General features: G+C 56.4%; 47 protein-coding genes (2 of these 47 cut by a window edge). 38 read left to right on the top strand and 9 right to left on the bottom strand.

Annotated elements, in window-relative coordinates:
• The 7 genes from ubiH to trhA all read left to right on the top strand — a co-directional run.
• On the top strand, positions 1 to 50 hold the final stretch of the coding sequence (gene ubiH / locus F3J37_RS07765) for a 2-octaprenyl-6-methoxyphenyl hydroxylase (RefSeq protein ID WP_166932876.1). Its footprint begins 1,129 nt before the window's first position; the window shows 50 of its 1,179 coding nt (coding positions 1,130–1,179); its start codon lies off the left edge, out of view; the stop codon is at positions 48 to 50.
• 20 nt (positions 51 to 70) lie between these two features.
• Positions 71 to 1,273 (top strand): FAD-dependent 2-octaprenylphenol hydroxylase, encoded by a 1,203-nt coding sequence (gene ubiI, locus F3J37_RS07770; RefSeq protein ID WP_160833073.1) that lies wholly within the window; start codon positions 71 to 73, stop codon positions 1,271 to 1,273.
• 532 nt (positions 1,274 to 1,805) lie between these two features.
• Positions 1,806 to 2,903 carry a glycine cleavage system aminomethyltransferase GcvT gene (gene gcvT, locus F3J37_RS07775; RefSeq protein ID WP_166932877.1) on the top strand — a complete coding sequence of 366 codons (1,098 nt, stop codon included), beginning with the start codon at positions 1,806 to 1,808 and terminating at the stop codon, positions 2,901 to 2,903.
• Positions 2,904 to 2,922: 19 nt separating this feature from the next.
• Positions 2,923 to 3,309, top strand: a complete 387-nt coding sequence (gcvH, locus tag F3J37_RS07780; protein WP_034823193.1) for a glycine cleavage system protein GcvH — start codon at positions 2,923 to 2,925, stop codon at positions 3,307 to 3,309.
• Between the two features lie 99 nt (positions 3,310 to 3,408).
• Positions 3,409 to 6,282, top strand: coding sequence for an aminomethyl-transferring glycine dehydrogenase (gene gcvP, locus F3J37_RS07785; protein WP_166932879.1), 2,874 nt, complete (start codon positions 3,409 to 3,411; stop codon positions 6,280 to 6,282).
• Between the two features lie 186 nt (positions 6,283 to 6,468).
• Entirely contained in the window at positions 6,469 to 7,212 is a 744-nt protein-coding gene (locus F3J37_RS07790) for an SDR family oxidoreductase (protein ID WP_166932880.1), read from the top strand.
• A gap of 177 nt (positions 7,213 to 7,389) precedes the next feature.
• The gene (trhA, locus tag F3J37_RS07795; protein ID WP_166932882.1) at positions 7,390 to 8,043 is read left to right on the top strand and encodes a PAQR family membrane homeostasis protein TrhA; all 654 of its coding nucleotides are present in this window, start codon (positions 7,390 to 7,392) and stop codon (positions 8,041 to 8,043) included.
• Between the two features lie 134 nt (positions 8,044 to 8,177).
• Here trhA and ygfZ read toward each other — a convergent pair whose 3' ends face one another.
• Positions 8,178 to 9,161 (bottom strand): tRNA-modifying protein YgfZ, encoded by a 984-nt coding sequence (ygfZ, locus tag F3J37_RS07800; RefSeq protein ID WP_034823187.1) that lies wholly within the window; start codon positions 9,159 to 9,161, stop codon positions 8,178 to 8,180.
• A 218-nt stretch (positions 9,162 to 9,379) separates the two neighbouring features.
• On the opposite strand from ygfZ, the gene sdhE reads away from it, so the two are divergent.
• Positions 9,380 to 9,646 (top strand): FAD assembly factor SdhE, encoded by a 267-nt coding sequence (sdhE, locus tag F3J37_RS07805; RefSeq protein ID WP_038645011.1) that lies wholly within the window; start codon positions 9,380 to 9,382, stop codon positions 9,644 to 9,646.
• A complete protein-coding gene (locus tag F3J37_RS07810; RefSeq protein WP_166932884.1) occupies positions 9,621 to 10,040 on the top strand; it encodes a protein YgfX in 420 nt (139 codons plus the stop codon). Before sdhE ends, F3J37_RS07810 begins: the two co-directional genes overlap by 26 nt.
• Here F3J37_RS07810 and fldB read toward each other — a convergent pair.
• Complete coding sequence (gene fldB, locus F3J37_RS07815; RefSeq protein ID WP_058961908.1) at positions 10,037 to 10,555, bottom strand: flavodoxin FldB; 519 nt, start codon at positions 10,553 to 10,555, stop codon at positions 10,037 to 10,039. The two genes, F3J37_RS07810 and fldB, sit on opposite strands and share 4 nt — an antisense overlap.
• 102 nt (positions 10,556 to 10,657) lie before the next feature.
• On the opposite strand from fldB, the gene xerD reads away from it, so the two are divergent.
• The 12 genes from xerD (at position 10,658) to F3J37_RS07875 (ending at position 22,169) form a co-directional block, all read left to right on the top strand.
• Positions 10,658 to 11,551 carry a site-specific tyrosine recombinase XerD gene (xerD, locus tag F3J37_RS07820; RefSeq protein WP_034823182.1) on the top strand — a complete coding sequence of 298 codons (894 nt, stop codon included), beginning with the start codon at positions 10,658 to 10,660 and terminating at the stop codon, positions 11,549 to 11,551.
• Positions 11,552 to 11,573: 22 nt separating this feature from the next.
• Positions 11,574 to 12,287: a bifunctional protein-disulfide isomerase/oxidoreductase DsbC gene (gene dsbC / locus F3J37_RS07825; protein WP_166932885.1), complete on the top strand. Its 714-nt coding sequence runs from the start codon at positions 11,574 to 11,576 to the stop codon at positions 12,285 to 12,287.
• 9 nt (positions 12,288 to 12,296) lie between these two features.
• Positions 12,297 to 14,021, top strand: coding sequence for a single-stranded-DNA-specific exonuclease RecJ (recJ, locus tag F3J37_RS07830; RefSeq protein WP_166932887.1), 1,725 nt, complete (start codon positions 12,297 to 12,299; stop codon positions 14,019 to 14,021).
• 122 nt (positions 14,022 to 14,143) lie between these two features.
• Positions 14,144 to 15,242, top strand: a protein-coding gene (gene prfB, locus F3J37_RS07835; protein WP_097118019.1) for a peptide chain release factor 2 whose coding sequence is annotated in 2 segments (ribosomal slippage) — positions 14,144 to 14,218 and positions 14,220 to 15,242 — 1,098 coding nt in all. Because the reading frame shifts where the segments join, the coding sequence is not laid out codon by codon here.
• A 9-nt stretch (positions 15,243 to 15,251) separates the two neighbouring features.
• A complete protein-coding gene (gene lysS / locus F3J37_RS07840; RefSeq protein WP_166932888.1) occupies positions 15,252 to 16,772 on the top strand; it encodes a lysine--tRNA ligase in 1,521 nt (506 codons plus the stop codon).
• A 186-nt stretch (positions 16,773 to 16,958) separates the two neighbouring features.
• Positions 16,959 to 17,810 carry a MurR/RpiR family transcriptional regulator gene (locus F3J37_RS07845; RefSeq protein WP_097118017.1) on the top strand — a complete coding sequence of 284 codons (852 nt, stop codon included), beginning with the start codon at positions 16,959 to 16,961 and terminating at the stop codon, positions 17,808 to 17,810.
• A gap of 252 nt (positions 17,811 to 18,062) precedes the next feature.
• Positions 18,063 to 18,899 carry a transporter substrate-binding domain-containing protein gene (locus F3J37_RS07850; RefSeq protein ID WP_034823173.1) on the top strand — a complete coding sequence of 279 codons (837 nt, stop codon included), beginning with the start codon at positions 18,063 to 18,065 and terminating at the stop codon, positions 18,897 to 18,899.
• Between the two features lie 2 nt (positions 18,900 to 18,901).
• Positions 18,902 to 19,534 carry a DUF1989 domain-containing protein gene (locus F3J37_RS07855; RefSeq protein ID WP_097118015.1) on the top strand — a complete coding sequence of 211 codons (633 nt, stop codon included), beginning with the start codon at positions 18,902 to 18,904 and terminating at the stop codon, positions 19,532 to 19,534.
• Complete coding sequence (locus F3J37_RS07860; protein WP_166932890.1) at positions 19,518 to 20,165, top strand: urea carboxylase-associated family protein; 648 nt, start codon at positions 19,518 to 19,520, stop codon at positions 20,163 to 20,165. Before F3J37_RS07855 ends, F3J37_RS07860 begins: the two co-directional genes overlap by 17 nt.
• A gap of 3 nt (positions 20,166 to 20,168) precedes the next feature.
• Positions 20,169 to 20,819, top strand: coding sequence for an amino acid ABC transporter permease (locus F3J37_RS07865; RefSeq protein WP_034823169.1), 651 nt, complete (start codon positions 20,169 to 20,171; stop codon positions 20,817 to 20,819).
• Positions 20,819 to 21,484 carry an amino acid ABC transporter permease gene (locus F3J37_RS07870; RefSeq protein WP_034823167.1) on the top strand — a complete coding sequence of 222 codons (666 nt, stop codon included), beginning with the start codon at positions 20,819 to 20,821 and terminating at the stop codon, positions 21,482 to 21,484. The genes F3J37_RS07865 and F3J37_RS07870 overlap by 1 nt, the downstream gene beginning before the upstream one ends.
• Before the next feature lie 13 nt (positions 21,485 to 21,497).
• Positions 21,498 to 22,169: a DUF1989 domain-containing protein gene (locus tag F3J37_RS07875; protein WP_160868304.1), complete on the top strand. Its 672-nt coding sequence runs from the start codon at positions 21,498 to 21,500 to the stop codon at positions 22,167 to 22,169.
• On the opposite strand, the gene F3J37_RS07880 is transcribed toward F3J37_RS07875, so the two are convergent.
• Positions 22,170 to 22,796 carry a trypsin-like peptidase domain-containing protein gene (locus tag F3J37_RS07880; RefSeq protein WP_160868305.1) on the bottom strand — a complete coding sequence of 209 codons (627 nt, stop codon included), beginning with the start codon at positions 22,794 to 22,796 and terminating at the stop codon, positions 22,170 to 22,172.
• Positions 22,797 to 23,159: 363 nt separating this feature from the next.
• Between F3J37_RS07880 and F3J37_RS07885 the strand changes: the two genes are divergently transcribed.
• Positions 23,160 to 24,323: an MFS transporter gene (locus F3J37_RS07885; RefSeq protein WP_058961822.1), complete on the top strand. Its 1,164-nt coding sequence runs from the start codon at positions 23,160 to 23,162 to the stop codon at positions 24,321 to 24,323.
• Here F3J37_RS07885 and F3J37_RS07890 read toward each other — a convergent pair.
• Entirely contained in the window at positions 24,320 to 25,240 is a 921-nt protein-coding gene (locus tag F3J37_RS07890; RefSeq protein ID WP_160868307.1) for a LysR family transcriptional regulator, read from the bottom strand. The two genes, F3J37_RS07885 and F3J37_RS07890, sit on opposite strands and share 4 nt — an antisense overlap.
• A 108-nt stretch (positions 25,241 to 25,348) precedes the next feature.
• Between F3J37_RS07890 and lysA the strand changes: the two genes are divergently transcribed.
• Both lysA and F3J37_RS07900 read left to right on the top strand, forming a co-directional pair.
• Entirely contained in the window at positions 25,349 to 26,602 is a 1,254-nt protein-coding gene (gene lysA, locus F3J37_RS07895) for a diaminopimelate decarboxylase (protein WP_166932892.1), read from the top strand.
• On the top strand, positions 26,599 to 27,051 hold the full coding sequence (locus tag F3J37_RS07900) for a GNAT family N-acetyltransferase (RefSeq protein WP_166932893.1): 453 nt from the start codon (positions 26,599 to 26,601) through the stop codon (positions 27,049 to 27,051). The genes lysA and F3J37_RS07900 overlap by 4 nt, the downstream gene beginning before the upstream one ends.
• 29 nt (positions 27,052 to 27,080) lie before the next feature.
• On the opposite strand, the gene galR is transcribed toward F3J37_RS07900, so the two are convergent.
• Positions 27,081 to 28,082, bottom strand: a complete 1,002-nt coding sequence (gene galR, locus F3J37_RS07905) for an HTH-type transcriptional regulator GalR (RefSeq protein WP_034823157.1) — start codon at positions 28,080 to 28,082, stop codon at positions 27,081 to 27,083.
• Between the two features lie 196 nt (positions 28,083 to 28,278).
• Here galR and F3J37_RS07910 point away from each other — a divergent pair, with 196 nt between their 5' ends.
• The 12 genes from F3J37_RS07910 (at position 28,279) to lplT (ending at position 52,155) form a co-directional block, all read left to right on the top strand.
• Positions 28,279 to 30,540, top strand: a complete 2,262-nt coding sequence (locus F3J37_RS07910) for a molybdopterin-dependent oxidoreductase (RefSeq protein ID WP_166932895.1) — start codon at positions 28,279 to 28,281, stop codon at positions 30,538 to 30,540.
• 286 nt (positions 30,541 to 30,826) lie between these two features.
• Positions 30,827 to 32,557 (top strand): penicillin-binding transpeptidase domain-containing protein, encoded by a 1,731-nt coding sequence (locus F3J37_RS07915; RefSeq protein WP_034823153.1) that lies wholly within the window; start codon positions 30,827 to 30,829, stop codon positions 32,555 to 32,557.
• Positions 32,558 to 32,982: 425 nt separating this feature from the next.
• Entirely contained in the window at positions 32,983 to 33,171 is a 189-nt protein-coding gene (locus tag F3J37_RS07920) for a hypothetical protein (RefSeq protein ID WP_058961818.1), read from the top strand.
• A gap of 199 nt (positions 33,172 to 33,370) precedes the next feature.
• On the top strand, positions 33,371 to 34,507 hold the full coding sequence (locus tag F3J37_RS07925) for an efflux RND transporter periplasmic adaptor subunit (protein WP_166932897.1): 1,137 nt from the start codon (positions 33,371 to 33,373) through the stop codon (positions 34,505 to 34,507).
• Positions 34,508 to 34,516: 9 nt separating this feature from the next.
• Positions 34,517 to 37,651 carry an efflux RND transporter permease subunit gene (locus tag F3J37_RS07930; RefSeq protein ID WP_166932898.1) on the top strand — a complete coding sequence of 1,045 codons (3,135 nt, stop codon included), beginning with the start codon at positions 34,517 to 34,519 and terminating at the stop codon, positions 37,649 to 37,651.
• Positions 37,641 to 39,041 (top strand): efflux transporter outer membrane subunit, encoded by a 1,401-nt coding sequence (locus F3J37_RS07935; protein ID WP_166932900.1) that lies wholly within the window; start codon positions 37,641 to 37,643, stop codon positions 39,039 to 39,041. Before F3J37_RS07930 ends, F3J37_RS07935 begins: the two co-directional genes overlap by 11 nt.
• A gap of 142 nt (positions 39,042 to 39,183) precedes the next feature.
• Positions 39,184 to 40,428 carry an MdtA/MuxA family multidrug efflux RND transporter periplasmic adaptor subunit gene (locus tag F3J37_RS07940; RefSeq protein ID WP_034823143.1) on the top strand — a complete coding sequence of 415 codons (1,245 nt, stop codon included), beginning with the start codon at positions 39,184 to 39,186 and terminating at the stop codon, positions 40,426 to 40,428.
• Positions 40,425 to 43,610, top strand: a complete 3,186-nt coding sequence (locus F3J37_RS07945) for a multidrug efflux RND transporter permease subunit (protein WP_166932902.1) — start codon at positions 40,425 to 40,427, stop codon at positions 43,608 to 43,610. Before F3J37_RS07940 ends, F3J37_RS07945 begins: the two co-directional genes overlap by 4 nt.
• Entirely contained in the window at positions 43,610 to 46,711 is a 3,102-nt protein-coding gene (locus F3J37_RS07950; protein WP_166932904.1) for an efflux RND transporter permease subunit, read from the top strand. Before F3J37_RS07945 ends, F3J37_RS07950 begins: the two co-directional genes overlap by 1 nt.
• Before the next feature lie 3 nt (positions 46,712 to 46,714).
• Positions 46,715 to 48,109, top strand: a complete 1,395-nt coding sequence (locus F3J37_RS07955) for an efflux transporter outer membrane subunit (protein ID WP_058961812.1) — start codon at positions 46,715 to 46,717, stop codon at positions 48,107 to 48,109.
• A gap of 708 nt (positions 48,110 to 48,817) precedes the next feature.
• Positions 48,818 to 50,968 carry a bifunctional acyl-ACP--phospholipid O-acyltransferase/long-chain-fatty-acid--ACP ligase gene (gene aas, locus F3J37_RS07960; protein WP_166932905.1) on the top strand — a complete coding sequence of 717 codons (2,151 nt, stop codon included), beginning with the start codon at positions 48,818 to 48,820 and terminating at the stop codon, positions 50,966 to 50,968.
• Positions 50,965 to 52,155 (top strand): lysophospholipid transporter LplT, encoded by a 1,191-nt coding sequence (gene lplT, locus F3J37_RS07965; protein WP_058961810.1) that lies wholly within the window; start codon positions 50,965 to 50,967, stop codon positions 52,153 to 52,155. Before aas ends, lplT begins: the two co-directional genes overlap by 4 nt.
• 202 nt (positions 52,156 to 52,357) lie before the next feature.
• On the opposite strand, the gene F3J37_RS07970 is transcribed toward lplT, so the two are convergent.
• The 4 genes from F3J37_RS07970 to mutH all read right to left on the bottom strand — a co-directional run bounded on the left by F3J37_RS07970 (position 52,358) and on the right by mutH (position 55,472).
• Positions 52,358 to 53,398 (bottom strand): NADP(H)-dependent aldo-keto reductase, encoded by a 1,041-nt coding sequence (locus F3J37_RS07970; protein ID WP_045816396.1) that lies wholly within the window; start codon positions 53,396 to 53,398, stop codon positions 52,358 to 52,360.
• A 143-nt stretch (positions 53,399 to 53,541) separates the two neighbouring features.
• On the bottom strand, positions 53,542 to 53,760 hold the full coding sequence (locus tag F3J37_RS07975; RefSeq protein ID WP_034823127.1) for a YgdI/YgdR family lipoprotein: 219 nt from the start codon (positions 53,758 to 53,760) through the stop codon (positions 53,542 to 53,544).
• Positions 53,761 to 53,877: 117 nt separating this feature from the next.
• Complete coding sequence (locus F3J37_RS07980; RefSeq protein WP_034823125.1) at positions 53,878 to 54,588, bottom strand: TerC family protein; 711 nt, start codon at positions 54,586 to 54,588, stop codon at positions 53,878 to 53,880.
• 197 nt (positions 54,589 to 54,785) lie between these two features.
• Positions 54,786 to 55,472 (bottom strand): DNA mismatch repair endonuclease MutH, encoded by a 687-nt coding sequence (gene mutH, locus F3J37_RS07985; RefSeq protein ID WP_166932906.1) that lies wholly within the window; start codon positions 55,470 to 55,472, stop codon positions 54,786 to 54,788.
• A 684-nt stretch (positions 55,473 to 56,156) separates the two neighbouring features.
• Between mutH and rppH the strand changes: the two genes are divergently transcribed.
• Together rppH and ptsP are read left to right on the top strand one after the other, a co-directional pair.
• Positions 56,157 to 56,687 carry an RNA pyrophosphohydrolase gene (rppH, locus tag F3J37_RS07990; RefSeq protein WP_034823115.1) on the top strand — a complete coding sequence of 177 codons (531 nt, stop codon included), beginning with the start codon at positions 56,157 to 56,159 and terminating at the stop codon, positions 56,685 to 56,687.
• A gap of 12 nt (positions 56,688 to 56,699) precedes the next feature.
• Positions 56,700 to 57,671: the beginning of a phosphoenolpyruvate--protein phosphotransferase gene (ptsP, locus tag F3J37_RS07995; protein ID WP_038645088.1), read on the top strand. 1,275 nt of this gene lie beyond the right edge of the window; the window shows 972 of its 2,247 coding nt (coding positions 1–972); its start codon is at positions 56,700 to 56,702; the stop codon falls past the right edge of the window.

Consider the following 57,671-nt stretch of genomic DNA (forward strand, 5'->3'; position numbering starts at 1 on the left):
GGCTGCGAAACCCACTTGCCGCGCGCACGCTCGGCTGGGTGAAGCGTTGAGCATGAATTAAGGGGCAGCAATGCAAACATTTGATGTGGCTATCGCCGGTGGCGGTATGGTAGGTCTGGCCGTCGCCTGCGGATTACAGGGCAGCGGCCTGCGCGTTGCCGTGCTGGAGAAAGCACCTGAGCCACAATTTGATCCAGCGAGCGCCGCATCGATTCGCGTCTCGGCGATCAATGCTGCCAGCGAACGTCTGCTGCAAAAGCTGGATGTCTGGTCCAGTATCCTGGCGTTGCGCGCCAGTGCCTATCACGGCATGGAAGTGTGGGATCAAGACAGCTTTGGTTCCATCAGCTTTGATGATGAGCAGCAAGGCTTATCCCATCTCGGCCATATTATTGAAAACGAAGTGATTCACAGCGCACTGTGGCAGCGCGCCAGTCAGTGCAGCGATATCACCTTATTTGCCCCTGCGCAGTTGCAGCAGGTGGCCTTTGGCGACAACGAAGCGTTCGTCACTTTGCAGGACGGCAGCATGATGAGTGCGCGCCTGCTGATTGCCGCGGATGGGGCAAACTCGTGGCTGCGCGACAAAGCCGATATCCCGATTACCTTCTGGGATTACGATCATCACGCGCTGGTCGCCAATATCCGCACCGATATGCCGCACGATGCAATTGCGCGTCAGGTGTTCCATGGCGACGGCATTCTGGCGTTCCTGCCTATGCAGGACCCGCACCTGTGTTCCATCGTTTGGTCGCTGTCGCCACAAGAAGCGGCCCGCGTGCAGTCGATGCCAGAAGCGCTGTTCAACCAGCATCTGTCAGTAGCCTTCGATATGCGTTTAGGCTTATGCCACGTAGAAAGCGAGCGCAAAACCTTCCCACTGATGGCGCGCTATGCTCGTAACTTTGCCGCGCACCGCCTGGCACTGGTGGGCGATGCCGCGCACACCATTCATCCGCTGGCCGGACAGGGCGTTAACCTTGGCTTCATGGATGCCGCGGAACTGATCGGTGAAATTCGTCGCCTGCATCAGGAAGGGAAAGATATCGGGCAGCACCTTTATCTGCGACGTTATGAGCGCAGCCGCAAGCACAGTGCGGCAATGATGCTGGCGGGCATGCAGGGATTCCGTGAGCTGTTTGCCGGCACCCATCCGGCGAAAAAGCTACTGCGTGATGTGGGATTGAAACTGGCTGACACATTGCCGGGCGTCAAACCGATGATGCTGAAGCAGGCCATGGGGCTAAATGATATGCCCAGCTGGATTCGTTAAATTCTCGTTAAATGGCGCCGATTCAGGCGCCATTTTTTTGCATGAATCACTGTCTCGTCATACCAAAAGCCGCTCCTAAAGTGACAGTTACGTCTGCACTGGGACGTTGCAGGCTGTGTTTGGACAAGCGCATTTTAATTAGCTTTTTCACCCTATGCACTGCTCTGGTGCGCCTCTGCACTCAAATTGCGCCTCGTTTGATTTATTCTAATTTTACTCGCCAATTCGCATTACTTTAACTAATGAAGGTGTCGCGGGTTCGCCGGACCTATTTCCCGTACTGAGGCGTGTGTTCCATTATCAGGCTGTGTTTATCGTTATTAATTGTATTTTATGCGCGGTTAATCACAAAAATGCAGTGAATTGTGCTGTGGTGGGTTTGGTGCGTGCTGAAGGGTGGTACTGTTTCGCCCTCGTTTTCCTTATGGTTAATCGCCGCGTTCGGTGGTAACTTCAGCACAAAGAGAACGTTTGCGTCAGCCTGTATAGGCGGCGCAGGCGCGTCACACTCACTTGTTTTCACAGGATGGTTATGACTCAGCAAACGCCTCTATTCGAACAGCATCAGGCATGCGGTGCGCGCATGGTGGACTTCCATGGCTGGATGATGCCACTGCATTACGGCTCGCAAATGGATGAGCATCATGTGGTGCGCAACGATGCCGGTATGTTTGATGTTTCCCACATGACCATCGTCGATCTGCACGGTGTCCGCACCCGTGAATTCCTGCGTTATCTGCTGGCCAACGATGTCGCCAAACTGACGCAACCCGGCAAAGCCCTCTACACCGGCATGCTGAATGCTTCGGCTGGCGTCATTGATGATTTGATTGTTTACTTTATGACCGAAGACTTTTTCCGCTTAGTGGTGAACTCCGCGACGCGTGAGAAGGATTTGGCGTGGATCAAACAGCACGCTCAGCCGTTTGGTGTCGAACTCACCGAGCGTGACGACCTGGCACTGATTGCCGTACAAGGCCCGCAAGCGCAGCAGAAAGCACAGACGTTGTTTACTGCGGCGCAGCGTGAAGCGGTGGCAGGTATGAAACCGTTCTTTGGTGTGCAAAGCGAAAGCCTGTTCATCGCCACCACCGGTTATACCGGTGAAGCCGGTTATGAAATTGCGATGCCGAACAGTGAAGCGGCCGATTTCTGGCAGAAACTGCTGGCAGCAGGCGTCAAACCGGCTGGCCTGGGTGCGCGTGACACGCTGCGCCTGGAAGCAGGGATGAATCTCTACGGTCAGGAAATGGATGAAGGTGTTTCACCGCTGGCGGCCAATATGGGTTGGACGGTGAGCTGGGAACCTGCCGATCGCGATTTCATCGGTCGCGAGGCGCTAGAAGCGCAACGTGAACATGGGACTGAAAAGCTGGTGGGTTTGATCATGACCGAAAAAGGGGTGCTACGAAACGGCTTGCCGGTGCGTTTCACCGATGAACAAGGTCAGCCACAGCAGGGTATTATTACCAGTGGTTCCTTCTCCCCGACGCTGGGTTACAGCATCGCGCTGGCACGTGTGCCAGCGGGCATTGGTGAGCAAGCGATTGTAGAGATCCGCAATCGTGAAATGCCGGTGAAAGTCACCAAACCGATTTTTGTTCGCGCCGGCAAGCCGGTCGCTCAGTAATTTTTCAGGAGAAATGGCGATGAGCAATGTGCCTAATGAATTGAAATACCGCGATAGTCACGAGTGGGTGCGTAAAGAAGCCGATGGCACCTTCACCGTGGGTATCACCGAACACGCGCAGGAACTGCTGGGCGATATGGTGTTTGTGGATCTGCCTGATGTGGGCGCCACTTTCGCTGCCGGTGATGACTGTGCCGTCGCGGAGTCGGTGAAAGCCGCCTCAGACATCTATGCCCCCCTAAGCGGTGAAATCGTTGCTGTGAACGAAGAGCTGGCCGACGCACCGGAGCTGGTCAACAGCGAACCGTACGCCGCAGGCTGGTTATTCCGTATTAAAGCCAGCGACGTTTCAGAACTTGATTCGATGCTCGACGCCGATGCCTATAAAGGCGCTATCGACGAGTAACCGGTAGTCATCGGAGGTGCTGCATTGCAGCGCCTTCTTTTTTATCTGCCTGATTTAATGCCATTTTTGTAACCCAGCCCGATTCAGGATTTACTGCAAATGACCCAGACTCTCAGCCAGCTTGAACACAACGGTGCCTTCATTGAGCGCCATATCGGTCCTACACCCGCGCAGCAGGCCACCATGCTGGAAGCGATTGGTGCCAGCTCTCTGGAATCACTGATCAGCGCCATCGTGCCTGCCGACATCCAATTGCCAGGCCCGCCTGCGGTCGGTGATGCCGCGACCGAACAGCAAGCGCTGGCAGAGCTGAAAGCCATTGCCAGTCAGAACCAAATCTACAAATCCTGGATCGGCATGGGCTACAGTGCCGTGATCACCCCACCGGTTATCCTGCGTAACATGCTGGAAAACCCAGGCTGGTACACCGCGTACACCCCGTATCAGCCAGAAGTATCGCAGGGCCGCCTTGAAGCGCTGCTGAACTTCCAGACCCTGACGCTGGACTTAACCGGTCTGGATATCGCCTCTGCTTCACTGCTCGATGAAGCCACTGCCGCCGCCGAAGCGATGGCGATGGCGAAGCGCGTCAGCAAACTGAAAAATGCCGGTAAATTCTTTATCGCCGAAGACATCCATCCGCAAACCCTGGATGTGGTGCGCACGCGTGCAGAAACCTTTGGTTTTGAACTGATCATCGACAGCGCCAGCAAAGCGCTGGATCACGACGACCTGTTTGGCGTGCTGCTGCAGCAAGTGGGCACCAGCGGTGAAGTGCATGACTACCGTGCACTGATTGCCGAGCTGAAAAGCCGCAAAGTGGTGGTGAGCGTGGCCGCCGATTTCATGGCGCTGGTGCAGTTAGAAGCACCGGGCAAGCAGGGCGCAGACATCGTTTTCGGTTCCGCTCAGCGCTTTGGTGTGCCGATGGGTTACGGCGGTCCACACGCTGCGTTCTTCGCCAGCCGCGATGAGCACAAACGTTCAATGCCGGGTCGTATCATCGGTGTTTCACGTGATGCTGCTGGCAACACTGCACTGCGTATGGCGATGCAGACCCGTGAGCAGCACATCCGTCGTGAGAAGGCCAACTCCAACATCTGTACATCACAGGTGCTGCTGGCAAACATCGCCGGCCTGTATGCGGTTTATCATGGTCCGGCGGGCCTGAAGCGCATCGCCTCGCGCATTCATCGTCTGACCAGTATTCTGGCCGCTGGCCTGAAAAACGGTGGACTGAAGCTGCGTCATAACAGCTGGTTCGATACCTTAACGGTTGAAGTCGCCGATAAAGCCGAAGTGCTGAATCGCGCGCTGAGCTTTGGCGTCAACCTGCGCAGTGACGTGCTCAACGGCGTGGGTATCACGCTGGATGAAACCACCTCACGCGAAGATGTGCAGACGCTGTTTGCCATTCTGCTGGGTGATGCGCACGGTCAGGAGACTGATGCTCTGGATGCCAGCGTCGCTGCGGAAAACAGCGCTATTCCGGCAGGCATGTCACGTGAAAGTGAGTTCCTGACCCATCCAGTGTTTAACCGTCATCACAGCGAAACCGAGATGATGCGTTACATGCACAGCCTGGAGAAAAAGGATCTGGCGCTGAACCAGGCGATGATCCCGCTCGGTTCGTGCACCATGAAACTCAACGCCGCAGCCGAAATGATTCCGATCACCTGGCCAGAATTCGCCGAGCTGCATCCATTCTGCCCGGCAGAACAGGCTTCAGGCTATCTGCAGATGATTGGCCAGCTGTCACAGTGGCTGGTACAGCTCACCGGTTACGATGCACTCTGCATGCAGCCAAACTCCGGTGCGCAGGGTGAATATGCTGGTCTGCTGGCGATTCGTCGTTATCACGAGAGCCGCAACGAAGGTGGACGTAATGTCTGCCTGATCCCAAGTTCTGCGCACGGTACTAACCCGGCTTCCGCACAGATGGCGGGCATGGCAGTGGTGGTGGTGGCCTGTGATAAACAAGGCAACATCGACCTCGGCGATCTGCGTGAGAAAGCCGCCCAGGTTGGCGATGAGCTGTCTTGCATCATGGTGACCTATCCTTCAACCCACGGCGTGTACGAAGAAACCATTCGTGAAGTGTGCCAGATCGTGCATCAGTATGGCGGTCAGGTTTACCTGGATGGCGCCAACATGAACGCCCAGGTGGGCATCACCACGCCAGGTTACATCGGCGCAGATGTCTCGCACCTTAACCTGCATAAAACCTTCTGCATTCCGCACGGCGGTGGCGGTCCAGGCATGGGCCCAATCGGTGTGAAAGCGCATCTGGCTCCGTTTGTACCGGGTCACAGCGTGGTGCAAATTGATGGTGTGCTGACGCAGCAAGGCGCAGTCTCTGCCGCACCATTCGGTAGTGCCTCGATTCTGCCAATCAGCTGGATGTACATCCGCATGATGGGCGCGGAGGGTCTGAAGCAGGCGAGTTCGGTAGCCATTCTGAATGCCAACTACATTGCCAGCCGTCTGCAATCGGCTTATCCGATTCTGTATGCCGGTCGCGATGGTCGCGTGGCGCACGAATGTATTCTCGATATTCGTCCGCTGAAAGAGCATACCGGCATCAGCGAGCTGGATATTGCCAAACGCTTGATCGACTATGGCTTCCACGCGCCAACCATGTCCTTCCCGGTGGCCGGGACACTGATGGTTGAGCCTACGGAATCCGAAAGCAAAATCGAGCTGGATCGCTTTATCGATGCGATGCTCTCCATCCGCATGGAGATTGACCGCGTAGCCGACGGCGAATGGCCCGCTGACGATAACCCGCTGGTAAATGCACCTCATACTCAGATGGAGATCGTTGGCGAGTGGGCGCATCCGTACACCCGCGAACTGGCGGTGTTCCCGGCAGGTAGCGCCAACAAATACTGGCCAACCGTGAAGCGTCTGGATGATGTGTTTGGTGACCGCAACGTGTTCTGCTCCTGTGTTCCAATGAGCGAATACCAATAATTTAGCCGTTATGCTCAGGGCCGCCGTTGTATTGGCGGCACTCATTCACCTCGCTCACGGACTTATATGGGCTTGCGGGAAGGGTGGAGCCTGCTGCCTTGTGCAACTCAAATTATTTTGGCTAAACACATTTTGATCCCTAATCTAAGGGCCGAGAAATCGGCCCTTTTTCTATTTGGAGGCAACATGGATTTGGCATTAGTCACCGGCGGTAGCCGTGGCATTGGACGCGCAACAGCCTTGATGCTGGCGCAGGCGGGTTATCGTGTTGCAGTTAACTATCGTAAGCGCGCCACTGAAGCTCAGCAGGTCGTGACTGAGATCGAAGAACAGGGCGGCAGCGCCTTTGCCGTGCAGGCGGATATCGCCGATGAAGCTCAGGTCGTGCGCATGTTCCAACAGCTTGATCAGCAGCCAGGCAACCTGCGCGTGCTGGTCAATAATGCCGGGATTTTGTTTACGCAGTGCCGCGTAGAAGATCTCGATGCTGAACGTATTCAGCGCGTGTTCGCCACCAACGTTACTGGCACCTTTATCTGCTGTCGTGAAGCGGTGAAGCGCATGAGCACCGCACACGGCGGTCAGGGCGGTTCGATCATCAATGTCTCCTCAGCGGCAGCGCGTCTCGGTGCGCCGGGCGAGTATGTTGATTACGCGGCGTCAAAAGGGGCCATGGATACGCTGACCAAAGGCTTATCGCTGGAAGTGGCGGCGCAGGGCATTCGCGTCAATAGCGTGCGTCCGGGCTTAATCTATACCGAGATGCACGCGGATGGGGGGGAACCAGGCAGAGTTGATCGTGTTGCCAGCTCACTGCCAATGCAGCGCGGGGGGCAGGCTGAAGAGATCGCCGCCGCGATTATCTGGCTGGCAAGCGATGCCGCTTCTTACGTCACCGGCACCTTTATTGATGCGGCAGGTGGCCGCTAATCTTCTGATTTAATCATCGAAACTGAAGCAGCGTTACCCAGAGCGCTGCTGTCAGCCATTGGTCACACTCCTGTCACAATATTATTTTAGCGTACATGTGTACTCTGAAATTTTTCCCGGTTACTCTGATGTTTATAAAAAACACAGTTCTTACACCGTTATTCAGGAATGAAGCGCATGGCACAGAATCGTATACTTGCTCAGGGCTACTCGCTAGCCGAAGAGATCGCCAACAGCATTAGCCACGGAATTGGCTGCATATTCGGCATTGTTGGATTGGTGTTGCTGCTAACACAAGCGGTTGAAATGCGAGCCGACACCATTGCGATTACCAGCTACAGTCTGTATGGCGGCAGCATGATTTTACTGTTCCTCGCCTCAACGCTCTATCACGCCATTCCGCACCAAAAAGCGAAATATTGGCTGAAGAAATTTGACCACTGTGCGATCTATTTACTGATCGCGGGCACTTATACGCCTTTCCTGCTGGTGGGACTGAAATCACCGCTGGCGCAAGGGTTAATGGTGGTGATCTGGAGCCTGGCGCTGGCAGGCATCATCTTTAAACTGACGATTGCACACCGCTTTAAAGCGCTGTCTCTGTTCACCTATCTCAGCATGGGTTGGCTGTCGCTGGTGGTGATTTATCAGTTGGCGACCAGGCTGTCAGCCGGAGGTGTGTGGTTGCTGGCTGCGGGCGGGATTGTCTACTCGCTAGGGGTGATTTTCTATGTCTCGCGGCGTATTCCTTACAACCACGCTATCTGGCACGGCTTTGTGCTGGGTGGCAGCGTGTTGCACTTCTGCGCGATCTATTTTTATGTCGCCTGAGCTTACTGAGCGGTTGATATAAAAAGTGTCACCACCGGGTGTGACTTTCGACAAAGTCGCCATAAATGGCGACCTTACGGGGAAACATGCGGGGTTACTTAAGGTGCGCATTCATGCGCACCTGGAAAGGCAAATCAATCGACCAATGAATACGGCAGTGGCTGAATCGTCAGTTTCCCGCCTTCATCACCTTCCACGCGCAGTACGCTGTCTGGCTCCAGATCGTTGTTCATCACCACCTGCACCCACACGCTACCGTCATCCAGCTGCACACTGCTCAATACGGTGCCGGTACGACGCCATTTGTCGCCCATTTGCAGCTCCATCGATCCGTCAGCCTGCGGTACTTTGCTGGCGCTGCCCGCCAGCCAGTAAAGCGCACGCTTGTTGGCCCCGCGGAATTTAGCTCGCGCCACCATCTCCTGACCGGTGTAACAGCCTTTCTTAAAGCTAATCGCATCCAGCGCCTGCAGGTTGGTTGCCTGCGGAATCAACTGCGCGCTGGTGGCGGTTTCAATCACCGGAATGCCCGCTTCAATATCCAGCGCCAGCCACTGCGTGCTGTCATTGAACTGTGCAGCACCGGCTAACTTCTCTTTCAACGTTTCTGCCTGAGCCAGCGTGGTCACCAGCAGGAAACGTTCGGCGGGGTGTTCAAACCACAGCAGCGTGCTCTCGCCTTGTTGTACCACCGGTGTTTCTGCATCCGGCAGGGTGGCAAACACATCAGCCAGTGCCGTGCGTGCCTGAAAACCGGCCACACCCAGCAGCACTGCATCATCATCGGCAGCGATGGTGACTTTGGCGAACACCGCATATTTCTTCAGTTCGTTAAGTTGCTGCTCACGCAGATTGCGGCGCACGATGTAGGCGTAACCTTCGCCGCGATGAAACAGACGCAGGTTACTCCACATTTTACCTTTGGCATCACAATGGGCTGCCGGACGATGCTGGGTGGCGTCCATTGCAGCAACATCTAAAGTGACCTGGCCTTGCAGATATGACGTACTGTCTTTGCCCTGCACCGACACCAGCGCCCACTCGTCGAGGGAGATCAGGGTTAATGGCAGGCGTGAGGCCGCAGCAGGCTGGCGTGGCGGAAGGGTGAAAATCGGCATGGGTGCGTCCTGATTAATAACAATATTGCTTCCAATGTTAAAAGAGCAGTGCTGCTTTGCAACCTGTTTACCTCATCTGGCGCACAAATCGCGTGATAACCCTGCAATGGGTAGAACTGTTGTGCGCAATATCACGCAGTGTTCAGCGCTGCGCCTGCAGGCAGAGAAAAAAGCAGGTACACTGAGCGCCACTGTTTTCAGCCATGGAAAAAAGACACATGGAAATTCATGATAAAGCTCGCGTTCAGTGGGCGTGCCGTCGCGGCATGCTGGAGCTGGATGTCTCCATCATGCCGTTCTTCAAATACGAATATGACTCGCTCACTGACACCGATAAGCAGGTGTTTATCGCCCTGCTCAAGAGTGACGATCCCGACCTGTTTAACTGGTTGATGAACCACGGCGAGCCCGCTGATCCAGAGTTCAAGCGCATGGTGCAACTGATTCAGCAACGCAACCGTGAACGCGGACCGGTTCCAATGTGATGTGCAGCCGTCACGCAGCGCTCGGGCGCTTAACGTGACGCTGTATGTGCTGGGCACCGTTTGGCTGTTGAGTCTTGAGTGGCCCGAGGGCTGGGCGTGGGGCAAAGCCCCGCTGCTGATTCTGATGCTGATGGAGTGCGGGCGCAATGAGCGTCGGCTCAGGCAGCGCACCGGTCGCTTAGGGCTGGATGAACAGGGTGACTGGCATTGGTATGGAAAGCGCTGGCAATTAGCTCGGCAGGCAGATTGGTTGCCTTTCGGCGTATTGTTAACGTTGCAAAACCAGCAGGGCACGCGCTGGCGGCTGTGGTTGATGATGGATAACCTGCCGCCCTATGCATGGCGCTCACTGCGCGCCTGCTGTTTTCTGCGTGACAGAGATGCGTCGCGTTAAAGCAGTGCGGCCGTTTCCGTCAGAATCTGTTCGCACCACTGTTCGACACGATCTTCACTCAGCTCGAACTGATTCACGTCGTCGAGTGCCAGGCCGACAAACTGGGTGCCGTCAGCCGTGAGTGGTTTTTTGCTGGCAAACTCATAGCCTTCCAGCGGCCAGTAACCAACAAACTGCACGCCCATCGGCTGCAGCAATTCATGCAGCATGCCGAGCGCATCCAGGAACCATTCTGAATATTCGGCCTGATCGCCCATGCCGTACAGCGCGACAATTTTACCCTGCAAATTCAGCGCGGGCAGTTGCTGCCACACTGCTTCCCAGTCCTCCTGCAACTCACCGAAATCCCAGGTGGGAATGCCGAGGATCAGCAAATCGTACTGCTCCATCAGCGAGGGATCCTCATCTTTGAGGTTGTGCAGCGTGACTAACTCTTCACCGATAAAATCGCGAATCTTCTCCGCCGTCATCTCGGTGTAACAGGTACTTGAACCGTAAAACAGACCGATATTCATGCAATTAATGCTCTGACTGAAACTCACTTTGGCGCAATTGTACCAGAAGCAGGTGACTTTCAGGCATAATGAGCACGATTTCACACGTGTTTGGGGGGAACCGTGCAGGATAGCGATCTGATTGAACAATTTCTGGATGCGCTCTGGATTGAGCGTAACCTGGCGCAAAATACCCTTGCGTCTTATCGCCAGGATTTGCAAACGCTCACCGGCTGGCTACACCACCACGAACGCACGCTGCTGACGCTGGAAGCGCTCGATCTTCAGCAGTTTCTCGCCGAACGCGTCGAAGGCGGCTACAAGGCCACCAGTTCTGCGCGCACGCTCAGCGCGATGCGTCGCCTGTTTCAATACCTCTATCGCGAAAAGCTGCGCAGTGACGACCCCAGCGCACTACTCTCCGCGCCCAAACTGCCGCAGCGATTGCCTAAAGACCTGAGTGAAAACCAGGTAGAACGTCTGCTGCAGGCACCGAGTATTGATGTGCCGCTTGAGCTACGTGACAAAGCGATGCTGGAACTGCTGTATGCCACCGGTTTACGTGTGTCGGAGCTGGTGGGTTTAACCCTCAGCGACATCAGTTTGCGTCAGGGCGTGGTGCGCGTGATCGGCAAAGGTAACAAAGAGCGACTTGTGCCATTAGGTGAAGAAGCGATTTACTGGCTGGAGCACTATATGGCGCACGGTCGACCGTGGTTGTTGAATGGGCAAACGCTGGATGTGATGTTCCCCAGTAACCGCGCGCAACAAATGACGCGTCAGACTTTCTGGCATCGCATCAAACACTATGCCACCCTTGCCGGTATCGACAGCGAAAAGCTATCACCACACGTGCTTCGTCACGCATTTGCCACACATTTACTGAACCACGGTGCGGATTTGCGCGTCGTACAGATGTTGCTGGGACACAGCGACCTCTCCACCACCCAAATTTATACGCATGTAGCAACTGAGCGCCTGCGTCAGTTACATCAACAGCATCATCCGCGTGCTTGAACCGCGGCAACAAGGAATTGAGATGAAAAAACAGTTAACGATGCTGGCATTGCTGGTCAGCGCCTTTGCCGGTCTGGCTCATGCCGATGACAGCGCGATTCAGCAAGCCCTGAAAAAACTCGGTTTGCAGCAGACCGAGATTCAGCCTTCACCGCTGCCAGGCATGAAAACCGTGCTGACCGAGAGCGGTGTGCTGTACGTCTCTGAAGATGGTAAACACATGATTCAGGGCCCGCTGTACGATGTCAGCGGTGCACAGCCGGTGAACGTGACTAACCAACTGCTGGACAAAAAAATGAACGCGCTGGCGCCGGAAATGATCGTCTACAAAGCGCCAAAAGAGCAGCATGTGATTACCGTGTTTACCGATATCACCTGTGGCTACTGCCACAAGCTGCATGAGCAGATAGCCGACTACAATGCGCTGGGCATCACCGTTCGTTACCTGGCATTCCCGCGTGAAGGTTTGCACGGCCAGGTGGAAAAAGCCATGCGTGCCATCTGGTGCAGCGCCGATCGCAACAAAGCCTTTGATGCCGCGATGAAAGGCGATGTACCGCAAATGGATGCACCAGCGACCTGTAAGATTGATCTGGATAAGCATTACCAACTCGGCATCCTGTATGGCATTCAGGGCACCCCAGCGATTCTCACCGACACCGGCGCGATGATCCCGGGCTATCAGGGCCCGCAGGAGCTGAAACAGGTTCTTGATGGCCAGAAGCGGGGCGGTTAATCCACAGTGATGCATTCTGTCGAACTGCGTCGGCGTGAAATTCAGGCTGACGCCAGCTTACCTGATACCTTACCCCCGCTACTGCGCCGCCTATACCTGCAACGTGGTGTCAAAGAGGCCGCTGAGCTCGAGCGTGGTGCAAAACATCTGTTGCCGTGGCAAACCCTGGGTGGCATCGATCAAGCGGTAGCCTTACTGCATCAGATGCTGGAAACCGGTCGCCGTATTGTCGTGGTCGGTGATTTCGATGCCGATGGCGCAACCAGCACCGCGTTAACGGTCTTAGCGCTGCGCAGCATGGGCGGCAATGTCGATTATCTGGTGCCGAACCGCTTTGAAGATGGCTACGGCCTGAGCCCTGAAGTGGTAGAGCAGGCGCGCGCGCGCGGTGCGGAGATGATTCTCACCGTGGATAACGGCATCTCTTCCCATGCAGGCGTAGAAACCGCCCATCAGCACGGTATTCCCGTGCTGATCACCGATCACCACTTGCCTGGCGAAACGTTGCCAGCAGCGGAAGCGATCGTTAACCCGAATCTCAATGACAGTGCCTTCCCTTCGCGGTCGTTGGCCGGTGTGGGCGTGGCGTTTTATCTGATGCTGGCGCTGCGTGCACACCTGCGTTTGCAGAACTGGTTTAGTGATGGCCGAAACGAGCCCAATCTGGCGGAGTGGCTGGATCTGGTGGCGCTAGGTACAGTGGCTGACGTGGTGCCGCTGGATGCCAATAACCGCATTCTGGTGTGGCAGGGCTTGAGCCGCATCCGCGCTGGAAAATGCCGGGCGGGGATTCGCGCGCTGCTGGAGATCGCCAACCGCGATGCGCGTCAGTTGGCGGCCAGCGACCTCGGTTTTGCTGTCGGGCCACGTCTCAATGCTGCTGGCCGTCTTGATGATATGTCAGTGGGCGTGGCGCTCCTGCTTACCGAAGATATCGCGCAGGCACGCATGCTGGCGAATGAGCTTGATGCATTGAATCAGACGCGCAAAGAGATTGAGCTGGGCATGAAAAGCGAGGCGTTGGCGCTGTGCGATGAGCTTGAGCGCCAGCACACCGATTTGCCGCTTGGCCTGGCGTTCTACCATCCCGAGTGGCATCAGGGCGTGGTCGGCATTCTGGCCTCACGTCTCAAAGAGCGTTTTCATCGTCCGGTCATCGCCTTCGCGCCAGCGGGCGACGGCACGCTTAAAGGCTCGGGCCGCTCGATTGCGGGGCTGCACTTACGTGATGCACTGGAGCGTCTCGACACGCTCTATCCGGGCATGATGATTAAGTTCGGCGGCCACGCGATGGCGGCGGGCCTGTCGCTGGAAACCGAGAAGTATGATCTGTTCCGCGAACGCTTCGCCGCGCTGATCGACGAGTGGTTGGATGGTGAGGCGCTGCAGGGTGTGATTTGGTCCGATGGCGAACTGCATGCGCAGGAGTTCACGCTGCACACCGCTGAAATGCTGCGTGAAGCCGGTCCCTGGGGCCAGGCTTTTCCGGAGCCAGTGTTCGACGGCCAGTTCAAATTGCTGCAACAAAAGCTGGTGGGCGAGCGCCACCTCAAGGTGATGATTGAGCCACTGGGCGGCGGCCCACTGTTGGATGGCATCGCGTTTAACGTTGATACGACCTTGTGGCCGGATACCAGCGTGCGCCAGGTGAAGCTAGCCTACAAACTCGATATCAACGAATACCGTGGCAACCGCTCGGTTCAACTGATTATCGACCATATCTGGCCGGTATAACCGCGCATTCTGTTGCGCTATCTCGCATACCTGCAATGCTACAAAGTACGCGCAGTTTCGGGTAAACTAGCGCGTTACTTTTTATCCCCTTTCACCGAATCGTCAAAAAAGACTGAAAAGCCATGTTTGAAATTAATCCGGTCAAAAATCGTATTCAAGACCTCACCGAGCGCAGCGACGTTCTTAGGGGGTATCTTTGACTATGATGCCAAGAAAGAACGCCTCGAAGAAGTAAACGCCGAGCTGGAACAGCCTGACGTCTGGAACGAACCTGAACGCGCGCAGGCGCTGGGTAAAGAACGTGCTTCGCTGGAAGCGGTAGTAGAAACCTTAGATCATATGCGTCAGGGCCTGGAAGATGTGCAGGGCTTGCTGGATCTGGCGGTAGAAGCCGACGACGAAGAGACCTTCAACGAAGCCGTTATCGAGCTGGATGGTTTAGAAGCCAAGCTGGGCGAACTCGAATTCCGTCGCATGTTCTCTGGCGAGTATGACAGCGCCGACTGCTACATGGATATTCAGGCCGGTTCTGGCGGCACCGAAGCGCAAGACTGGGCCAGTATGCTGCTGCGCATGTACCTGCGTTGGGCAGAAGCCAAAGGTTATAAAACCGAAATCATTGAAGAGTCAGATGGTGAAGTGGCCGGTACTAAATCCGCCACCATTAAAATCATCGGTGACTACGCGTTTGGCTGGCTGCGTACCGAAACTGGCGTCCATCGCCTGGTGCGTAAGAGTCCATTTGACTCCGGCGGCCGTCGTCATACCTCATTCAGTTCGGTGTTTATCTACCCGGAAGTGGATGACAACATCGATATCGACATCAATCCCGCCGATCTGCGTATCGACGTTTACCGCGCCTCGGGTGCGGGTGGTCAGCACGTTAACAAAACCGAGTCTGCGGTGCGTATTACCCACTTGCCGACCAACATTGTGGTGCAGTGCCAGAACGACCGTTCACAGCACAAAAACAAAGATCAGGCTTTCAAGCAGTTGCGTGCGAAGCTGTACGAATATGAGATGCAGAAGAAAAACGCTGACAAGCAGGCCGCGGAAGACAACAAATCCGACATTGGCTGGGGCAGTCAGATTCGCTCATACGTACTTGACGATTCACGTATCAAAGATCTGCGCACTGGCGTAGAGACGCGCAACACCCAGGCGGTGCTGGATGGCGACATCGACCGCTTCATTGAAGCAAGTTTAAAAGCAGGGTTATAAGGAACCGACATGTCTGAACAACAACCGCAGAGCGCTGATGCCGCCCTTGAGTTAAACAACGAACTGAAAGCGCGTCGCGAAAAACTCAGCGCGCTGCGTGAAAAGGGCATCGCGTTTCCTAACGATTTCCGTCGCGATACCACGTCTGATGTGCTGCACGCCGGCTATGACGCAAAAGAGAACGAAGAGCTGGAAGCGCTCGGCGTTGAAGTGAGCGTGGCCGGTCGTATGATGACCCGCCGCATCATGGGTAAAGCCTCTTTTGCCACCCTGCAGGATGTTGGCGGCCAGATTCAGATCTACGTATCACGTGACGATCTGCCAGAAGGCGTCTACAACGAGCAGTTCAAAAAGTGGGATCTGGGCGATATCCTTGGCGCACGCGGTAAGTTGTTCAAGACCAAAACCGGCGAGCTGTCGATCCACATCACGGAACTGCGTCTGCTGACCAAAGCGCTGCGTCCACTGCCGGATAAATTCCACGGCCTGGCCGATCAGGAAACCCGTTACCGTCAGCGTTATCTCGATCTGATCTCTAACGACGAATCACGTAATACTTTCAAAGTGCGCTCTAAAATCATGGCCGGCATCCGTCAGTTCATGGTTAACCGCGACTTTATGGAAGTGGAAACCCCAATGATGCAGGTGATTCCTGGCGGCGCGTCAGCCCGTCCGTTCATCACCCATCACAATGCGCTCGACATCGACATGTACCTGCGTATTGCACCAGAGCTGTACCTGAAGCGTCTGGTGGTCGGCGGCTTCGATCGCGTGTTCGAGATCAACCGTAACTTCCGTAACGAAGGTATTTCGCCACGTCATAACCCAGAGTTCACCATGATGGAACTCTATATGGCGTATGCGGATTACAAAGATTTGATCGAGCTGACCGAAAGCCTGTTCCGCACCCTGGCGCAGGATGTGCTGGGCGCCACTGAAGTGCCTTATGGTGACCACACCTTCGATTTCGGTAAACCGTTTGAGAAGCTCACCATGCGTGAAGCGATCAAGAAATACCGTCCGGAAACCGACCTGAACGATCTGGAAGACTTTGATAAAGCCGTTGCGATTGCCAAATCGCTGCATATCAAAGTAGAGAAGAGCTGGGGTCTGGGCCGCGTCGTCACTGAGATCTTCGAAGAGACCGCAGAAGCACACCTGATTCAGCCAACCTTCATCACTGAATACCCGGCTGAAGTGTCACCGCTGGCACGTCGTAACGACGAGAACCCGGAAATCACTGACCGCTTTGAGTTCTTCATCGGCGGTCGTGAAATCGGTAACGGCTTCTCCGAGCTGAACGATGCAGAAGATCAGGCAGAGCGTTTCCTGCAGCAGGTTAACGCGAAGGATGCAGGCGATGACGAAGCGATGTTCTATGACGAAGACTACGTCACTGCACTGGAGCACGGCCTGCCGCCAACCGCAGGTCTCGGCATTGGTATCGACCGTATGGTGATGCTGTTCACCAACAGCCACACCATCCGCGACGTGATCCTGTTCCCGGCTCTGCGTCCAACCAGTAAGTAAGGCAAAACGGTGCGCATAAATCCGCGCACTTTGCCGTAAGTCTTAGAGGTCGCCATTATGGTGGCCTTTTTTTATGGCGCTGCTTTTTACCCGGCGGCATTTTCATTTCTATTCCCCTGGCAAAATTCCTGATGACAACCCGGCACGCTCTGTGCAGGATAGTTTTTTTATTTTCAGGGAATCACCATGAGTGCAAAAGCGGCAACGTTAGAGGGCCGGATTCAACAGCACTGGGATCAACTCTCCAGCCACGAGCAGCGTCTGGCTGACGTGCTGCTGGCGGCACCTGGCCAGCTGGCGATGAATACCGCCACCGAACTGGCACAGAGCGCGGGCGTTTCCAAAGCCACCACCACGCGTTTTTTCCGTCATCTCGGTTACGAAAGCTATGAAGCCGCGCGTCGGCAGGCGCGTGAGATGCAGAGCAGCGGCTCACCGCTCTATTTGCAGGCCGTACCAACCGCATCACCGCTGGCCAGCATCATGCAGCAGCACCTGGAAAAAGAGATCGCTAATCTGGTCAACAGCTATCGCACGCTCGACAGTGAACAGCTGCAGCAGGCGGTGAGCGCCATTGCGCAGTCACGCCGCGTGGTGGTGATGGGCTGGCGTCACAGCCAGACCATTGCCCAGCTGATTTACCGCGATCTGGTGCATATCCATCCTGACGTGCGTTTGCTGCCGCGTCCCGGCGATTCGCTGGCGGAGCATCTGGCGGCGCTGAATCAGCAGGATGTGGTGATTTGTGTTGGCCTGCGTCGTCGCATGCCTGCGCTGGAAGCGGCGATGAATGCGCTGGCAGAACGCAACGTGCCGATGCTGTATATCGCCGATGTGCTCTCCGGCAAACCAGCGCGTCACGCGCAGTGGGTGGTGCGCTGCCACACCGACAGCAGCCTGATGTTCGACAGCACCGCCGCGCTCTCCGGCGTATGCAATCTGCTCTGCTCACTGGTGGCCCGGCAAATGGGCAAAACCAGCAATGATTATCTGGCGCAGGTTGAAGCCTTGCACCAATCCCTCGACGAACTCGAATAATGCCCCGTTCTGGCGCGCCGTGCGCCAGCATTCGCACCAAAAAAGTGCAACTATCGTCTCATCTTCGCAGTCCATTTTCTCGTCCATGAAACCTGAGAAACTAATTTTTAAAATAAAGAAACAATTGTTTCTAACTGATTTTATTCAGTAATACCCTCTTTACCCCAAAGGTGTTAGCTGGGTGGTGAAAAAACTGGCACAAAATATGCTCAGTAGAAAAAGACATTTCACCAACACCAGGGAAACACCACAATGAAAAAAACAGCACTGCTGATCGCCGCACTTCTCTCCGTTGGCACCATGGCGCAGGCGCAAGCCGATACCCTGAGTGACATCAAAAGCAGCGGCAAAATTACCGTTGGTATCGATCCAACCTTTCCTCCATACGAATACACCGACGACAAAGGCGAGATCACCGGCTATAGCGTGGCGATCATGCAATCCTTCGCCAAAGATCTCGGTGTGAAACTGGAGTTTCAGAAAACCGCCTTCAGTGGCATTTTGCCGGGCCTGATCTCTGGCTCGTTCAACGCCGAAGGTTCTTCTCTTAACGTCACCGCCGAGCGCGCGAAGAAAGTGCTGTTCACCGTGCCTTATAGCAAAACCGTTAACGGCGTGCTGGTACGTGAAAGTGAAGCCAGCACCTTCGGCGGCAAAACGCTCAGCCCGGAGAGCCTGTCTGGCCTGCGTGGCGCGGTAAAAACCGCCAGCGTGCCAGAGCAGTTGCTGAAAGGCTTCAACGAGCAGCTGAAAAAAGAGGGTAAAAAACCCATCACTATCATCAACGTGGATTCGCTGGATCAGACGGTTAGCACCCTGATGACCAAACGCGCGGACTTCGTTTATGACGACATCTCCGTGCTGGCCCCGGTCGCGAAAAAATACGCCGGAAAAGTGGCGCAGGTGGGTGAAGTCGGTCCATCGCAGTGGATGGGCTGGGCGACACGTAAAGAAGACGGCAGCCTGAACAAAGCCATTAGCGACCACATTCTGGCAATGCAGAAAGATGGCGAGCTGACCAAACTGCAGCAGCAGTATCTCGGCACCACCTTTACCGTGCCCGCCAGCGATTTCATTCCCCAGGAGTAATTATGTGCCAGTGCAACCTGACGGTGCCTGCGGGCCATGGCAAAACCTTCCGCGTGCGTAAGGGCCAGTTTATTACCGTGATTGACAGTGAAGGGCAGCAGGCGGCGGATTTCGTCGCCGTTAACGCCGATGATTTAAACGAAAAGCTGTCGCCGGTGCATACCCGCCAGCATCTACGCTCGCTGTTTTTCAAGCCCGGCGATGCGCTGTGGTCGAGTGAAAACCGTCCGATGCTGCGGATTCTGGCGGACAGCATCGGCATTCACGATGCCAACGTGCCAGCCTGCGATCGTACCCGCTTTAGTGTCGATTTCGGCGTCGAAGGCCATCGCAACTGCGTGGACAACCTGCTGGAGGGCATGAAAGCCTTTGGCGTGACGTACTTCTCGCTGCCTGAGCCGTTCAACCTGTTCCAGAACGGTCCGGTGACCGCCGATGGCCGAATGGAAGTGACCGATCCCAACAGCAAAGCAGGCGACAGCATTACCTTTGAAGCGCTGTGCGACCTGATTTGCTCGGTATCGTCCTGCCCGCAGGACATCATTCCCGGCAACGGTTTACAGGTCACGCCGATTGATATCGTGGTGAGTGACGTGTTTCACGCAGAGGAGATGAATCATGCTGTTAATGCGTGAAAGTTATGAAGAGACCGCTGAGCGCACGCTGGCTCAGTCGGTCACGGTGGAACCGGGCAGCGTCGGGTCGATTAAGGTGCTGCGCGGCCAGTTGCTGCGCATCACGGCGCAGGGCGACGGCGCGGTGGCTTCTCTGTTTGGCTTCAGCCTCGCCGATCCGGCGGTGTGGCTGTCGGTGCATCACACTCGCGTCTTCAGCAACAGCTATCTGCTGGGTTCCGGAATGCGTCTGGTGAACAACCGCCGCCGTCCGATGATGGTGCTGGGCAAAGACAGCGTGAAGCGTCACGACCTGCTGCTGCCTGCCTCTACCCGCGCCTTCCTGACGGAAAAAGGGTATCAGGGTGAAGGTTGTTTGGAAGCGGTGAGCGGCGAGCTGGCGCGCCTGGGCATGGAAGTGCCGAAGCTGCCGGACCCGATCAACCTGTTTATGCACGTCAAGCTGACACGAGCCGGCGACATCCTGCCGGAGGCGAACCTCACCAAAGCAGGCGACAGCATCACCTGTCGCGTGGTGATGGATACGCAGTTCATCGTCTCGGCCTGCAACACCGGCATCGAGGGCAACGATCAACCGGCACCGCTGTTGCTGTCGGTGGCGGAAAACCTGCACGACTTTAACGCGGAGTAACGCATGGGGCTGGATCAACAGGTAGTGGCCGCGCTGCCGGAACTCGGACACGGCCTGCTGATGACGTTGGTACTCACGGTACTGGCGTCATTGGTCAGCGTGGTGATGGGGCAGCTTGGCTGCTTCCTGCAACTGCGCCGTGCCTGGATCTGGCGCGCTATCGGCCGACTCTATGTCAGCCTGATGCGCGGTACACCGGCCATCGTGCAGCTGTTCGTGGTGTTTTTCACCTTACCGCGCTTGGGATTGGGCGGTCAGCCAATGCTGGCCGCGGTGATTGCCATCGGCCTTAACAGCGGTGCTTACGTGGCAGAGATTTTGCGCGTGAACCGTTCACTTGTCACGCGCGGTCAGCTCGAAGCTGCACGCACGTTGGGGCTCAGCCGCTTCTTAACCTGGTGGTATGTGATCAATCCGCAGGTGATGCGTGCCAGCCTGCCGATGCTGGTTAACGAGTTCACCATCCTGCTGAAAACCACGCCGCTGGCCTCGGTGGTGGCGCTGACCGAACTGACTTACGCCGGACAGATTGTGATTGCGCGCACTTATGAAGCCACGCAGGTGCTGCTACTGGTGGCGGCTGGATATCTGCTGATCGCCATGCCGCTGATTGCCGCTGCCCGACGTCTGGAAGCTAAACGGAGGATCGCCTGATGGATTGGCAAGCCATTCTCACTTCCCTGCCTTCGCTGGGAGACGGCATGATCGCCACGCTGCAACTGTGCATTGTCGCCGCACTCTGTTCGCTGGCGTGGGGCGGGCTGATGGCATTACTGCTAATGCGCGCTTCGCCGTTCTGGTTGCGCTTGCTCAACCTCTACAGCGGCTTAACGCTCGCACTGCCGCTGCTGGTAGTGATCTATCTGCTCTATTTTGTGCTGCCAGAGTACGACATCACGCTGTCATCGCCGGTGGTGGGCGTGCTGGCCCTGACGCTCTATTACGCGCCCTATATCGCACAGGTTATTCGTGCGGCAATAGAGGCATTGCCGAAGGGGCAGTGGGAAGCTTGCCGCGTGCTGGGCCTGAGCCGCAGCGAGCAGCTGCGGGATGTGGTGCTGCCGCAAACCCTGCCGCAGATGCTATCGCCGCTGGTCGGGCTGATGATTGGTTTGATTAAAGACTCGGCGCTGCTGTCGATTGTCTCGGTGCAGGAGTTTATGTACGCCGCCAAACAGGCGATTTCAGATACCTACGCGCCGCTGGAGATCTATCTCACGGTGGCGCTTTGTTACTGGCTGCTCAACAGTCTGATCGACTGGCTGGCACGCGGCCTTGAATCTCGCATGACGCGCTATCGTCGCGGCATGCAGCATTAATCAGGAGAACACTATGTCAGCTGAATATCAGCATCGTGAAGCGATCACCATTCCCGCGCGCTACGGCAAAGCGGTGCGTCTGAAGAAAGGGGAAGCGGTGCAGGTGATCAATCTGCATGGCACTCAGGTAGTGGATTGCTGGGCGTACAACGCCGAAGACGTCACTGAGTACATGTGTATGGAAGCGACGCGCGTGTGGAATCAGCGTCTTAATCCCAAAGTCGGTGACAGCTTTATCACCAGCCAGCGCCACCCGATTCTGACGCTGGTGGCGGATACCTCACCCGGCGTGCATGATTCCTTTATGGCGGCCTGCGATGCGCGTCGTTATGAGCTGCTGGGCTGCACCGAGTATCACCGCAACTGCCACGATAACCTGTTTGAGGGCATGCGCGAATTAGGTGTCGAGCTGCCGCACGGTAATCTGGCGTCACTGAATATTTTTATGAACATTCAGGTGCAGCCGGACGGTATCACGTTGAAAACGCTGCCGGTGGTGACTAAGCCCGGCGACTACATTGTGCTGCGCGCTGAGATGGATTGCTACGTGGCATTCTCCGCCTGCCCACAGGATATCGTCAGCATTCAGGGGCAGGGCGACAACACTCCGCGTGACGCTGAACTGCGTATTCTGACCGCCGGCTTCCCGCAGGTGCAGTTGAAAGGGGCCTGGGTGCCAGCGTAATTACGATTTCACGACCTGATCCAGCCACACCTGAAAACGCGAATAAGGCACATACAGCGCTACATCCTTATACAAGGTCTTACCACTTTTATTGTCGTCAATCGCGCTGCTGTAGCCGACAATTACCCCCGCCAGCGTATCATCGCTGGCGTTGTACACCGCACCACCCGACATGCCTTTCACTACACCGGCATTCGCCGCGACCACCACACAACTCGGTTTATTCCAGTCGTTGGCCAGTGTGGTGTTGATCAAATTCTTGCCGCTTGAGGCCACCGGCATGGCAGAGATAAAGCTGTAACCGTAGAGATTGACGTTGTCGCCGATATGGCTATTGCGGAACGGTGGGGGAAGATTGGGTTCAGTGTTCTTGTGGTACACCACGGCGATATCGCACTCGGGATGCCAGGCTTTCACCCGATACATCGAGTATTTCGCCACGTGCGCGGCCGTTAAGCTGTATTCAGGCGTCAGTGGAATGGTGGTGCCCAGCGCGCCAATGCCCAGCACGGTAGGAATGCCGGTTACGGTCATATCGACGCGTTTTGCGGCTTCTTTGCTGTACTCATAGTGCCCCACGGAGCAGCCGCTCAGGCAACCCACTGTCAGTGCGATCAGCCATCGCATAGGTGTTCCCCCTGCATTGTTTGACACCGCATCACCGCGTAACTGGTTGAGGTATCGGCAATGCGCTCCCATCCTTTACTGATTGATTTCTCGCCGAAAGCTGAATTGCTGTGACAACGATCACAGCTAAATCAAGCGTAGCGTGAAAAGTGCCATCTGTCTCAGTGGTCAGCTGCAGTCACTTTCCCGCGCAGGGATTATTGCTTTGCAAGCAAAGATGCCTTGCAGCGCAGAGGCTGGTTGAGCTGCCAAGCCTGTGCTTTAATCAGAATGTGACGCAGTTCAAATATCTATAAGCGTCCGTTGTAACCGCACGGCGTTCGTTGTGCGGCCTGCCTGCAAAACATTTTAGGAGAGTGTGTTATGCCTGTTGCATTACTGGCGCTGGCGCTGAGTGCGTTCGCCATCGGCACCACGGAGTTCGTGATTATGGGATTACTGCCGGAAGTGGCGGGCGATCTGCAGGTAACGATTCCTTCAGCAGGATGGCTGATCAGTGGTTATGCACTGGGCGTAGCCATCGGTGCACCGATCATGGCGTTGCTGACGGCGAAGCTGCCGCGTAAACGAACCCTGATTCTGTTGATGATCATCTTCATCATCGGCAACGTGCTGTGCGCGCTGGCGTACACCTACAACCTGCTGATGCTGGCGCGCGTGGTCACCGCACTCTGTCACGGGGCCTTCTTCGGGATTGGTGCGGTAGTGGCGGCGAGTCTGGTGGCACCGAGCCGTCAGGCCTCGGCGGTGGCGCTGATGTTCACCGGCTTAACCCTCGCCAACGTGCTGGGTGTGCCGCTCGGCACCTGGTTTGGTCAGATGTTTGGCTGGCGTGCCACCTTCTGGGGCGTGGCGATCATCGGCATCCTCGCTTTTATCGCTTTGATTGTCAGTCTGCCAACCAACAAAGAAGAGAAACCGGTACATCTGGCGAGTGAAGTCAGCGCGCTGGCAAATGGCAAACTGTGGCTGTCGCTGCTGATGACAGTGTTCTTTGCTGCTGCGATGTTTGCGCTGTTCAGCTATATCGCGCCGCTGTTGTTGCAGGTCACGGGCATCACCGATCGTGGCGTGAGCTGGACGCTGTTCCTGATTGGCGCGGGCTTAACCGTCGGTAACATCCTCGGCGGCAAACTGGCCGACTGGAAAGTTTCCTTCAGCCTGATCCTCAGCTTTGTGCTGATCGCCGTCTTCTCGCTGCTGTTCAGCTGGACCAGCCACGCGCTGTGGCTGGCGGAAATCACGCTGTTCCTGTGGGCGATGGCGACCTTCGCTACCGTGCCTGGCTTGCAGATTAACGTGGTGCGCCACGGTAAAGACGCTCCAAACCTGGTCTCCACGCTGAACATCTCTGCGTTCAACGTTGGTAATGCGCTCGGTGCCTGGGTGGGCGGCGCGGTGATCGATAAAGGCTACGGGCTGACGTCAGTGCCGGTCGCCGCCGCTGCACTGGCGGTGGTCGGTCTGGTCATCTGTCTGATCACCTTCCGCAAATCAGGCGGGCAGGGCGAAACGGTACGCGCTTAAACCAGACGCTCGGCAATGCGTTGGGTAAAGGTGGCCACCTGCTGTTGCAGGTGGTCGCAGAAATGATCAACCAGCGCTGACGCCGGGCGATGCTGTGGCCGCACCAGACTGACGGTGAACGGCACAGCAATACTGAATCTGCGCATCACCACACCGCTGTCGGCATAGTCCAGTGCCGTCAGCGGATTCACAATCGAAATCCCCACGCCGGCGCGCACCATCGCGCATACCGATGCCGCACTGTGCGTTTCCAGCACTAAACGGCGCTCCACCTGTTGCTCATGGAACAGCGAGTCCAGCAGCTGACGATAGCTATCACTGCGTGACAAGCTGACGTAATTCTCCCCCTGAAAATCCTGCGGCGTTAACACCTCACGCTGGCACAGCGGATGGTTGGGCGGCAGCACGCACACTTCATCGCAGGTCAGCAGCGGTACGCGCTCGGTGCCTGCCGGGGCATGCTGGGTTTCGGTCAGACCCAGATCGTAGCGCTGTGCCGACAGCCACTCTTCCAGCAGCGGCGACTCCTGCGGAATGATGTTCAGGCTGACCTGCGGATAGCGTTGCAGAAAGGGTTGCAGCAGTGGTGGCAGCAGTGACTGCGAGAACACCGGCAAACAGGCAATCGACAGCTCGCCCTGACGGAACTGACGCAAACCTTCGGCGGCATCCATGATGCGGTCTAAGCCGTACCAGGATCGCTGAACTTCTTCATACAGCCGTAAACCCTGCACCGTGGGCTGCAAACGTCCACGCACTCGCTCAAACAGTTCCAGACCCAGCTGCTGCTCCAGCCGCGCCAGCTCACGGCTGACGGTTGGCTGTGAGGTGTGCAACAACGCGGCGGCTTGCGTCAGGTTGCCGCTGGTCATCACCGCGTGGAAAATTTCGATATGCCGCCAGTTAATTTTTGCCATAGCTCCTCCGCTAGTCCATATCATATTTGTATAGCTGACGCTAAAACAGATATTTTTCTGAATTGAATGGCTGTGGCTAAATAGTGGCAAAGACACAGGAGAATTGAGATGCCACGTCCACTGAACAACACCGAAACGGCCCTGACCGCCGCTAATTTACTGCCACTGGCACAGCGTTATACCGGTCCATTCTGGGCCTACGATGCCGCCATCATTCAGCAGCGTATTGCGCAGTTGAGCGCGTTTGACGTGGTGCGTTTTGCCCAGAAAGCCTGCTCCAACATTCATATTCTGCGCCTGATGCGTGCCGCAGGCGTGAAGGTCGATTCCGTTTCCCTGGGTGAAATTGAGCGCGCGCTGGCCGCCGGTTTCCAGCCGGGCGGCGAAGATATTGTCTTCACCGCTGACGTTTTTGATCAGCCAACCCTGGCGCGTATCGCGGAATTGAAAGTGCCGGTCAACGCCGGTTCTGTGGATATGCTGCATCAGCTTGGCGCGGTCTCTGCGGGCCATAAAGTGTGGCTGCGTATCAACCCGGGTTTTGGTCATGGGCACAGTCAAAAAACCAATACCGGTGGCGAGAACAGCAAGCATGGCATCTGGCATAGCGATCTGCCGCTGGCGCTGGCAGCGATTCAGCAGCACGGCCTGACATTAGTGGGTCTGCATATGCACATCGGTTCCGGTGTCGATTACGGTCACCTGCAGCAGGTGTGTGACGCGATGGTCGATCAGGTCATCGAATTTGGTCAGGATCTGGAAGCGATTTCAGCCGGTGGTGGCTTGTCGATTCCTTACCGCTTCGGCGAAGAAGCCATTGATACCCAACACTATTTCGGTTTGTGGAGTGGCGCACGTGACCGCATTGCGGCGCATCTTGGTCATGCGGTGAAACTGGAGATCGAACCGGGTCGTTTCCTGGTGGCGGAGTCTGGCGTGCTGGTGTCGCAGGTGCGTGCGGTTAAGGAGATGGGCAGCCGTCACTTTGTGCTGGTGGATGCCGGTTTCAGCGATCTGATGCGTCCATCGATGTACGGCAGCTATCACCACATTTCTGTGCTGCCAGCTGATGGTCGTGCATTGAGTGATGCAACGGTGGAGAGCGTGGTGGCGGGGCCGCTGTGCGAGTCTGGCGATGTGTTCACCCAGCTGGAAGGCGGTAAAGTCGAAACGCGTGCACTGCCTGCGGCTCAGGTCGGCGATTATCTGGTGTTCCACGATACCGGCGCATACGGCGCTTCGATGTCTTCCAACTACAACAGCCGTCCGCTGATTCCGGAAGTGCTGTTTGAGAATGGCGCTCCGCGTGAAATTCGTCGTGCGCAGACTATTCAGGAGCTGCTGGCGCTGGAGCTGATGTGATCAACATTGTTCCACTCAGTGAAGTCCCACATCACGCCAGTCATATCACCGACTGGCTGTGGCAGGCGTTTGGTGCAGGGACGTCGCGCGAGTTTTACGACAGCATTGTGCGCAGCAGCCTGAACGGTGCCGAGTATCCGGTGACCTTTGTGGCGCTGGATGGCGATGTGCCGTTGGGCACGGTGGGATTCTGGCGCTGTGATCTCATCAGCCGTCAGGATCTCTATCCGTGGATCGCCGCGCTGTATGTGGATGAACATGCGCGCGGCAATGGCCTGAGTGAAGCGCTGCAGCAGCATGTGTTGAATTATGCCCGCAAGCGCGGGCATGAAAAGCTGTGGCTGTGGTCAACGTTCGGCGGCTACTACGAGCGCTTTGGCTGGCAGTATCAGTGTGATGCGCTGGAGTTCCCGGATGTGCGGGTGAAGGTCTATTCGCAGGATTTGTGACCCGGTGCGCATTGATGCGCACCTGGAAATCAACCCGGTCCGCTCACCGAATGCCTTCTCACCAGCGTCGGGCTAAACATATTGGTCACCTCCGGCATTTCCGTGCCGTTGGCTAACGCCAGCGCCAGCTGTGCCGCCTGCTGCGCCATGGTGACAATCGGATAACGCACCGTGGTCAAACGTGGACGCACATAGCGTGAGACCAGCACATCATCAAAACCAATCAGCGACATCTCTTCCGGCACGCGAATGCCGTTATCACTCAACACCGCCAGCGCGCCAGCCGCCATGGAGTCGTTGTAACAGGCCACCGCTGTGAACTGCTTACCGCGCCCCAGCAATTCCGTCATCGCTTGTTCACCCCCGACTTCGTCCGGCTCGCCCCACGCCACTAAGCGGTCGTTGGACGGCAAGCCGTGCTCTTTCAACGCGTCGTAGTAACCTTGCAGGCGGTCTTCGGAGTCAGAAATAGGGTGGGTCGAGCAGATAAAGGCGATTTGCGTATGACCTTGCTGAATCAGATGGCGCGTTGCCAGCCAGGCACCGTAACGGTCATCCAGCGCGATGCAGCGCGATTCAAAGCCTTTCAGCAGTCGGTTGAGCAGCACCATGCCCGGCACTTGCTTCATCAGCACTTCCAGGTCGGCATCAGGAATTTTCTTGGCGTGTACTACCAGCGCATCACAGCGATGACGCATCAGTTGCTCAATCGCCTGACGCTCTTTTTGCTCAATGTGGTAACCGTTACCAATCAGCAGGAAGTTGCCGGTGGCACCGGCGACTTCATCGACCGCTTTCACCATCGCGCCGAAAAACGGATCGGAAACGTCACCCACCACCAGACCCAGGGTTTCGGTGGATTGCTGCGCCAGCGCGCGTGCATTGGCGTTCGGGTGATACTGCAACTGCTCCATTGCCTGGGTCACGGCGAGGCGTGAACTCTCGCTGGCTTTGGGCGAATTATTGATGACGCGGGAAACGGTCGCGACCGATACCCCAGCCATGCGGGCAACATCCTTAATGGTAGCCATGCGGTTACTTGCATCCGGGAAAACGTTTACACATCCCATCAGTGTTACGGAAAACAGTACCTGTAGCAACCCGCGAGAATGCCAGCGCTGTCGCAAAAGTGCGGAAAATCAGGCGCTCACAGCCAGACTTCAGCGCGTCAGGGCGGCATGGTATGCTGCCAGCACGATTCAGACCTGTCTGCCGGACCCAATGACCATGAAAACACGCGTGCCACACCTGGCGCACTGGGGCGCATTTACCGCCGTCACCGAAAATGATCGCCTGATTGGCTGTGAACCCTTTTTCGCCGATGCCGATCCGTCGCCGATGCTCAATACCATCCCCGAACTGGTCTATTCGGATAAGCGTATTCGCCAGCCGATGGTGCGCCGTTCGTGGTTGAAGTCGCGCGAAAACAGCGATCGCACCCTGCGTGGACGTGAAGATTTTGTTGCGGTTGATTGGGATACCGCGCTGGATCTGGTGGCAGAAGAGAATCGCCGCGTGCGCGATCGCTACGGCGCGTCAGGGATTTTCAACGGCTCCTATGGCTGGTCTTCGGCGGGGCGCGTTAACCATGCGCGCACCCTGATCCGTCGTTTCTATTTTCAGGGAGGCGGCGGGGTGGATCAGCAGGGCAACTACAGCTGGGGCGCCGCGCAGTTCTTCCTGCCTTACGTAATTGGCACCTATATGCCGCTCACCGGCCGCGTCACCGACTGGCCGAGCGTGGTGGAGCATGCCGACATCTTTATCGCCTTCGGTGGTCTGGCGCTGAAAAATGCCCAGGTGGCGTCGGGCGGTGCCGGACAGCACAGCCTGAAACCGGCGCTGGAGCAGCTGAGCGCCAAAGGCACGCCGATCATCAACATCAGCCCAATGCGCGATGACTGCCCGGCGTTTGTGAATGCCGAGTGGATTCCGATTCGCCCGAATACCGATGTGGCGTTGATGCTGGCGCTTGGCTTCGAAATCACCCGCCGTAACGCGCTGGACGAAAGTTTCCTCGTCAGCCATTGCACCGGCTGGCAGCAGTTACGTGAATATCTGCTGGGCGAAAGCGACGGCATCGCCAAAACGCCGGAGTGGGCGAGTGCCATCACCGGCATTCCGGCGGCGCGTATCGCGATGCTGGCACAGCAGCTGATTGGCAAACGCAGCTTTATCACTTGTTCTTATTCGGTACAGCGTGCCCATCGCGGTGAGCAGCCGTACTGGATGATGATTGCGCTCTCTTCAATGCTTGGTCAGCCGGGCTTGCCGGGCGGCGGCTTCTCGTTTGGTCATGGGTCGATGAACAGCGTCGGCAACCCGCGTCAGGAAGGGCCCGCGCCGATGATGAGCACCGGGCCGAATCCCGGCAACTTCTCGATTCCGGTCGCGCGCATCAGCGATATGCTGCTCAATCCCGGCCAGCCTTACCATTTCCAGGGCGAAACCTTGCACTATCCCGATATCCATCTGGTGCACTGGGCGGGCGGTAATCCGTTCCACCACCATCAGCAGCTTAACCGCCTGGTGGAAGGCTGGCAGCGCCCGGATACCGTTATCGTGCAGGATATCGTCTGGACCCCGGCGACGCAGATGGCGGATATCGTGTTACCCGCCACCACCACGCTGGAGCGCAACGACATCGGCGGATCTTCACGCGATCGTTTTGTGTTTGCGATGCATCAGGCGGTGAAACCGCAGCATCAGGCGCGTCATGACTTCGATATCTTTGCGGATATCGCCGATCGACTTGGCTACCGCGATCTGTTTACCGAAGGGCGCAACGAGATGCAGTGGATTGAACACCTGTATCAGCAGTGTGCGGTGGCGCACGCGCGCAAAGATATCCACTTCCCGGAGTTTGGTGAATTCTGGGAGCGTGGTTTCGTTGAGATCCCGGAAGGTGGCAAGCCGTATGTGTTTATGGATGATTTCCGTGCTAACCCGCAGGCCCATCCGATCCAGACCGCCAGTGGTAAAATCGAGCTGTTCTGTCAGACCATCGCCGATTATCAACTGGAAGATTTTGCCGGACATCCCGAGTGGCGTGAGCCGCAGGAGTGGTTGGGCGCACCGCTGAGCGGGGATTTCCCGCTGCATATGATCTCGATTCAGCCCTCGGATCGGCTGCACAGCCAGATGGACGCGACTGCCACGGTGCAAGCGAATAAAACGGCCGGGCGTGAAACCTTATATATGCATCCGCAGGACGCCAGTGCGCGTGGGATTGTGGATGGCGACGAAATCGAAGTCAGTAATGCGCGTGGCCGTATGCTGGCCGGTGTGCGTCTGACCGATGGCTTAACGCCAGGGGTGGTGATTATCTCCACTGGCGCCTGGTTTGATCCCGGATTCGGCCGCACCTGGCAGCCGTGGGACCGTGCCGGTAACCCCAATGTACTTACGCTGGATATCGGCACCTCGTCACTGACGCAAGGCCCTAACGCCATGAGTTGCCTGGTGGAAATCAAAAAACACCTGATGTGAATGGGGTGCTAACAATCTCACCGCTGGTTACATTTTGCGGGTAACTGTTGCGTTTGAGAGATGGAGAACCGTCATGCCACCTTGCTACAGTCAGGGTCCCAGAGGTATTGATGGGTGAACATCAAAAAGTTTTCTTGATTACACCGACCTGCGCAGATGCGCAGGTTTTTTTTGCCTGTCGTTCCCGCTAACGAACTGAAACACAGTTTTCCTGTCAACTCGCTTTACCTTTCTTTATAACTGCGGATAACAAGCTTGAAAAAACTGTTTATTGCAGCGGAATGCTATGCCCCGTATAAAAAAACTTCTGGGAAAAGACCAGATCAAAGCCCCATTTAACCCGTTTCGTTTTCGCCTGATTTGTCTGGGTGTCTTCAGCTGCATGGTGTTGCTGCTGATCTTCGTCGGTGACCTGCAACTGATTAAGCATCCGATGCTGGAGCACGAGGCCGATCAGCGTTCACTGCGCACCGTCACCTTGCCCACCAACCGTGGCACCTTACTGGATCGTGATGGCCAGGCACTGGCACTGAGCGTACCGGCGCGCGATATCATCGCCGACCCGATGCGCGTGCTGGAAGCCAATCCCGACTTTACCAACGCCAAATGGACCTATCTTGCCTCGGCGCTGAACTTACGTCCGGAAGAGTTGCGTGAGCAGATCACCGCGAACCCGAAAAAACGCTTCCTCTATCTTGGCCGTAAAATCGAACTAGGCATCGCCAAAGACATCGCCGAACTCCATCTCAAGGGCATCAGCTCGGTATACAACGACAGCCGCTTCTATCCAATGAGTGAAGCCGCTGCGCCGTTGATTGGCATTGTCGGTGCTGACAGCAATGGCCTGAACGGTCTGGAGAAAGGTTTCGACCACGTGCTGCAAGGTGAGCCGGGCAAAGAGGTTTATCGTCAGGACAAAGAGGGCAATATCGTGGCGATGCTGGATTACGAGCCGCCGAAGCAGCCGCCAACGGTACAGCTGAGTATTGATAAGTTTGACCAGTTCACCCTCTACAGCAAACTGCGCGATGGTGTGTTGCTGAATAAAGCGGATTCCGGTGCGGCAGTGCTGATCAAGATTGATACGGGCGAGATCCTGGCGATGGCTTCCTATCCTTCGTTCAACCCCAACAACTTCGATAACGCCACGCCTGCACAGATGCGCAACACGGCGATCAATGACAGCTACGAACCCGGCTCAACGGTGAAACCGCTGGTGGTGATGGAAGGGCTGGAGCGTCATCTGGTGCGTGCTGACTCGGTGATTGATACCACACCCTACAGCGTTAACGGCCACTTGATTCGTGACGTCGGCCACTGGCCGCGCCTGACCATGACGGGCATTTTGCAGAAATCGAGTGATATCGGCGTATCGCACATTGCGCTGGCGATGCCTGCTGAAGCGCTGGTGAACACCTATCAGGCGTTTGGCCTGGGTAAGCCGACCGGACTCGGGTTAACCGGCGAGAGCGTGGGCTACTTCCCGCTGCACCGTGAACGCTGGGCGGATATTGAACGTGCCACCTTTGCCTTTGGCTACGGCCTGCGTGTCACACCGCTGCAAATCGCCCGTGAATACGCCACGCTTGGTTCTTACGGCGTATATCGTCCACTGTCGATTACCAAAGTAACACCGCCGGTGTTGGGCAAGCAGGTGGCCGATCCGCAAATCGTGCAAACCGTGGTGCACATGCTGGAGAGTGACGTATTGCCTGGCGGTACCGGCGTCAAAGCCGCTGTGCCGGGTTACCGTCTGGCGACCAAAACCGGTACCGCAGAGAAAATGGGCACCAGCGGGAAGTACGATGGCGGTTACGTTAACTACACCGCCGGTATTGCTCCTGCCAGCCATCCTGAGGTGGCGCTGGTGGTGATGGTCAACCATCCGACAGCGGGCGATCACTTTGGTGGTTCGGTAGCGGCGCCGATTTTCGGCAGCATTATGGGGCCGGTGTTGAAGCATATGAACATTGCGCCTGACGCCATTTACAGCAAACCGACTTCGGATAAATCTTAGTAAAATCAGGATGTAACTGCCGTGAGGTGCTTTTCACACCTCGTTGCATTTCGCCGAACTCCGTTGCGATTTGCGGCTGTTTTCTCACACCACTTTCGGCGACGATAAAAGTCCCAGAGGTATTGATTGGTGTGAAGATCGGCTGCTGCGGCAGCAATACCTGTCTTCAGGTATTCACCCTGTTCGGTTGCACCGACCCACGCGGATGCGTGGGTTTTTTTTGCCTGAAATTCAGCACTCAGCGAACTCGCTCACACCTCTTGTCTGAGTCTTAACACTTCCCCGCCAACATAAAAATATCTTGCCGTGTAACCTGTATGTAACGCACCGCGATGCCGCATTCCATTTCGGTTCGCCAGCCCCTTGCCGTGTTGGTAGCGCGGCTTTGGGGCGTTTTTTATTGCCATTCGTTGAGGTGTGACCCGATGCCAAAAACCAAAGACCGAACGCCAAAAGGCGAGGGCCGCTCCACGGCGTTTCAGTTACGCATTCATCCGGAGTTGCATGACCAACTGCGCGAAGTCACCGAAGATGAAAACATCACGCTATCGTGCTGGTTGAAAGATTTGGCGCGTCGCGAACTGCGCCGTCGCGGGATCGAGCCGAAAGGGTAAATCTGTTGCTCTGCATGGCGGTAAAAAACCCGCAAAAAGCTAATTTTCACAGCCATTTATGGCACGAAAGGTTTACCATTTTCCTTTGGAAAATATATTTTACGCAACCTTAACAACCGCCTTATCACTCCCTCCCTACAATGATTTTTTGCATGTCATCACATCAGTGACTATCCCTCCTTTCATCCAGAGAAAAATTATGCGCCTGAAACTTCTTTCTGCCAGCGTGGTGTTTTTACTGGCAGCCTGTGACCAGGGCGGAGCAAAGCCCGCTGCATCCGCGACACCCCAGGTGGGTGTCATCGCCCTAAAATCTGAACCTGTGACACTGGTGACACAACTGCCTGGCCGCACCACGGCGGTCCGCACCGCACAGGTGCGCCCACAAGTCAGCGGCGTGATCCAGAAAATCCTGTTTACCGAAGGCGGCGAAGTGAAAGCGGGTCAGCCGCTCTATCAGATCGATCCGGCGACCTATAAAGCCGCTTACGACAAAGCGATGGCGACCTGGCAAAACGATGCCATGGTGGCAAAACGCTATCAGCCGCTGGCTTCTGCACACGCCATCAGCCAGCAAACTTACGACGATGCCGTGGCGGCAGAGCGTGAAGCACAGGCCGATGTGGAAACCGCTAAGGTCAATCTCGATTACACACTGGTGAAGGCGCCGATTTCAGGCCATATCAGCCGTTCGCTGTATACCGCCGGTGCACTGGTGACTAACGGCCAGACCGACTACCTCGCCACCATTACTCAGCTTGATCCGATCTATGTCGATGTCAGTGAATCCTCCACCGATCTGCTGCGTCTGCGCCGTGCGTTGGCCGACGGCAAGATCGCCAAAGTGGATGACAACACCGCGGCGGTCGGACTCTCTCTGGAAGACAACAGCCAGTATGGCCAGCAGGGCAAACTGGCGTTCTCGGAAGTGAACGTTGATACCGCCACCGGCACCGTGGTGCTGCGTGCGGTGTTCCCAAATCCGCATGACGAACTGCTGCCAGGCATGTATGTGCACGCCAGCTTCCCGCAGGGCATTCAGCAGCAGGGGATTCTGGTGCCGCAGGAGTCGATCATGCATGACACCAAAGGCCAGCCGTATGTTTACGTGGTGAAAAGCGATAACACCATTGAGCAGCGCAGCATTCACACCGGCGAGATGATCAAAGGTGAATGGCTGGTGACCTCCGGCCTGAGCGAAGGTGAAAACGTGGTGGTGAACAATCTGCAAAGCGTGCGTGCTGGGGCGAAAGTTACCACCACCGCCGCCAGCACTAATGACACGCCATCCGCCAACGCTGTCAGTCTGTCGATGACCGACGCAGCGGCGCAATAAGGGGGCGGCATGTCGAAGTTTTTTATTGAACGTCCCATCTTTGCCTGGGTTATCGCGATTATCGTGATGCTGGTGGGCGGGATTGCAGCCATCAGTTTGCCGGTCAATCAGTATCCCAACATCTCGCCACCGGCGGTATCGATCTCGGTGACCTATCCGGGTGCCAGTGCCGAAACCACCCAGAACACCGTGGTGCAGGTGATTGAGCAGCAGTTGAACGGGTTGGATGGCTTGCGCTATCTAGAATCCAGCAGTGCCTCGGACGGCAGTGCGCAGATCATCGCCACCTTTAACCAGGGCATCAATCCGGATATCGCCCAGGTGCAGGTACAGGACCGCGTCTCGCTGGCGGAATCGCAGTTGCCAACCGACGTGACCCAGCAAGGGATCCGCATTCGTAAGTACCAGAAGAACTTCATGATGGTCATCGGGCTAATCTCCAAAGACGGCAAGCTGAGCAACGGCGATCTGGCTGACATGCTGGTGTCGAAACTGGAAGACCCGATCTCGCGTACGCCGGGCGTCGGTGACTTTATGGTGCTGGGTTCGGAATATGCCATGCGCATCTGGCTCGATCCCGCCAAACTGTACAAGTACAACCTGATGCCGAGTGATGTCACCACCGCCATTGATAACCAAAACGTGCAGGTGTCGTCCGGTTCACTCGGCGGGTTACCGACCATTCAGGGCGCCAAAACGCAGGCCACGGTACTGGGGAAAACTCGCTTCACCACGGTGCAGCAGTTTGAAAATGTGCTGTTGAAAGTGAATAGCGATGGCTCACAGGTGCGTTTGAAAGACGTTGCCAGCGTGGCGCTCGGTCCGCAGAGCTACGGCATTGACGCCACCATGAACGGCAAGCCCGCAGCAGGTATCGCGCTGCGTCTGGCCACCGGGGCGAACGAACTGGATACCGCCAAAGCGGTGCGCCAGACCATAGCCGATCTGAAAGACTCACTGCCGGATAATGTTGAAATTCAATATCCGTATGACACTTCGCCAGTGGTCAGCGCCTCAATTGAAGAAGTGGTGAAAACGCTGATCGAAGCGGTGGTGCTGGTGTTCTTCGTCATGCTGCTGTTCCTGCAAAACCTGCGCGCCACCCTGATTACCACCCTGGTGGTGCCGGTGGTCCTGCTCGGCACCTTTGGCATCCTGTCGGCCTTCGGTTACAGCATCAACACCCTGACCATGTTCGGTATGGTGCTGGCGATAGGGCTATTGGTGGATGATGCCATCGTGGTGGTGGAGAACGTCGAGCGTGTGATGCACGAAGAACATCTCGATCCGAAAACCGCCACTATCAAGTCGATGCAGCAGATACAGGGCGCACTGTTTGGTATTGCGCTGGTGCTGTCAGCGGTGCTGCTGCCAATGGCGTTCTTCTCCGGCTCGACCGGGGTGATTTATCGCCAGTTCTCGATCACCATTGTGTCGGCGATGGCGCTGTCGGTGATCATGGCGCTGATCTTTACCCCTGCACTCTGTGCCACCCTGCTCAAACCTTCGGCGGCGGAGCACAAGACCACCGGTTTTGCCGGCTGGTTTAACCGTAAGTTCGACAGCGGCGCGATGCACTACACGCGCGGTGTTAACAAGGTGATTTCCCGTCGCGGCCTGTTCCTGGTGATCTACCTGGTGATCGTCGGCGTGACGGGCTTTTTGTTCACGCGTGTCCCGACCACTTTCCTGCCCGCAGAAGATCAGGGCCTGATGATGGTGCAGATGACGCTGCCGGTGAACGCCTCTTCACAGCGTACGCAGCAGGTGATCAACGATCTCAATGACTACCTGCAGAAGAATGAAGCCTCAGTGGTCACCACCACCTTTGGCGTGGCGGGCTTTAACTTTGCGGGTCGCGGCCAGAGTAACGCCATGGCCTTCGTGCGCCTGAAGGACTGGAGAGATCGTACCCACAGCGGGCAAAGCGTGCAGGATCTGGCGAACCGGGTGATGGCGCATTTTGCCAACTACAAAAACGCCAAAATCTTCGCCATGGTGCCCCCTGCGGTGATGGAGTTGGGTAACGCCACTGGCTTCGATCTCTATCTGCAGGATACGGGCGCGCACACCCATCAGCAGATGATGGATGCCACGCATCAGTTAATCGATCTGGCCAACAAAGATCCGCATCTGGCGCAGGTGCGTATGAACGGGCTGGAAGATGAGCCGCAGTATCAGCTGGAGATCAATGACGAGAAGGCCAGCGCGCTGGGTCTGAGCATGACAGACATCAACAACACGCTGTCGGTGGCATGGGGTTCCAGCTATATCGATCAGTTTATGTATAACGGCCGTGTGAAAGAGGTTTACCTGATGGGTAAAGCCGATTCACGCGTCACGCCATCCGATCTTGATAAGTGGTACTTCCGCAACAGCAGCGGCACCATGGTGCCATTCTCTGCCTTCGCCAGCGGCAAGTGGGTTTACGGTTCGCCACACTTCGAACGTTTCAACGGCCTGACCTCTGAAGAGATTCTCGGATCGCCCGCGGCAGGGCAGAGTACCGGTGAAGCGATGAAAGCGGTGGAACAGCTGGCGAAGCAGTTGCCCAAAGGCTTCCGCGTGCAGTGGTACGGCATTTCGTATGAAGAGCAGGCGTCCGGCAACCAGACTACCCAGCTGTATCTGATCTCGATTCTGGTGGTGTTCCTGTGTCTGGCCGCGCTGTATGAGAGCTGGTCGATTCCGTTCTCAGTGATCATGGTGGTGCCGCTCGGCATTCTCGGCACCATCAGTGCGGTGCTGCTGCGTGGCTTGCAGAACGATGTGTTCTTCCAGGTGGGCTTACTCACCACGGTCGGGCTGGCGGCGAAAAACGCCATCCTGATCGTCGAGTTCGCCAAAGAGCTACATGAACGGGAAGGCAAAACGCTGGTCGAGGCAGCGGTGGAAGCCGCGAGACTGCGTATCCGACCGATTATCATGACGTCGATGGCGTTTATTCTCGGCGTGCTGCCGCTGACTATCTCTAACGGCGCAGGCGCAGGTAGCCAGCACTCGATTGGTACGGCGGTAGCAGGCGGGATGATCACCGCCACCTTCCTCGCCATCTTCTTTGTTCCGATGTTCTACGTGGTGGTTTCGCAGTTCTTCGCCCGCAAGAAAAAAGCATCCGCAGAGGTGACAACGCATGAACACTAAAACTTTCCGTATGGCGCTGCTGCCGCTGGCTATGGTGCTGGCGGGTTGTACGCTGGCGCCGCACTATCAGCGCCCCGCGATGCCGGTAGACGCAAAATACGATCAGCCCACGCCGGTGGGCAACGTGGCGGATCTGCCGTGGCAGAACTTCTTCACTGACGCCACGATGCGCAATCTGATTCAGCTGTCACTCGACAACAACCGTGACCTGCGCGTCGCGGCGCTAAATGTCGAAGAGGCACAGCAGAGCGTCACGGTGCAGCGTGCGGCGTTAATGCCGTCAATCAATGCTACCGCCAGCCAGACCTCGGCGCATGAACCAGCCAACCTCTACAACACCAAAACCACTGGTGCGGTGACCTATCACGAGCTGAACGCCGGACTGGGCGTTACCTCGTGGGAGCTGGACTTCTTTGGTCGCTTGCAGAGCCTGCGGGATGAGGCGCAGGAAACCTATCTGTCCACCGCAGCAACTGAACGCGCCACGCGCATCTCGCTGATTTCCGAGGTCGCCACCGCCTGGCTGACCTTGAGTTCAGATAACGATCTGCTGCATCTGGCGCAGAACACTGCCAAAAGTCAGCAAGAGTCGTATCGTCTGACGCAACTCAGCTACAACGGCGGGGCCAGTAGCGATCAGGATCTGGCACAGGCAGAGAGCACGGTGCGGGCTGCGCAGGCGGATGTGGCGAGCTATATGCGTCAGGTACGGCAGGATGTGGATGCGCTGCGCTTGCTGGTGGGCACCGATCTGCCCGCCACTTTGCTGTCCCACGCGACGCTGGACGCCAACTGGCAATTCCCGGCCACGCCAGCAGGCTTACCGTCCGATCTGCTGACGCGTCGTCCGGATATCATGGCCGCAGAACATAGCCTGAAAGCGGCGAATGCCAACATTGGCGCAGCGCGCGCGGCGTTCTTCCCGAGCATCACGCTGACCGCTTCTGGGGGATCGACCAGCAGTTCGCTCGGCAGTTTGCTGGGCGGCGGCACCGGTGCCTGGTCCTTTGTGCCGTCGATCAATCTGCCGATCTTTGACGGCGGCAAAAACGAGGCTAATCTCAACATCGCGCACATCGAGAAACGCATTGAAATTGCTGACTATGAGAAAGCGATTCAAACCGCGTTCAAAGAGGTGAATGATGCGCTGGCCGGTCAGGATACCTGGCAGGATCAGCTGACAGCGCTGCAACAGGAGGTCGGTGCTAATCAACGCGATTACGACTATTCCGAAATGCGCTTTAAGCAAGGCGTAGACAATTATCTCAATGTATTAGTGGCCCAGCGATCGCTTTACAGTTCGCAGCAGTCGTTAATCAGTGCACATCTGGGCCAGTTGAGCGAGAAAATCACCTTGTATAAAGCCTTAGGAGGCGGTTGGAAGGCCTGAGTGCCTTAACGTTACCCTTACGGTTTCTCCATGGAAATTCCATGGCACTTCAGCTGATAATACAAGCAGTGATGATTTCCTTTGAAATAATCCCCTGTTAGTGGAGGGGATTTTCCTTTTTCCTGTTTATCTGAAGAGTCCGATGACAATTAATTCCCCTGGCAAATCGCGTTTCCACTGGCTGAAATGGCTACTCATTTTACTTGTTGTGTTAATCGTGGCTGGCGTGATTTGGCGCGTTGTCGGCGGCCATGGCGGTGCGCCGGGCGGCATGCCACCAGGAGGTGGAAAAGGCGGTCATCGCGGGGGCGCAGGTGGACCTCCGGGCATGGCGATGATGGGCGGCAGTGCCACGCTGGTGCACAGTGGCGTGGCCACCACGGCCAACGTGCCGGTGTATCTCAATGCGCTGGGCACGGTGATCCCCAATGCCAGCGTTACCGTGACCAGCCGCGTAGCGGGTCAACTGGAAAAAGTGTTCTTTACCGAAGGGCAAAAAGTCGAGGCCGGACAGCTGCTGGCGCAGATCGATCCACGCAGCTATCAGGCGACACTGGCGCAGTATCAGGGCGATCTCAATCAGAACCAGGCATTGCTGAAAAGCGCCGAGTTGACGCTGGCCCGCTACAAAAAACTGGCGGCCCAGGACTCGCTGTCACGCCAGGATCTTGATACGCAAACCGCTACCGTCGGCCAGTATAAAGGCGCCGTAGCGGCCGATCAGGCGCAGATCGCCAGTGCAAAGCTGGATATTGAATACGCGCGCATCACCTCGCCAGTCAGCGGCCGTGTTGGCCTGCGTTTGGTTGATCCGGGCAATATGGTGCAAACCACTGATACCACGGGCATTGTGGTGGTGACGCAGATGCAGCCCGCAGCCGTGACCTTCAGCGTGCCGCAGAGCAATATCGCGCAGCTCACCAAAGCGCTGCATAACGGGCAGAGTTTACCGGCGGTGGCTTTTGATCAGGACAACAGCACCCAGCTGGCTCAAGGCAGCGTGCAGTTCATTAGCAACCAGATCGATACCAGCACCGGCACCATCGAGTTGAAAGCCACCTTCCCGAATGAAGATGAGTCGCTGTTTGCCAATCAGTTCGTCAACCTGCGTCTGCAAACCAATATTCTGAATAACGCCACGGTGATCCCGGCGCAGGCGCTGCAACTGAGCAGCGACGGCAGCTTTGTGTTTGTGATCAATAAAGACAACACCGTGACGCGCAAAGCCGTGACCACCGGCCCGGCGTTTGGTGAAGATCAGCAGTCGATCCTGAAAGGTGTCGAGCCGGGCGAGCGTCTGGTCACCGAAGGCATCGATCGTCTGACCAACGGCAGTAAAGTCTCTCTGGCCGATGACAGCAAAACTGCCACAGCGGCCAAAAAATGAATCCGTCTCGTCTGTTTATCCAGCGTCCCGTCGCCACCATCTTGCTGATGGTGGGCGTACTGATTTCCGGGATTTTCGCGTATAAATTCCTCTCCACCTCGGCGTTGCCGCAGGTGGATTATCCGACCATTCAGGTCACTACCCTGTATCCCGGGGCCAGCCCGGATGTGATGGCATCGTCTGTGACCTCACCGCTGGAACGCCAGCTGGGGCAGATGGCCGGTTTAAGCCAGATGACCTCCACCAGCTCCGGTGGCTCCTCGATCATCACGCTAAAATTCAGCCTCGATCTGTCGCTGGATGTCGCCGAGCAGGAAGTGCAGGCGGCGATCAATGCCGCCAACAACCTGCTGCCGAGTGATCTGCCCAATCCGCCGACCTATAAAAAGGTCAACCCGGCCGATACGGCGGTGATCACGCTGGCGGCCAGCTCGGACAATCTGCCACTGACGCAGGTGCAGGATCTGGTGAACACCCGCGTGGCGCTGAAGCTGTCGCAGATTAACGGCGTCGGCATGGTGACATTGGCGGGCGGTCATCAGCCGGCTATCCGCGTGCAGATGGACCCGAAAGCGCTGGCGGCACACAAGCTGTCGCTGGAAGACGTGAATACGTTGATCAGCAACAGCAACGTCAATGGCTCAAAAGGCGGCTTTGACGGCAAATATCATTCGGTCACCATCGATGCCAACGATCAGCTGCGCACCGCCGATGAGTACGGCAATCTGATCCTCACCTATCAGAACGGTGCCGCACTGCGCCTGAAAGATATCGCGCACATTGAACAGGGTCCGGAAAACAGCTTCCAGTCGGCGTGGGCCAATAACAGCCCGGCGATTGTGATCAGCGTGCAGCGCCAGCCTGGTGCCAACGTGATTCAGGTGGTGGACAGCATTAAGGCGCAGCTGCCGACTTTGCAGGCCGCGTTGCCCGATGGCGTGAAAATGAGCATCTTGTCGGATCGCACCCAAACCATCCGTGCATCCATCAGCGACGTGCAGTTTGAGCTGATGCTGTCGGTGGCGCTGGTGGTGATGGTCACCTTCCTGTTCCTGCGCAATGTGGCGGCCACGCTGATCCCGAGCGTGGCGGTACCGCTGTCACTGATTGGCACCTTCGGCGTAATGTATCTGGCCGATTTCAGCCTGAATAACCTGTCGCTGATGGCGCTGACCATCGCCACCGGCTTCGTTATCGATGATGCGATTGTGGTAGTGGAGAACATTTCACGTCGGCTGGAAGAGGGCGAAACGCCGATGCAGGCGGCGCTGAAAGGCTCGCAGCAAATTGGCTTCACCATCATCTCACTGACCTTCTCGCTGATTGCGGTGCTGATCCCGCTGCTGTTTATGGGCGATGTGGTAGGGCGCTTGTTCCGCGAGTTCGCCATTACGCTGGCGGTGTCGATTCTGGTGTCGATGGTGGTGTCACTGACGCTGACGCCAATGCTGTGCGCTTACCTGTTGCAGCATATCCCGGAAGAGAAGCAGTCGCGCTTCTCGCGCAAGGGCGGACAAATATTCGATAAGTTGGTGCACGGTTACGACCGCTTGCTGACGGTGGTGCTGAATCATCAGAAACTGACGTTACTGGTGGCGCTGGCAACCTTTGCGCTGACGGCGCTGCTGTATATCGCCATCCCGAAAGGTTTCTTCCCGACGCAGGATACCGGACTGATTCAGGGTGTCACCGTGGCGTCGCAGGATGTGTCATTTAGCGAGATGTCGAAGCGTCAGCAGGCGCTGGCAAAAGTGATTCTGCAGAACCCGTCGGTGGACAGCCTCTCTTCCACCATCGGTATCGACGGCAGTAACACCAGCCTCAACAGTGGCCGTATCCAAATCAACCTGAAGTCGTTTGATGAGCGCGATGACAAAGCCGATGTGGTGATCAAGCAGCTGCAGCAGGCGGCGGAGCAGGTGGCGGGCATTCAGCTCTATCTGCAACCGGCGCAGGATTTGACGGTCAACGATCAGGTCACGCCGAGCCAGTATCAGTTCACGCTGGATGACGCAGACAGTGAAAACCTGGTGAGCTGGACGCCGAAGATGGTGGCGGCTTTGCAGCAGCGCCCGGAATTTAACGGCGTGGTGAGTAACCTGCAGGATCAGGGCCGTGTCGCCTATGTCGAACTGAACCGCGACAAAGCCGCGCGCTACGGCATTACCGCCTCGGATGTGGATACGGCGCTGTACAACAGCTTCGGTCAGCGTCTGGTTTCCACCATCTTTACCCAGGCTAACCAGTATCGCGTAGTGCTGGAAGTGGCACCGCAGTATCAGCAGTCTCCGGCGTCGTTTGATGATGTTTATCTGCCGGTGAGCAGCAGTTCCAGCACATCAACCAGCAGCAGTTCGGGCAGCACATCCAGCAGCAGCTCAACCACCAGTTCCGACAGCGACACCACTACCGGGATGGTGAAACTGACCTCGATTGCCACCATTCACCAGCGCACCGGTTCACTGATGCATATGCGTCTGAATCAGTTCCCGGCGGTGATGGTGTCGTTCAATCTCAACAGCGGTTATTCGCTGGAGGATGGGCAGAAGGCGATTGCCGAAGTGACGCAGCAGCTGGATCTGCCATCCAGCATTACGCTGCGCTATCAGGGGGAAACCTCGGCATTCCAGAGCGCGACCGGTAACACGCTGTGGCTGATTCTGGCCGCACTGATCACCATGTATGTGGTGTTGGGCATCCTGTATGAGAGCTTTATTCATCCGGTGACGATTCTCTCGACGCTGCCATCAGCGGCGGTGGGCGCACTGTTGACGCTGTTGCTGGCGGGCAGTGAATTCAGTTTGATTGCCTTGATCGGGGTGATCCTGCTGATCGGTATCGTGAAGAAGAACGCGATTATGATGATCGACTTCGCGCTGGAAGCCGAAAACAAGCAGGGCATGAGCGCGCGTGATGCGATTCATCAGGCCTGCTTGCTGCGCTTCCGTCCGATTCTGATGACCACCATGGCGGCGCTGCTCGGTGCACTGCCGCTGATGCTGGCTTCGGGCTCGGGTGCGGAGCTGCGTCAACCGCTCGGTCTGGTGATCGTCGGGGGGTTGATTGTCAGCCAGGTGCTGACGCTGTTCTCCACGCCGGTGATTTATCTGTGGTTCGATGGCATTGCGCAGCGCGGCAAGCGCTATATGCAGCGTAAACAGCAGCAGGCGCGGAGCGAGTAATGAACCTCACCAGACTCTTTATCTTTCGCCCGGTCACCACGTTGCTATTAACGTTGTCGATCATGCTGCTCGGTTTGCTGGGTTATCGGCTGTTACCAGTGGCTCCGCTGCCGCAGGTGGATTTCCCGACCATTATGGTCAGCGCCAGCTTAGCCGGTGCCAGCCCGGAGACCATGGCGGCCACGGTGGCGACACCGCTGGAGCGCTCGCTCGGGCAGATCGCTGGCGTCACCGAGATGACCTCGACCAGCTCGCAGGGCTCCACCAGCGTGATTTTGCAGTTTGATCTCGACCGCGACATCAACGGTGCGGCGCGTGATGTGCAGGCGGCGATCAACGCCGCACGCAGTCTGCTGCCGAGCGCGATGGAATCACTGCCGACCTATCGCAAAGCCAACCCGTCTGATGCGCCGATTGTGATGCTGGCGTTGACCTCCGCCACGCGCACGCCGGGTGAACTCTACGACCTCGCTGAGAGCAAAATCGAGCAGGCGATGGGGCAGGTCAAGGGCGTGGGCGAAGTGTCACTAATGGGCAGCGCCTTGCCCGCCGTGCGTATCGATCTGCAACCGCTCAAGCTGGCGCAATACGGCATCTCGCTGGACACGGTGCGTGAAGCCATCGCCAACAGCACCACCAACAAACCCAAAGGCATTCTGCAGGGTAGCCAGCAATCATGGGTGGTGGACAGCAACGGTCAGTTAGATAAAGCGGCACAGTATCAGGATCTGATCGTCAGCTATAAAGACGGCAAAGCGGTACGTCTGCACGATGTCGCCACCGTCTACGATTCGGTGGAAGATCAGTATCAGGCCGGTTTCCTCAATTCGCAGCCGTCGGTGATGGTGGGCATTAAGCGCCAGGCCGGTGCCAATATGCTCGACACCATTGATGCCATCAAAGCGCAGTTGCCAGCGCTGGAAAAAGATCTGCCTGCGGATACCCAGTTGAAAGTGGTGGTGGATCGTTCGCCGACGGTGCGTGAATCTTTGTACGACACCGAAGAGACGCTGCTGATCGCCATGCTGTTGGTGATCGCGGTGGTGTTTGTGTTCCTGCGTAACGTGCAGGCGGTGGTGATCCCGGCGCTGGCACTGCCGGTGTCGTTGATTGGCACCTGTGCGGTGATGTATCTGCTGGGCTACAGCCTCGATAACCTTTCGCTGATGGCACTGATCATCGCCACCGGATTTGTGGTCGATGATGCCATCGTGGTGCTGGAAAACATCACGCGCCATATCGAAGAAGGTTTGAGTCCGCTGCGGGCGGCGCTAAAAGGCGCGCAGGAAGTGAGTTTCACTGTGCTGTCGATGACCATGTCGCTGGTGGCGGTGTTTATCCCGATCCTGCTGATGGGCAGTATTGTCGGTCGTCTGTTCCGCGAGTTTGCGGTGACGCTCACCGTCTCGCTGCTGATCTCGATGTTTGTCTCGCTGAGCCTGACGCCGATGCTGTGCGCGCGGCTGCTGAAGCCAAAGCCGAAAGTCAGCAAGCGCCCCCATCCGCTGTATCAGTTTATCGAAAATCAGTTGAACGCTTTGCTGGCGGCCTATTCGCGTGGTCTGGCGTGGGTGATGGCGCACCAGAAGATCACCATGTTCAGCCTGGTGCTGACGGTGTTGCTCAACCTGTTTCTGTTCACCGTGGTGCAGAAGGGCTTCTTCCCCAATCAGGATACCGGCCTGCTGATGGGCGCACTGCGCGCCGATCAAAACATCTCGTTTCAGGCGATGAAGCCGAAGATGCTGGAGTTCACCAAAATCATCCAGTCGGATCCGGCGGTGGACAGCGTGATGTCGTCGATGGGCAGCGGCATGTTTGGCTCGCGCAACAGCGCCAACTTCTTTGTGCGTCTTAAAGACTTTAGCGATCGCGATGCCACGGCCACCGAAGTCGCCAATCGACTGAGCCTAAAGACCAGCCATATCGCCGGGGCGCAGATGTTCCTGATGGCGGCGCAGGATCTACATATCGGTGGGCGCAGTGCCAATGCCACCTATCAATACAGCTTGCAGGCGGACGATCTGGATGTGCTGCGCGAGTGGACGCCGAAAGTGCAGGCCGCGCTGGCGGCGATCCCACAGCTCAACAGCGTGGACTCCGATTCGCAAACCGGCGGCCAGGAAGTGGTGATCAATATCGATCGCGACCGCGCGCAACGCCTTGGCGTGAATGTGCAGATGCTGGATACCATGCTGAACAACGCCTTTAGCCAGCGCCAGGTCGCCACGCTCTATCACACGCTAAATCAGTATCATGTGGTGATGTCATTGCAGGACAGCTACACGCGCGATCCTGAAATTCTGAAAGAGCTGTATGTGATTAACGACAGCGGCGATCGTGTGCCGCTCTCCGCTTTCGCCAGCTTCAAAGGCGGTAACGCGCCGCTGTCGGTGGCGCATCAGGGCCAGTCAGCCACCAGCACCATAGCATTCAACCTCAACGATGGTGTGTCACTGGAGCAGGCACAGGCACTGATCAAGCAGGCGATGGCGCAGCTCGGTTTACCGTCCACCATTCAGGCCGGATTTGCCGGTACCGCAGCCGCCTTTGCGCAGCTGACCGCCACTATGCCGTGGCTGATTATTGCCGCGCTGGCGGCGGTGTATATCGTGCTGGGCGTGCTGTATGAGAGCTACATCCATCCCATCACCATTCTCTCCACGCTGCCGTCGGCGGGGGTTGGCGCGCTGCTGCTGCTGCTGCTCACCAATACCCAACTGACAGTGATTGCCCTGATCGGCATCATTCTGCTGATTGGCATCGTGAAGAAGAACGCCATCATGATGATCGACTTTGCAATCCATGCTGAGCGCACGCAGGGCATGTCGCCGAAGCAGGCGATCACGCAGGCCTGTCTGATGCGTTTCCGTCCGATCATGATGACCACGCTGGCAGCCTTCTTTGGTGCTTTGCCGCTGGCATTAGGCAGCGGCGGCGATGCGGATTTACGCAGCCCGCTCGGCATCGCGATTGCTGGTGGTTTGGCGCTGAGCCAGTTGTTAACCCTGTTTACCACGCCGGTTGTTTATCTCTGGCTCGATAGTTTAAGCCGTGCCACCAAACGTCAGTGGCAGCGGATGCGTCATGCGGAATCCTGATCGATGAAAAATGTTCTGAAATTTACCCCGATGGTAGCGGCACTGTTGCTGGCAGGTTGTGCGGTGGGGCCGGATTATCAGCGCCCGACCATGGCGATGCCGACCCACTTTAAAGAAGCCAAAGGCTGGCAGCAGGCCGCGCCGCAGGATGAGCAGAGCAAAGGCGACTGGTGGTCGGTGTATCACGATGCCACGCTGGATAGTCTGTTGCGTCAGGTGAGCATCTCCAACCAGAATGTGGCGAGCTATGCCGCGCAGTACCGTGAAGCGCAGGCGCTGACCTCGCAGTCGCGCGCGGCACTGTTCCCGTCAGTAAGCTACGACGCCAGCAGCACGCGCAGCGGTAGTCGCGCCAGCACCACCGGGCAGCGCAGCGTCAGCAACGCGCATGCCGCCGATCTCAGCGCCAGCTGGGAGCTGGATTTGTGGGGCAAACTGCGCCGTACGCTGGAAGAAAACAAAGCCAGCGCGCAGGCGAGTAAGGCCGAACTGGCGAATATCACCCTTAGTGCCCAATCGGAGCTGGCGCAGGATTACTTCCAGCTGCGCATCCTCGACGAAAAAATTGCCCTGTATCAGCGCAGTATCGATGCCTATCAGCGCTATATGACGGTGATTCAGAATAAGTACTCGGCGGGCAGCGAATCACGCGCCACGCTGGCACAGGCGCAGATGCAGCTGGAGAGCGCGCGCGCCTCAGCACAGGATTATCAGTGGCAGCGCGCGCAGTCGGAACACGCCATTGCGCTGTTGCTGGGCCGTGCACCGGCTGATTTCTCGCTGCCAGTGGCGAAGCTGGATGCCACGCTGCCAGCCATCCCTAACAGCCTGCCTTCTGCGTTGTTGCAGCGTCGTCCGGATATTGCTTATGCCGAGCGTAACGTGGCAGCGGCCAATGCGGCGGTGGGCGTAGCGATTGCCGGTTACTATCCCGATCTGACGTTAAGTGCCACGGGCGGCGTGAGTTCATCGGCCATCAACAGTCTGTTCTCGCTGCCAAACCGCGTCTGGTCATTAGGGCCGGAGTTAAGCGGCACGCTGCTGGACTTCGGTGCCACCTCAGCCAAAGTGGAGCAGGCCCGCGCCGCCTATGACGCCAGCGTGGCGGATTATCGCCAGTCGGTGCTGACGGCGATGGGGGAAGTGGAAGATTATCTGGTGCAGCTGAATACGCTGAAGGGTGAGATAGCTTCACAGCAGCTGGCGACCAGCGCTGCGCAGGAGTCAGCACGCGTAACGCGCAATCAGTATGATGCCGGGATGATTGATTACCTTGATGTGGCCACCACGGAAAACAGCAGTCTGAGCGAGCAGCAGAGCTTACTGTCACTGCAGAGCACCCAGTGGGTGAGCAGCGTTGAGTTGATCGCCGCGCTGGGCGGGGGTTGGCAGGGATAAGTGTTATTCGTTCTGGCAGGGATGAGTTTTAGCAGCATAGATGAAGATTGTCTGGCAGTTTAGAACAGCTGAGTTTGAGGCTGTTGATTCTGTTGTGGGCTTTTTTGGGTGCGGAGTGGTGGGCTATAGCGTCTCTGTTCAGTGGACTGCTTTGGTGCGCGGATGGGCCATAGCCCCTCTGCGGCGGCCGGGCCGTCCTCGCGCCGCTGACGCGGTGCCTTCGTCTTCCACGTCGTGCCTACGGACCGTTCGGGTAAGGCCGTCCTGGCCAACCCGAACTGCCAGTCGCATCCATGCGACTGGCTCCTGGCCCAACGTAAAAGCCTCAGCGCTGCGGATAGCCCGACCGCCGTAGAGGGGCTTTGGCCTTGAGCATTGTGCTTTTTTGAACGAAACACCGAAAAAATACACGCTCCGCTTGCCTTCTTTCCTAACAGATATGAGCCAATGTGCAGCCTGTTCCCTCTTTGGCAAAACGCATCGATACTAATAGTCTTATTTTCAACAACACGCACTGATGCCAAAGCGCCCACAGTCTGCATTAGCACTGAGCAGCATTTCACAATAAACAGCACCCCAACGGCACATTTTTACCGGCTACACACCACACCCACCTCAATTCCTCACCATAAATCACCGCAGCACTTGTCGAAAATCGCCAGATATTGCAAGGTAAGCGCCATATTTTACCGCTGCTAAGGAGCTGGCATGCTTTTCACTGTTCTGCGTTTCCTGTTTCGCCTGTTATGGCGGGTGGAACTGCGTGGCGATCTCACCGCACTGCACAAAGAAAAAGTGCTGATCACCCCTAACCATATGTCATTCCTTGATGGCATTTTGGTGGCGCTGTTTTTGCCGATTAAACCGGTGTTCGCCGTCTATTCCTCGATCAGCGATCAATGGTTTATGCGGCTCCTGAAGCCGATTATCGACTTCGTGCCGCTCGATCCCACTAAACCGATGTCGATCAAACATCTGGTGCGCATGATCAATGAAGGTCGTCCGGTGGTAATCTTCCCGGAAGGCCGTATCACCGTGACCGGATCGCTGATGAAAATCTACAGCGGGGCGGGCTTTGTCGCGGCGAAATCGGGTGCGACCGTGGTGCCCATGCGCATTGAAGGCGCGGAGTACACGCCGTTTGGTCGTCTGGCGGGCGTATTTAAACGTCGCCTGTTCCCACGTATTACCCTGAGCGTATTGCCTGCTACCGTCATCCCGATGCCGGAAGCCAAACGCGCACGCGATCGTCGCGTATTGGCGGGTGAGCACTTACATCATGTGATGATGGAAGCGCGTATGGCGGTGCGTCCACGGGAAACGCTCTTTGAAGCCTTTCTCAATGCACGCCAGCGTTATGGCCTGACTAAACCTTGCATCGAAGACATCAACTTCAAGCCGGACAGCTACACCGGGCTGCTGAAAAAATCGCTCGGCGTCGGTCGAATTCTTGAGCGTTACAGCCAGCAGGGGGAATACGTTGGTCTGCTGCTGCCCAATGCCACCGTCACGGCGGCGGCTATCCTCGGGGCGTCACTGCGCGGGCGTATTCCGGCGATGCTCAACTACACCGCGGGCGTCAACGGCATGCGTGCAGCGCTCACCGCTTCACAGGTCAAAACCGTGTTCACCTCGCGCCAGTTCCTTGAGAAAGGCAACCTGGAGCACCTGCCGCAGGGCTTAACGGAAGTCCAGTGGATCTACCTCGAAGACCTGAAAGATACCGTCACACTGAAAGACAAGTTGTGGATTCTGGCTCACTTGCTGATGCCGCGTCGCGCACAGGTCAGGCAGCAGCCGGAAGATGCCGCGATGGTGCTGTTCACTTCGGGTTCGGAAGGCAATCCCAAAGGCGTGGTGCACTCGCACAAAAGCCTGCTGGCTAACGTTGAACAGATTCGCACCGTGGCGGATTTCACCCCGCGCGATCGCTTTATGTCGGCGCTGCCGCTATTCCACGCTTTCGGCCTTACGGTCGGCCTGTTTACGCCGCTGCTGACCGGCGCGCAGGTGTTCCTCTATCCGAGCCCGCTGCATTACCGCATCGTGCCCGAACTGGTGTATGACCGTAACTGCACCGTGCTGTTTGGCACCTCGACTTTCCTCGGCAACTATGCGCGCTTTGCCAATCCGTATGATTTTGCACGCCTGCGCTATGTGGTAGCGGGTGCAGAGAAGTTGCAGGAAGGCACGCGCCAAATCTACGCCGAGAAGTACGGCATTCGTATTCTTGAAGGCTACGGCGTCACCGAGTGTGCACCAGTGGTGGCAATCAACGTGCCGATGGCGGCGAAACCTCACACCGTGGGTCGTATTCTGCCCGGCATGGATTCACGTTTGATCTCCGTGCCGGGTATTGAGCAGGGCGGTCGTCTGCAACTGCGGGGTCCGAACGTGATGAACGGTTATCTGCGCGTCGAGAATCCTGGCGTGCTGGAGAAGCCAGTAGCCGATAACGGTGAAGGCGAGATGGAAGCCGGTTGGTACGATACCGGCGACATTGTTAGCTTCGATGAAGGTGGCTTCTGTCAGATTCAGGGCCGTGCCAAACGCTTCGCCAAAATTGCCGGTGAGATGGTGTCACTGGAAAGCGTCGAACAGATCGCTTTGAAAGCCTCGGGCGAGAAGCAGCATGCCGCGTCACTGCGCCCTGACGGTCATCGCGGTGAAGCCTTAGTGTTGTTCACTACTGACAGCGAACTGGGGCGTGAGCAACTGCTTAAAGCCGCCCGCGATATCGGTGCGCCAGAATTGGCTGTGCCGCGTGACATTCGCTTTATAAAACAGCTGCCGCTGCTGGGTAGCGGTAAACCAGACTACGTCAGCCTGAAACAGCTGGCCGAAGAGGATCAAGCATGAGTCAGGCGGTTAATCCCGATTCACCGTTACTGTCACGCAATATGATGGCGGTGATTGTGGCGCAGTTTTTCTCCGCGTTTGGCGATAACGCGCTGCTGTTTGCCACGCTGGCGGTGCTGAAAAGTCAGCTCTATCCCGACTGGAGCCAGCCGATTTTGCAGATGATGTTTGTGGCCACTTACATTCTTCTGGCACCGTTTGTCGGGCAGATGGCTGACAGCTTTGCCAAAGGCCGGGTGATGATGTTCGCCAACAGCCTCAAGCTGCTGGGCGCACTGGTTATCTGTTTTGGCTTCAATCCATTCCTTGGCTATACGCTGGTGGGTATTGGTGCGGCATCCTACTCGCCTGCTAAGTACGGCATCCTCACCGAGATCACTAGCGGTGAACGACTGGTGAAGGCCAACGGTCTGATGGAGTCCTCTACCATTGCTGCCATCCTGTTGGGTTCAGTGGCGGGCGGTATTCTGGCGGACTGGAATCTACTGGCCGCACTGATTGTGTGTGCACTCACTTACGCGTTGGCAGTGGTGGCGAATATCTTTATTCCTAAGCTGTTAGCGGCACGACCGGGTCAGAGCTGGCAGTTTGGTGCCATGTTCCGCAGTTTCAAAGAATCCGCTTTGCTGTTGTGGCGTAACGGCGAGACGCGTTTTTCCCTGCTCGGCACCAGCATGTTCTGGGGCGCAGGCGTGACGCTGCGTTTCCTGCTGGTGCTGTGGGTGCCCGTGGCGCTCGGTATCACCGACAATAAAACGCCCACCACGTTAAATGCCATGGTGGCGATCGGGATTGTGATTGGTGCTGCCGCGGCGGCGAAACTGGTGACGCTGCAAACCGTGCGCCGCTGCATGCCCGCCGGGATATTAATTGGCGTGATGGTGGTGGTGTTCTCACTGCAAACCAGCTTGCTGAATGCCTATCTGGTACTGATGGTGTTGGGTGCGCTCGGTGGCTTCTTCGTGGTGCCGCTTAATGCGCTGTTGCAGGAGCGCGGCAAAGAGTCGGTGGGCGCGGGTAATGCGATTGCCGTGCAGAACTTCGGTGAAAACATCGCGATGTTGGTGATGCTGGCGCTGTACACCATCGCTGTTAAGTTGGGTGCACCTGCAGTGGCAACCGGTATCGGGTTCGGTGGGATTTTTGCTGTGGCGATTGCGTTGCTGTGGTGGAAATCGCGCCGTTAAGGCGGTGCGTTGAAAAACCAGGTCGCCAGCAATGGCGACCATAGATCCGAAATGCGCGCATTCGGGTGCACACAATCAAAAACCGCGTCATACGCCTGTAGGGTGTGCATCCAGGCACATCGGGCCAAAGTCTTAGCCACCAGGCAATCAATGCTGCAGGTCGTTGCGACGCAAACCGTTGCGCCGCAACGATGACATCCCGTTAGGGTGCCGGGTAAGTATACTGACGATGAATCGCTTCCAGTTCCTCTAACACATCGGCATTCAGCGTCAGGTTGAAACTCTCCACGTTAATCTTCAGCTGTTCCAGCGTCGTCGCGCCCAGCAGGGTACTGGCGACAAATGGCTGCTGACGGACGTAAGCCAGTGCCATCTGTGACGGATCCAGATTGTGCTTCTTCGCCAGACCAACATAAGCGGCAATCGCCTGATTCGACTGCTCACCGCTGTAGCGGGTGAAGCGGCTGAACAGGGTGTTACGCGCACCGGCGGGTTTAGCACCATTCAGATATTTGCCGCTCAAAGTACCAAATGCCAGGCTTGAGTAGGCCAGCAGTTCAACGCCTTCGTGCTGGCTGATTTCCGCCAGGCCAACTTCAAAGCTGCGGTTCAGCAGGCTGTACGGGTTCTGAATGGTCACAATACGCGGCAACTCGTGCTTCTCAGCCAGCTGCAGATAGCGCATCACGCCCCATGCGGTTTCGTTAGACACGCCGATGTAGCGAATCTTACCTGCGCGCACCTGCTCATTCAGGGCTTCCAGCGTTTCCAGCAGCGTCACGTTGGCGGTGGTTTCGCTGTACTGGTAGCCCAGTTTGCCGAAGTAGTTGGTTTGACGTTGCGGCCAGTGCAGCTGGTAGAGATCGAGATAGTCGGTGTTCAGACGCTTCAGGCTGGCATCCAGCGCTTCGCGAATGTTTTTGCGATCCAGCGCCTGGTTAGGGCGAATCGACGCATCTGCGCCGCGCACCGGACCGGCAATTTTGCTGGCCAGAATGATCTTGTCACGGCTGCCGCGCTTCTTCAGCCAGCTGCCAATGTACTGTTCGGTTAATCCCTGGGTTTCCGGGCGCGGCGGCACCGGATACATTTCAGCGGTATCAATCAGGTTGATGCCACTGCTAATCGCGTAATCGAGTTGCGCGTGGGCGTCGGCTTCGCTGTTTTGCTCACCAAACGTCATGGTTCCTAACCCCAGTTGGCTGACTTCCAGCGTACTGTGGGGGATGCGGTGATAATGCATTGCCGGCTTCCTTTTTTCATTATGAAAGGGAATGTTGTGTCCTCTGGGACTATATCCTGTGAAGCGGCGCGGAAGGAAGGGGGGAAAGTTCGGGAAATCGCCTGCACTGGGGAAAAAACCGTGCAGGCAATCGAATTTGGCACTTAACGCTCAATGATGGTGGAGACCTCGTCACCATTGATCTGCATCACATGACCTTGATCGTCAGTGTACTGCACCAAACCTGTCTCTTTATCGATGGACGGTTTGCCATCAGTCTTAATCATACGGCCATCTTTGGTCGCCATCACGTAATCACTGCTGCAACCACTCAACGTCAGCGCGACCAGCATAATACCCACGACACTCACCAACCCTTTCATTCTTATCTCCCTCAACCTACTTCAACTGCAAAAGTGTAGTAATAAATGCTTTCGCTGGCTGACGTAATCGCATCATTCCTAAAATTAAAGGGCGAGATGCGCTCGCCCTTGACATCGTTAAGCCGCGCTTTTCTTGCTGCGCATGAGGTTCAGGCACTCCACGGCCATGGAGAAGAACATGGCAAAATAAATGTAACCTTTTGGTACATGGATACCGAAACTCTCCAGAATCAGGGTAAAGCCGACCAGAATCAGGAATGCCAGCGCCAGCATTTTCACCGATGGATGGCGCTCAACAAATTCACCAATGGCGCGTGCGGCAAACATCATCATCAGCACCGCTATGACCACGGCAGCCATCATGATGAACAGATGATCGGACAAGCCGACAGCGGTGATCACCGAATCGAGGCTGAAAATAATGTCCAGCAACATGATCTGAACGATCGCGCCGAAGAAGGAGTGGACGTTGGTTTTGTGCTCACCTTCGGCGCCTTCGATGGTTTCATGAATCTCCATGCTGGATTTCCACAGCAGGAACAGACCACCAAACAGCAGGATCAGGTCGCGCGCAGAGAAGCTGTGATCCATCAGGGTAAACAGCGGATTGGTGAGACGGACTACCCAGGCAATGGACGCCAGCAGACCCAGTCGCATCAGCATGGCACCCATTAAACCGAGGCGGCGAGCTTTGTTTTGCTGGTGTTTCGGCAACTTAGCGACAACCAGCGACAGGAAGATAATGTTGTCGATACCCAAAACCACTTCCAGAATGGTCAATGTTCCCAGTGCCAGCCAGGCATTGGGATCAGCAATCCAGTCAAACATGAATCATTCAATCCTAAACGAAAATTAAACGGCGATTATACACGTCCTGTTTCGGCTTGCAGCTGCCTTGGCTGCTCACGTTCACCCCAGTCACTTACTTATGTATGCTCCCGGGGATTCGCGTACTTGCCGCCTTGCTGCACCAAAAAAAGGCCCCATCAGGGGAACCGAACCAGTCGTGTAAGGAGTCGAGTCATTTACAGTAGAAAATGGCGTGCCAGCAGCGGTCCGGTGAAGCTTTTCTTGAGATAAAAACCGCGCGGTAGCGTCATTATAGGCTCTCCATGCTCACCGATGGCTTCCGTCAGCGCTTTGCTGTTGGCCGCTTTCGGGCGGATCTGCAGCCAGGCGCCGTGACGGGCAGTAATGCGTTCCACCTGGCCCAGCACGATCATATCCATCAACTCTTCCCAGTCTTCACGCAACTGCTGATCTTCTTCTTCGCTCGGTTGCCATAACATCGGCGATCCCACTCGACGATCCGCGAGGGGCAAAGCACGGTCACCCTCAATCGGGATCCACAAAACGCGAGCCAGCTTGTGGCGCACATGGCTGGTCTCCCAGGTTACGCCGCTGTTGCCGGTCAGAGGCGCAACGCAGACAAAGGTGGTTTCCAACGGTTTGCCCAGCGCATCCACGGGGATGGTCTTGAGTTCGATACCGAGATGGGCGAAATCCTGCTCCGCTTTGCTGCCCGCGCTGGCACCAAGGTGCAGCTCAATCAGCATGCCAACCCAGCCCTTATCCCGCCTCAAATCGGCTGGCACCGGCAAACCCAGCTGAGCTGCCAGTGCGGCAAACGTCTGGCCTGCCAGCTGTTGTGCACGTTGCAGTAATTCCGCTTCATTTTGTGGTGGCGGCGGCAATAAAACGGGGGAATTCATGGCAAAACTCATATTGGTTAAAGGATGTACAGCGCTGGCGGGGACGAGTTTTCCACATGCGCGCAGCGTGAATAACCGTGATAATAGCATGATTAAGCGTGCTTTTTTATTTGCATTGCCGGACGGGTGTGGATGCTATGGCAAGGTTATCCCAGTTTGTTATCGACAATGAACAGGATCTCCAGACTACTTATCCACAGAATGGTGGGATAACCTCCCTCACAGAGCACCCCTGTTTCGATTTACAGCCTTGACTTTAGCGATTTGAACGCTTTTTTTCCTTTCTTTGACCAGGTTTAGGGCATTATCTGTGGATAAAAGCGACGGTGGTGGATCTTTGAGCAGCGAATGGAACCTGAGGATAATTAGAAAGTGATCCGCGTTGAAATAACACTGTCATTTTTTCCTATCACTATGATTAATGGTGTTTTTAGTGCTATTCTTTGTCTGCCTTATGAGAATTTTCCGAAGTGGTTATTCAACTCATTCCCGTGTTCTGCACAAAGCTATCCACAGAAAAGGTGAATAAGATCGCCCTGAAAACCGCTCAGCTGTTTATAACTTGGCTAAACTCTGTGAGTTATCCTGTTTTTATTCGGCTATCGCCCCGGATATCCAGTGGTTTACCGCCTGTAAGGAGTGTGAAACAATCAGGCTATTCAAATTTAGCTTTGAGGTAGTCCAGTGATCGATGATGATGGCTACCGCCCGAATGTTGGTATCGTAATCTGTAACAGGCAAGGACAAGTGTTATGGGCCAGGCGCTTTGGACAGCACTCCTGGCAATTTCCTCAGGGAGGCATCAATCCGGGTGAAACCGCTGAACAGGCGATGTATCGCGAACTGTTCGAAGAAGTGGGTTTACACCGCAAAGATGTTCGAATACTTGCTTCAACCCGTAACTGGTTACGTTACAAGTTGCCAAAACGTTTGGTGCGTTGGGACACAAAGCCGGTGTGTATCGGCCAGAAACAAAAGTGGTTTCTTCTGCAGTTGATGTGTAGTGACGCGGAGATCAATGTGCAACACAGCAGCACGCCGGAGTTTGATGGTTGGCGCTGGGTCAGCTTTTGGTATCCGGTGCGTCAGGTCGTCTCTTTTAAGCGCGATGTCTATCGCCGCGTGATGAAAGAATTCGCTGGCGTGGTGATGTCTATGCAGGAGAGTGCGGGGCAGCGTAATAACAATGCCGCTCATCGACGTAAAAGAGGATAGGCCACGCCCTTTATGCTCACTCAGTTGCGCGAAATAGTAGAGAAAGTGGCGAGTGCTCCGCGTCTGAATGAAGCACTCGACATTCTGGTAAACGAAATTTGCCTTGCGATGGAAACCGAGGTCTGCTCGGTTTATCTCGCAGATCACGATCGTCGTTGCTACTACCTGATGGCGACGCGCGGGCTGAAAAAGCCGCGCGGTCGCACTGTCACGCTGGCGTTTGATGAAGGTATTGTCGGGCTCGTCGGACGTTTAGCCGAGCCGATCAACCTTGCCGATGCGCAAAGCCATCCCAGCTTCAAATACATTCCTTCTGTTAAAGAAGAGCGTTATCGCTCTTTCCTTGGCGTGCCGATCATCAGCCGTCGCCAACTGCTTGGCGTGCTGGTGGTTCAGCAGCGCGAACATCGTCAGTTCGACGAAAGCGAAGAATCCTTCCTGGTGACGCTGGCCACGCAGATGGCGGGCTTGTTATCGCAATCACAGCTCGGCCAACTGTTTGGTCAGTTCCGTCAGACGCGAGTGAAAGCCATCGCGGCGGCGCCTGGCGTGGCGGTCGCGCCCGGTTGGGTTGATGAAACCCAGCCCTTGCTGGATCAAGTCTCTGCGGCCTCCACGCTGGATGTGCAGCGTGAACGCGAGCGTCTGGTGCTGGCAATGGGCGAGGCGGGCAATGAATTTCGCCGCTTCAGCAAACGCTTTACCGCCAGCGTGCAAAAAGAGAGTGCGGCGATCTTTGATCTCTACTCGCACCTGTTAACCGATGCCCGTTTGAAAAAAGATCTGTTTGCCGAGATTGATCGTGGATCGGTTGCCGAGTGGGCGGTGAAAACGGTGATCGAGAAGTTCGCCGAACAGTTTGCCAGCCTGCAGGATCAATATTTACGCGAGCGTGCGGGCGATTTGCGCGTGCTCGGACAACGTCTGCTATTCCATCTCGACGATACGCTGGTCGGTACTAATGCCTGGCCTGAGCGCTTCGTG

The organism is Candidatus Pantoea communis (genome assembly GCF_011752685.1).
GTDB lineage: Bacteria > Pseudomonadota > Gammaproteobacteria > Enterobacterales > Enterobacteriaceae > Pantoea > Pantoea communis.

Coding starts and splice junctions, on each gene's coding strand:
- ubiI (WP_160833073.1), top strand. CDS start 71: ATGCAAACATTTGATGTGGCTATCGCCGGTGGCGGTATGGTAGGTCTG.
- gcvT (WP_166932877.1), top strand. CDS start 1,806: ATGACTCAGCAAACGCCTCTATTCGAACAGCATCAGGCATGCGGTGCG.
- gcvH (WP_034823193.1), top strand. CDS start 2,923: ATGAGCAATGTGCCTAATGAATTGAAATACCGCGATAGTCACGAGTGG.
- gcvP (WP_166932879.1), top strand. CDS start 3,409: ATGACCCAGACTCTCAGCCAGCTTGAACACAACGGTGCCTTCATTGAG.
- F3J37_RS07790 (WP_166932880.1), top strand. CDS start 6,469: ATGGATTTGGCATTAGTCACCGGCGGTAGCCGTGGCATTGGACGCGCA.
- trhA (WP_166932882.1), top strand. CDS start 7,390: ATGGCACAGAATCGTATACTTGCTCAGGGCTACTCGCTAGCCGAAGAG.
- ygfZ (WP_034823187.1), bottom strand. CDS start 9,161: ATGCCGATTTTCACCCTTCCGCCACGCCAGCCTGCTGCGGCCTCACGC.
- sdhE (WP_038645011.1), top strand. CDS start 9,380: ATGGAAATTCATGATAAAGCTCGCGTTCAGTGGGCGTGCCGTCGCGGC.
- fldB (WP_058961908.1), bottom strand. CDS start 10,555: ATGAATATCGGTCTGTTTTACGGTTCAAGTACCTGTTACACCGAGATG.
- dsbC (WP_166932885.1), top strand. CDS start 11,574: ATGAAAAAACAGTTAACGATGCTGGCATTGCTGGTCAGCGCCTTTGCC.
- recJ (WP_166932887.1), top strand. CDS start 12,297: ATGCATTCTGTCGAACTGCGTCGGCGTGAAATTCAGGCTGACGCCAGC.
- lysS (WP_166932888.1), top strand. CDS start 15,252: ATGTCTGAACAACAACCGCAGAGCGCTGATGCCGCCCTTGAGTTAAAC.
- F3J37_RS07845 (WP_097118017.1), top strand. CDS start 16,959: ATGAGTGCAAAAGCGGCAACGTTAGAGGGCCGGATTCAACAGCACTGG.
- F3J37_RS07850 (WP_034823173.1), top strand. CDS start 18,063: ATGAAAAAAACAGCACTGCTGATCGCCGCACTTCTCTCCGTTGGCACC.
- F3J37_RS07855 (WP_097118015.1), top strand. CDS start 18,902: ATGTGCCAGTGCAACCTGACGGTGCCTGCGGGCCATGGCAAAACCTTC.
- F3J37_RS07860 (WP_166932890.1), top strand. CDS start 19,518: ATGCTGTTAATGCGTGAAAGTTATGAAGAGACCGCTGAGCGCACGCTG.
- F3J37_RS07865 (WP_034823169.1), top strand. CDS start 20,169: ATGGGGCTGGATCAACAGGTAGTGGCCGCGCTGCCGGAACTCGGACAC.
- F3J37_RS07870 (WP_034823167.1), top strand. CDS start 20,819: ATGGATTGGCAAGCCATTCTCACTTCCCTGCCTTCGCTGGGAGACGGC.
- F3J37_RS07875 (WP_160868304.1), top strand. CDS start 21,498: ATGTCAGCTGAATATCAGCATCGTGAAGCGATCACCATTCCCGCGCGC.
- F3J37_RS07880 (WP_160868305.1), bottom strand. CDS start 22,796: ATGCGATGGCTGATCGCACTGACAGTGGGTTGCCTGAGCGGCTGCTCC.
- F3J37_RS07885 (WP_058961822.1), top strand. CDS start 23,160: ATGCCTGTTGCATTACTGGCGCTGGCGCTGAGTGCGTTCGCCATCGGC.
- F3J37_RS07890 (WP_160868307.1), bottom strand. CDS start 25,240: ATGGCAAAAATTAACTGGCGGCATATCGAAATTTTCCACGCGGTGATG.
- lysA (WP_166932892.1), top strand. CDS start 25,349: ATGCCACGTCCACTGAACAACACCGAAACGGCCCTGACCGCCGCTAAT.
- galR (WP_034823157.1), bottom strand. CDS start 28,082: ATGGCTACCATTAAGGATGTTGCCCGCATGGCTGGGGTATCGGTCGCG.
- F3J37_RS07910 (WP_166932895.1), top strand. CDS start 28,279: ATGAAAACACGCGTGCCACACCTGGCGCACTGGGGCGCATTTACCGCC.
- F3J37_RS07915 (WP_034823153.1), top strand. CDS start 30,827: ATGCCCCGTATAAAAAAACTTCTGGGAAAAGACCAGATCAAAGCCCCA.
- F3J37_RS07920 (WP_058961818.1), top strand. CDS start 32,983: ATGCCAAAAACCAAAGACCGAACGCCAAAAGGCGAGGGCCGCTCCACG.
- F3J37_RS07925 (WP_166932897.1), top strand. CDS start 33,371: ATGCGCCTGAAACTTCTTTCTGCCAGCGTGGTGTTTTTACTGGCAGCC.
- F3J37_RS07930 (WP_166932898.1), top strand. CDS start 34,517: ATGTCGAAGTTTTTTATTGAACGTCCCATCTTTGCCTGGGTTATCGCG.
- F3J37_RS07935 (WP_166932900.1), top strand. CDS start 37,641: ATGAACACTAAAACTTTCCGTATGGCGCTGCTGCCGCTGGCTATGGTG.
- F3J37_RS07940 (WP_034823143.1), top strand. CDS start 39,184: ATGACAATTAATTCCCCTGGCAAATCGCGTTTCCACTGGCTGAAATGG.
- F3J37_RS07945 (WP_166932902.1), top strand. CDS start 40,425: ATGAATCCGTCTCGTCTGTTTATCCAGCGTCCCGTCGCCACCATCTTG.
- F3J37_RS07950 (WP_166932904.1), top strand. CDS start 43,610: ATGAACCTCACCAGACTCTTTATCTTTCGCCCGGTCACCACGTTGCTA.
- F3J37_RS07955 (WP_058961812.1), top strand. CDS start 46,715: ATGAAAAATGTTCTGAAATTTACCCCGATGGTAGCGGCACTGTTGCTG.
- aas (WP_166932905.1), top strand. CDS start 48,818: ATGCTTTTCACTGTTCTGCGTTTCCTGTTTCGCCTGTTATGGCGGGTG.
- lplT (WP_058961810.1), top strand. CDS start 50,965: ATGAGTCAGGCGGTTAATCCCGATTCACCGTTACTGTCACGCAATATG.
- F3J37_RS07970 (WP_045816396.1), bottom strand. CDS start 53,398: ATGCATTATCACCGCATCCCCCACAGTACGCTGGAAGTCAGCCAACTG.
- F3J37_RS07975 (WP_034823127.1), bottom strand. CDS start 53,760: ATGAAAGGGTTGGTGAGTGTCGTGGGTATTATGCTGGTCGCGCTGACG.
- F3J37_RS07980 (WP_034823125.1), bottom strand. CDS start 54,588: ATGTTTGACTGGATTGCTGATCCCAATGCCTGGCTGGCACTGGGAACA.
- mutH (WP_166932906.1), bottom strand. CDS start 55,472: ATGAATTCCCCCGTTTTATTGCCGCCGCCACCACAAAATGAAGCGGAA.